Source organism: Frigoribacterium sp. CFBP9030, assembly GCF_034045195.1.
Classification (GTDB): domain Bacteria; phylum Actinomycetota; class Actinomycetes; order Actinomycetales; family Microbacteriaceae; genus Frigoribacterium.
This window is the reverse complement of the sequence record NZ_JAXCWG010000001.1, coordinates 227,290-283,347: the sequence shown is the minus strand read 5'-3', so window position 1 is coordinate 283,347 and position 56,058 is coordinate 227,290. Positions and strand designations below refer to the sequence as shown.

The 56,058-nt window shown below is 71.1% G+C and carries 50 protein-coding genes, 2 tRNA genes and 1 pseudogene (2 of these 53 cut by a window edge); 16 read left to right on the top strand and 37 right to left on the bottom strand.

Features of this window, described 5'->3' with window-relative positions; genetic code table 11:
* Nucleotides 1-133, top strand: partial view of a TIGR03086 family metal-binding protein gene (locus tag SOM13_RS01300; RefSeq protein WP_320478687.1) — the end only. The gene continues 425 nt to the left of window position 1, outside the view; only the last 133 of its 558 coding nucleotides appear in the window; the start codon falls outside the window, past its left edge; it ends in the stop codon at nucleotides 131-133.
* Between the two features lie 60 nt (nucleotides 134-193).
* Nucleotides 194-1,888 (top strand): long-chain-fatty-acid--CoA ligase, encoded by a 1,695-nt coding sequence (locus SOM13_RS01295; RefSeq protein WP_192059877.1) that lies wholly within the window; start codon nucleotides 194-196, stop codon nucleotides 1,886-1,888.
* Nucleotides 1,889-1,907: 19 nt separating this feature from the next.
* Here the strand turns inward: SOM13_RS01295 and lepB are convergent, their stop codons facing one another.
* The 3 genes from lepB to SOM13_RS01280 form a co-directional block, all read right to left on the bottom strand.
* Entirely contained in the window at nucleotides 1,908-2,495 is a 588-nt protein-coding gene (gene lepB, locus SOM13_RS01290; protein WP_243215847.1) for a signal peptidase I, read from the bottom strand.
* A gap of 29 nt (nucleotides 2,496-2,524) precedes the next feature.
* On the bottom strand, nucleotides 2,525-3,442 hold the full coding sequence (locus SOM13_RS01285; RefSeq protein WP_320478686.1) for an oxygenase MpaB family protein: 918 nt from the start codon (nucleotides 3,440-3,442) through the stop codon (nucleotides 2,525-2,527).
* A gap of 106 nt (nucleotides 3,443-3,548) precedes the next feature.
* Nucleotides 3,549-4,367: an SDR family oxidoreductase gene (locus SOM13_RS01280; protein WP_320478685.1), complete on the bottom strand. Its 819-nt coding sequence runs from the start codon at nucleotides 4,365-4,367 to the stop codon at nucleotides 3,549-3,551.
* Nucleotides 4,368-4,500: 133 nt separating this feature from the next.
* Here SOM13_RS01280 and SOM13_RS01275 point away from each other — a divergent pair, with 133 nt between their 5' ends.
* Entirely contained in the window at nucleotides 4,501-6,183 is a 1,683-nt protein-coding gene (locus tag SOM13_RS01275; RefSeq protein WP_320478684.1) for a long-chain-fatty-acid--CoA ligase, read from the top strand.
* Between the two features lie 46 nt (nucleotides 6,184-6,229).
* On the opposite strand, the gene SOM13_RS01270 is transcribed toward SOM13_RS01275, so the two are convergent.
* The 15 genes from SOM13_RS01270 to mnmA all read right to left on the bottom strand — a co-directional run bounded on the left by SOM13_RS01270 (nucleotide 6,230) and on the right by mnmA (nucleotide 22,439).
* The gene (locus SOM13_RS01270) at nucleotides 6,230-6,679 is read right to left on the bottom strand and encodes an SRPBCC family protein (protein ID WP_320478683.1); all 450 of its coding nucleotides are present in this window, start codon (nucleotides 6,677-6,679) and stop codon (nucleotides 6,230-6,232) included.
* Nucleotides 6,676-8,142, bottom strand: a complete 1,467-nt coding sequence (locus tag SOM13_RS01265) for an NAD(P)/FAD-dependent oxidoreductase (protein WP_320476971.1) — start codon at nucleotides 8,140-8,142, stop codon at nucleotides 6,676-6,678. Before SOM13_RS01265 ends, SOM13_RS01270 begins: the two co-directional genes overlap by 4 nt.
* On the bottom strand, nucleotides 8,139-9,146 hold the full coding sequence (locus SOM13_RS01260) for an SDR family oxidoreductase (RefSeq protein WP_320478682.1): 1,008 nt from the start codon (nucleotides 9,144-9,146) through the stop codon (nucleotides 8,139-8,141). The genes SOM13_RS01265 and SOM13_RS01260 overlap by 4 nt, the downstream gene beginning before the upstream one ends.
* Before the next feature lie 122 nt (nucleotides 9,147-9,268).
* On the bottom strand, nucleotides 9,269-10,078 hold the full coding sequence (locus tag SOM13_RS01255) for a hypothetical protein (protein WP_320478681.1): 810 nt from the start codon (nucleotides 10,076-10,078) through the stop codon (nucleotides 9,269-9,271).
* Nucleotides 10,079-10,178: 100 nt separating this feature from the next.
* The gene (locus SOM13_RS01250; RefSeq protein WP_320478680.1) at nucleotides 10,179-10,925 is read right to left on the bottom strand and encodes a DedA family protein; all 747 of its coding nucleotides are present in this window, start codon (nucleotides 10,923-10,925) and stop codon (nucleotides 10,179-10,181) included.
* Nucleotides 10,926-11,017: 92 nt separating this feature from the next.
* Nucleotides 11,018-11,428, bottom strand: a complete 411-nt coding sequence (locus tag SOM13_RS01245; protein WP_320478679.1) for a DUF3054 domain-containing protein — start codon at nucleotides 11,426-11,428, stop codon at nucleotides 11,018-11,020.
* 25 nt (nucleotides 11,429-11,453) lie between these two features.
* The gene (locus SOM13_RS01240) at nucleotides 11,454-12,098 is read right to left on the bottom strand and encodes a spermidine/putrescine ABC transporter substrate-binding protein (protein ID WP_320478678.1); all 645 of its coding nucleotides are present in this window, start codon (nucleotides 12,096-12,098) and stop codon (nucleotides 11,454-11,456) included.
* 76 nt (nucleotides 12,099-12,174) lie between these two features.
* Entirely contained in the window at nucleotides 12,175-13,011 is an 837-nt protein-coding gene (locus SOM13_RS01235) for a DUF3097 domain-containing protein (protein WP_243215221.1), read from the bottom strand.
* Nucleotides 13,004-13,861 carry a hypothetical protein gene (locus SOM13_RS01230; RefSeq protein ID WP_320478677.1) on the bottom strand — a complete coding sequence of 286 codons (858 nt, stop codon included), beginning with the start codon at nucleotides 13,859-13,861 and terminating at the stop codon, nucleotides 13,004-13,006. The genes SOM13_RS01235 and SOM13_RS01230 overlap by 8 nt, the downstream gene beginning before the upstream one ends.
* A gap of 88 nt (nucleotides 13,862-13,949) precedes the next feature.
* Entirely contained in the window at nucleotides 13,950-15,449 is a 1,500-nt protein-coding gene (gene gatB / locus SOM13_RS01225; protein ID WP_320478676.1) for an Asp-tRNA(Asn)/Glu-tRNA(Gln) amidotransferase subunit GatB, read from the bottom strand.
* Nucleotides 15,449-16,999 carry an Asp-tRNA(Asn)/Glu-tRNA(Gln) amidotransferase subunit GatA gene (gene gatA / locus SOM13_RS01220; RefSeq protein ID WP_192059845.1) on the bottom strand — a complete coding sequence of 517 codons (1,551 nt, stop codon included), beginning with the start codon at nucleotides 16,997-16,999 and terminating at the stop codon, nucleotides 15,449-15,451. The genes gatB and gatA overlap by 1 nt, the downstream gene beginning before the upstream one ends.
* A 2-nt stretch (nucleotides 17,000-17,001) precedes the next feature.
* Nucleotides 17,002-17,301: an Asp-tRNA(Asn)/Glu-tRNA(Gln) amidotransferase subunit GatC gene (gene gatC, locus SOM13_RS01215; protein WP_055794582.1), complete on the bottom strand. Its 300-nt coding sequence runs from the start codon at nucleotides 17,299-17,301 to the stop codon at nucleotides 17,002-17,004.
* Nucleotides 17,302-17,418: 117 nt separating this feature from the next.
* Nucleotides 17,419-18,804, bottom strand: a complete 1,386-nt coding sequence (locus tag SOM13_RS01210; protein ID WP_243215223.1) for an alpha/beta hydrolase — start codon at nucleotides 18,802-18,804, stop codon at nucleotides 17,419-17,421.
* 184 nt (nucleotides 18,805-18,988) lie between these two features.
* Complete coding sequence (gene ligA, locus SOM13_RS01205) at nucleotides 18,989-21,301, bottom strand: NAD-dependent DNA ligase LigA (RefSeq protein WP_192059841.1); 2,313 nt, start codon at nucleotides 21,299-21,301, stop codon at nucleotides 18,989-18,991.
* Nucleotides 21,302-21,311: 10 nt separating this feature from the next.
* Nucleotides 21,312-22,439 (bottom strand): tRNA 2-thiouridine(34) synthase MnmA, encoded by a 1,128-nt coding sequence (gene mnmA / locus SOM13_RS01200; RefSeq protein ID WP_320476978.1) that lies wholly within the window; start codon nucleotides 22,437-22,439, stop codon nucleotides 21,312-21,314.
* 59 nt (nucleotides 22,440-22,498) lie between these two features.
* On the opposite strand from mnmA, the gene SOM13_RS01195 reads away from it, so the two are divergent.
* From SOM13_RS01195 to SOM13_RS01185, 3 genes are all read left to right on the top strand, one after another.
* A complete protein-coding gene (locus SOM13_RS01195; protein WP_320478675.1) occupies nucleotides 22,499-23,752 on the top strand; it encodes an MFS transporter in 1,254 nt (417 codons plus the stop codon).
* Between the two features lie 70 nt (nucleotides 23,753-23,822).
* Nucleotides 23,823-23,904: transfer RNA gene (locus SOM13_RS01190), tRNA-Leu, on the top strand.
* A gap of 25 nt (nucleotides 23,905-23,929) precedes the next feature.
* Nucleotides 23,930-24,655 (top strand): DedA family protein, encoded by a 726-nt coding sequence (locus SOM13_RS01185; protein WP_320478674.1) that lies wholly within the window; start codon nucleotides 23,930-23,932, stop codon nucleotides 24,653-24,655.
* A gap of 22 nt (nucleotides 24,656-24,677) precedes the next feature.
* On the opposite strand, the gene rdgB is transcribed toward SOM13_RS01185, so the two are convergent.
* From rdgB to murI, 3 genes are read right to left on the bottom strand one after another with little or no spacing between them, the layout of a single operon-like run.
* A complete protein-coding gene (gene rdgB, locus SOM13_RS01180) occupies nucleotides 24,678-25,265 on the bottom strand; it encodes an RdgB/HAM1 family non-canonical purine NTP pyrophosphatase (RefSeq protein ID WP_192059832.1) in 588 nt (195 codons plus the stop codon).
* Entirely contained in the window at nucleotides 25,262-26,026 is a 765-nt protein-coding gene (rph, locus tag SOM13_RS01175; RefSeq protein ID WP_320478673.1) for a ribonuclease PH, read from the bottom strand. The genes rdgB and rph overlap by 4 nt, the downstream gene beginning before the upstream one ends.
* Nucleotides 26,023-26,907 (bottom strand): glutamate racemase, encoded by an 885-nt coding sequence (gene murI, locus SOM13_RS01170; RefSeq protein WP_192059828.1) that lies wholly within the window; start codon nucleotides 26,905-26,907, stop codon nucleotides 26,023-26,025. The genes rph and murI overlap by 4 nt, the downstream gene beginning before the upstream one ends.
* Before the next feature lie 60 nt (nucleotides 26,908-26,967).
* Between murI and SOM13_RS01165 the strand changes: the two genes are divergently transcribed.
* Nucleotides 26,968-28,257, top strand: coding sequence for a nicotinate phosphoribosyltransferase (locus SOM13_RS01165; protein ID WP_320478672.1), 1,290 nt, complete (start codon nucleotides 26,968-26,970; stop codon nucleotides 28,255-28,257).
* Between the two features lie 45 nt (nucleotides 28,258-28,302).
* On the opposite strand, the gene SOM13_RS01160 is transcribed toward SOM13_RS01165, so the two are convergent.
* The 3 genes from SOM13_RS01160 to SOM13_RS01150 all read right to left on the bottom strand — a co-directional run bounded on the left by SOM13_RS01160 (nucleotide 28,303) and on the right by SOM13_RS01150 (nucleotide 31,705).
* Nucleotides 28,303-28,563: a DUF3039 domain-containing protein gene (locus tag SOM13_RS01160; protein WP_192059824.1), complete on the bottom strand. Its 261-nt coding sequence runs from the start codon at nucleotides 28,561-28,563 to the stop codon at nucleotides 28,303-28,305.
* 62 nt (nucleotides 28,564-28,625) lie between these two features.
* Complete coding sequence (locus SOM13_RS01155; protein WP_320478671.1) at nucleotides 28,626-30,191, bottom strand: ABC transporter permease; 1,566 nt, start codon at nucleotides 30,189-30,191, stop codon at nucleotides 28,626-28,628.
* Complete coding sequence (locus tag SOM13_RS01150; RefSeq protein ID WP_320478670.1) at nucleotides 30,167-31,705, bottom strand: ABC transporter ATP-binding protein; 1,539 nt, start codon at nucleotides 31,703-31,705, stop codon at nucleotides 30,167-30,169. The genes SOM13_RS01155 and SOM13_RS01150 overlap by 25 nt, the downstream gene beginning before the upstream one ends.
* 260 nt (nucleotides 31,706-31,965) lie before the next feature.
* On the opposite strand from SOM13_RS01150, the gene SOM13_RS01145 reads away from it, so the two are divergent.
* The 5 genes from SOM13_RS01145 (at nucleotide 31,966) to SOM13_RS01125 (ending at nucleotide 35,504) form a co-directional block, all read left to right on the top strand.
* Nucleotides 31,966-32,679 (top strand): phosphocholine cytidylyltransferase family protein, encoded by a 714-nt coding sequence (locus SOM13_RS01145; protein ID WP_320478669.1) that lies wholly within the window; start codon nucleotides 31,966-31,968, stop codon nucleotides 32,677-32,679.
* A 57-nt stretch (nucleotides 32,680-32,736) separates the two neighbouring features.
* Complete coding sequence (locus SOM13_RS01140) at nucleotides 32,737-33,522, top strand: ABC transporter permease (protein WP_192060190.1); 786 nt, start codon at nucleotides 32,737-32,739, stop codon at nucleotides 33,520-33,522.
* Between the two features lies 1 nt (nucleotide 33,523).
* Nucleotides 33,524-34,300: an ABC transporter ATP-binding protein gene (locus tag SOM13_RS01135; RefSeq protein ID WP_192059818.1), complete on the top strand. Its 777-nt coding sequence runs from the start codon at nucleotides 33,524-33,526 to the stop codon at nucleotides 34,298-34,300.
* Nucleotides 34,301-34,309: 9 nt separating this feature from the next.
* Nucleotides 34,310-35,104: a hypothetical protein gene (locus tag SOM13_RS01130; RefSeq protein WP_320478668.1), complete on the top strand. Its 795-nt coding sequence runs from the start codon at nucleotides 34,310-34,312 to the stop codon at nucleotides 35,102-35,104.
* A 118-nt stretch (nucleotides 35,105-35,222) separates the two neighbouring features.
* Nucleotides 35,223-35,504 carry a hypothetical protein gene (locus SOM13_RS01125; protein WP_320478667.1) on the top strand — a complete coding sequence of 94 codons (282 nt, stop codon included), beginning with the start codon at nucleotides 35,223-35,225 and terminating at the stop codon, nucleotides 35,502-35,504.
* A gap of 15 nt (nucleotides 35,505-35,519) precedes the next feature.
* Here SOM13_RS01125 and SOM13_RS01120 read toward each other — a convergent pair whose 3' ends face one another.
* From SOM13_RS01120 to SOM13_RS01095, 6 genes are all read right to left on the bottom strand, one after another.
* Nucleotides 35,520-35,825, bottom strand: a complete 306-nt coding sequence (locus SOM13_RS01120) for a helix-turn-helix domain-containing protein (protein ID WP_192059812.1) — start codon at nucleotides 35,823-35,825, stop codon at nucleotides 35,520-35,522.
* A 97-nt stretch (nucleotides 35,826-35,922) separates the two neighbouring features.
* The gene (locus SOM13_RS01115) at nucleotides 35,923-37,206 is read right to left on the bottom strand and encodes a CDP-glycerol glycerophosphotransferase family protein (protein WP_414655502.1); all 1,284 of its coding nucleotides are present in this window, start codon (nucleotides 37,204-37,206) and stop codon (nucleotides 35,923-35,925) included.
* Nucleotides 37,207-37,261: 55 nt separating this feature from the next.
* Nucleotides 37,262-38,140, bottom strand: a complete 879-nt coding sequence (locus tag SOM13_RS01110; RefSeq protein ID WP_414655505.1) for a glycosyltransferase family 2 protein — start codon at nucleotides 38,138-38,140, stop codon at nucleotides 37,262-37,264.
* Nucleotides 38,137-38,943 (bottom strand): CDP-alcohol phosphatidyltransferase family protein, encoded by an 807-nt coding sequence (locus tag SOM13_RS01105; RefSeq protein ID WP_320478665.1) that lies wholly within the window; start codon nucleotides 38,941-38,943, stop codon nucleotides 38,137-38,139. Before SOM13_RS01105 ends, SOM13_RS01110 begins: the two co-directional genes overlap by 4 nt.
* An 8-nt stretch (nucleotides 38,944-38,951) precedes the next feature.
* Nucleotides 38,952-39,995: a glycosyltransferase family 2 protein gene (locus SOM13_RS01100; RefSeq protein WP_320478664.1), complete on the bottom strand. Its 1,044-nt coding sequence runs from the start codon at nucleotides 39,993-39,995 to the stop codon at nucleotides 38,952-38,954.
* 147 nt (nucleotides 39,996-40,142) lie between these two features.
* On the bottom strand, nucleotides 40,143-41,912 hold the full coding sequence (locus SOM13_RS01095; protein ID WP_320478663.1) for a trypsin-like peptidase domain-containing protein: 1,770 nt from the start codon (nucleotides 41,910-41,912) through the stop codon (nucleotides 40,143-40,145).
* A 160-nt stretch (nucleotides 41,913-42,072) separates the two neighbouring features.
* Between SOM13_RS01095 and SOM13_RS01090 the strand changes: the two genes are divergently transcribed.
* Entirely contained in the window at nucleotides 42,073-43,272 is a 1,200-nt protein-coding gene (locus tag SOM13_RS01090; protein ID WP_320478662.1) for an aminotransferase class I/II-fold pyridoxal phosphate-dependent enzyme, read from the top strand.
* Here SOM13_RS01090 and SOM13_RS01085 read toward each other — a convergent pair.
* The 4 genes from SOM13_RS01085 to SOM13_RS01070 all read right to left on the bottom strand — a co-directional run bounded on the left by SOM13_RS01085 (nucleotide 43,192) and on the right by SOM13_RS01070 (nucleotide 48,876).
* Nucleotides 43,192-44,388: a glycerate kinase gene (locus tag SOM13_RS01085; RefSeq protein WP_320478661.1), complete on the bottom strand. Its 1,197-nt coding sequence runs from the start codon at nucleotides 44,386-44,388 to the stop codon at nucleotides 43,192-43,194. The genes SOM13_RS01090 and SOM13_RS01085 overlap by 81 nt on opposite strands.
* Nucleotides 44,389-44,498: 110 nt before the next feature.
* Nucleotides 44,499-44,572, bottom strand: a tRNA-Met gene (locus tag SOM13_RS01080).
* Nucleotides 44,573-44,698: 126 nt separating this feature from the next.
* Complete coding sequence (locus tag SOM13_RS01075) at nucleotides 44,699-47,662, bottom strand: UPF0182 family protein (protein ID WP_243214496.1); 2,964 nt, start codon at nucleotides 47,660-47,662, stop codon at nucleotides 44,699-44,701.
* Between the two features lie 104 nt (nucleotides 47,663-47,766).
* Nucleotides 47,767-48,876, bottom strand: coding sequence for a YlbL family protein (locus SOM13_RS01070; RefSeq protein ID WP_320478660.1), 1,110 nt, complete (start codon nucleotides 48,874-48,876; stop codon nucleotides 47,767-47,769).
* Between the two features lie 97 nt (nucleotides 48,877-48,973).
* On the opposite strand from SOM13_RS01070, the gene SOM13_RS01065 reads away from it, so the two are divergent.
* Both SOM13_RS01065 and SOM13_RS01060 read left to right on the top strand, forming a co-directional pair.
* Complete coding sequence (locus tag SOM13_RS01065) at nucleotides 48,974-50,350, top strand: zinc-dependent metalloprotease (RefSeq protein WP_192059798.1); 1,377 nt, start codon at nucleotides 48,974-48,976, stop codon at nucleotides 50,348-50,350.
* A 69-nt stretch (nucleotides 50,351-50,419) separates the two neighbouring features.
* A pseudogene (locus SOM13_RS01060) lies at nucleotides 50,420-51,268 on the top strand (TOMM precursor leader peptide-binding protein); the annotation flags it as partial.
* Here SOM13_RS01060 and SOM13_RS01055 read toward each other — a convergent pair.
* Together SOM13_RS01055 and nudC are read right to left on the bottom strand one after the other, a co-directional pair.
* On the bottom strand, nucleotides 51,198-52,910 hold the full coding sequence (locus tag SOM13_RS01055; RefSeq protein WP_243214490.1) for an ATP-dependent helicase: 1,713 nt from the start codon (nucleotides 52,908-52,910) through the stop codon (nucleotides 51,198-51,200). The pseudogene SOM13_RS01060 and the gene SOM13_RS01055 sit on opposite strands and share 71 nt — an antisense overlap.
* Nucleotides 52,907-53,839, bottom strand: coding sequence for an NAD(+) diphosphatase (gene nudC, locus SOM13_RS01050; RefSeq protein ID WP_197981792.1), 933 nt, complete (start codon nucleotides 53,837-53,839; stop codon nucleotides 52,907-52,909). Before nudC ends, SOM13_RS01055 begins: the two co-directional genes overlap by 4 nt.
* A gap of 74 nt (nucleotides 53,840-53,913) precedes the next feature.
* On the opposite strand from nudC, the gene SOM13_RS01045 reads away from it, so the two are divergent.
* Nucleotides 53,914-54,909 (top strand): phosphotransferase, encoded by a 996-nt coding sequence (locus SOM13_RS01045; protein WP_192059794.1) that lies wholly within the window; start codon nucleotides 53,914-53,916, stop codon nucleotides 54,907-54,909.
* On the opposite strand, the gene SOM13_RS01040 is transcribed toward SOM13_RS01045, so the two are convergent.
* On the bottom strand, nucleotides 54,900-56,058 hold the end of the coding sequence (locus SOM13_RS01040; RefSeq protein WP_192059791.1) for an ATP-dependent DNA helicase. 2,183 nt of this gene lie beyond the right edge of the window; only the last 1,159 of its 3,342 coding nucleotides appear in the window; the start codon falls outside the window, past its right edge; its stop codon occupies nucleotides 54,900-54,902. The two genes, SOM13_RS01045 and SOM13_RS01040, sit on opposite strands and share 10 nt — an antisense overlap.

The following is a 56,058-nucleotide window of genomic DNA, read 5'->3' as shown; positions in this document are numbered from 1 at the left end:
CGTCTGGGGCGTCTTCGAGCCGCAGAAGGACGCTCTCGAGGCCTCGGGGCTGTTCGCGTCGCCCGTGCCGGTCGGCGACGACGCCCCGCTCCACATCCGCCTGCTCGCGTTGACGGGCCGCGACGCCCGCTGACACGCCCGTCGCATTCGCGCCTCCCGGGGGTTCATCACCCGACCCTGGCAAGCTCGGGGCATGACCGATCCGATCGACCGCCCGTGGCTGCACAGCTACGCTCCTGACGTCCCCGCCGACATCGAGCCCGTCACGGGCAGCCTCGTCGACCTGATCGACGACGCCGTGGCCGCGCACCGCACGCGTCCGGCCCTCGAGTTCTTCGGGCGCGAGACGTCGTACCGCGATCTGGGCGACCAGATCGCGCGCGCGGCCGAGGGGCTCAGGAGGCTCGGCGTGCGTCGAGGAGACCGCGTCGCCCTGATCGTCCCCAACAGCCCGCAGCACGTGGTCGCGTTCTACGCCGTGCTGCGCCTCGGCGCCGTCGTCGTCGAGCACAACCCGCTCTACACCGACCGCGAGCTGCGCCACCTCTTCGAGGACCACGGCGCGACCGTGGCGGTCGCATGGGACAAGCTGGTCGACCGCCTCCGCGCCCTGCCCTCCGACCTCGGTCTGACGACCATCGTGTCGGTCGACGTGACCAAGGGCATGCCGCTCGGCACCCGGTTGGCGCTGAAGCTGCCGGTGCCCGCCGCCAGGTCGTCGCGGGCGGCGCTGACGGACGGCGCGACGGGCGACTCGACGTTCGACGACCTGCTGTCGAACCGCCCGATCAAGAAGAAGCACCCCCGGCCCGAGGTCGACGATGTCGCCCTGCTGCAGTACACCAGCGGCACGACCGGGTCGCCGAAGGGCGCGATCCTCACGCACCGCAACCTCCGCAGCAACGCCGAGCAGGGGCGCGCGTGGGTGCCGGGGCTGGTCGAGGGCGCCGAGACGGTCTACGGCGTGCTGCCGTTCTTCCACGCCTACGGGCTGACGCTGTGCCTCACCTTCGCGATGAGTCTCGGCGCGCGGCTGGTGCTGTTCCCGAAGTTCGACGTCGACCTCGTGCTCAAGGCGGCGAAGAAGCACCCGCCGACATTCCTGCCGGCGGTGCCGCCGATCTATCAGCGACTCGCCGACGGCGCTCGCGAGAAGCGCGTCGACCTGTCGTCGGCCCGCTTCGCCATCTCGGGTGCCATGAATCTGCCGACCTCCGTCGTGACCGCCTGGGAGGGGGTGACGGGCGGCATGCTCGTCGAGGGCTTCGGTCTCACCGAGACCTCGCCCGTCGCGCTCGGAAACCCCATCGGCCCGACCCGCCGCGTCGGCACCGTCGGGGTGCCGTTCCCGTCGACGGAGGCGATCGTCGTCGACCGGGACTCCCCCGATCCGACCCGACCCGTGCCTCCCGGGGCAGCGGGCGAACTGCTGCTGCGTGGTCCGCAGGTGTTCCGCGGCTACTGGAACCGGCCCGACGAGACCGCCGAGGCGTTCCTCGAGGGCGGCTGGTTCCGCACCGGCGACATCGTCAGCATGAGCGCCGACGGCTACGTGACCATCGTCGACCGCATCAAGGAGCTCATCGTCACGGGCGGCTTCAACGTCGCCCCGTCCGAGGTGGAGGAGGCCGTGCTCGGGGCCGACGGCATCGCCGAGGCCGCCGTGGTGGGGGTCCCGCGCGCCGAGGGCGGCGAGGACGTCGTCGCGGCCGTGGTCCTGGCCGCGGGCGCGACCCTCGACGAGGCCGCCGTGCGCGATCACTGCCGCGGCCGTCTTGCCGCCTACAAGGTGCCGCGCCGGGTCGTCGTGGTCGACGAGCTGCCGAAGTCGCTGATCGGCAAGGTGCTGCGTCGGCAGGTCCGCGACAGCCTCATCGCCGCGGGCTAGACGGGACGTCCCGGCACGACTAGAGCCAGCGGGCCCGGTCGAACGGCCAGAACACCACGAAGGCCCGGCCGACGACGTTCTCCTCCGGGACGAACCCCGCGTAGGGCCCGCTCTGGTGCGCCCGCGAGTCGGCGGAGTCCTCGCGGTTGTCGCCGAGCACCCACAGCGCCCCCTCGGGCACGGTGACGTCGAAGGGCGTCAGCGACGCCGGGTCGCCCGCGGGCACCGTGATGTACGGCTCGTCGATCGGCTCGCCGTTGACGAGCACGCGCCCCTCGGCGTCGCAGCACGAGACGGTGTCGCCCGGCAGACCGATGACGCGCTTGACGAGGTCCTGACCCGGCTCCCCCGGCAGCCAGCCGCCCGGATCCTCGAAGACGACGATGTCGCCGTGGTGCAGCGGCATCGCGTTCGAGGCGAGCACGTTGACGACCAGCCGGTCGCCGATCATCAGCGTGTTCTCCATCGACGCGGACGGGATGTAGAACGACCGCACCAGATACGTGCGGACGCCCCACGAGACGAGCAGGGCGATCAGCACGATCACGACGACGTCGCGCAGGAGGCGGAACGGTCGATGGGGACGAGGAGGCGCGGTGTCGGTCACGACGACATCCTCTCAGTCGCCTGCTGGGGTCAGACCGATGCCCACCCGAGTCGTTCGAGTCGCGTCAGCGCGTGCTTCTCAGCCGGCGGCCGCGGGCCCATGACGGCGCCCACTCCCCGCAGCACGGCCGCGGCGGGACCGGCGGTCGGCAGCTCGACGGGACCGACGTGCGGCGGACGCAGATCGAGCAGCTCCTGAAATCGGGGTTGCAGCGTCGCGACCGCGCCGTTGAACAGCAGGGGGTAGCCGGCCCGGAGGACGGGGAACAGCGGCGGACGCCGGATGAACCGCACGACGTCGTCGGTGCGGGAGGTCCGCTCGAGGACTCCCCGGCGATCGAAGTCCATCAGCTGGTGCTGCATCTCGGCAACGGTCAGCGGCGGATTCGGCACACCCATCAGCTCGCCGGCGACGGCCCACTCGCGGACGTAGGCATCGGGGCCTCCGGGCACCTCGCGCCCGCCCCATCGATGGAAGGCGGCCAGGAACGAGTCGGCGAAGGCCATGTGCACCCAGCTGAGCAGCTCGGGGTCGTTGGCCGCGTAACCGTGCGAGACGCCGTGACGGTCGTCGTACTGCCCGACGACTTTCGTATGCAGCCGCGAGACCCAGTTCGACGCCTGGGTCGCGGCGTCCCGACTGCCGTAGGTGACCGTGTAGATCCAGCGGATCGTCCCGGCGAGCCGCCCCAGAGGGTCCTCCTTGAAGCGCGAGTGGTCGTGCACTCCGGCGAGCGCACCGGGGTGGAGGGCCTGGACGAGCAGCGCCCGAACCCCGGCGGCGATGGTCGCCTTGGCCCCGTGCACGGCCCAGACGGCCGACCCCGGCTCGAAGAACCCCTCGTCGTCGCCCTTCTCGAGGTCGATCATCCACTGCGGCGTGCCCGTCGCCTGCCCGTTGAAGGTCTGCTGCAGACGGGCGCGCAGCGGGGAGACGAGGTCGGTCATGGCCCGATCATGCGCTCTCGGACCTGAGGACTCCCGGGAACGGACACCGCGCCTCCTGCAGGTCTCGGGAGACGCAGGAGGCACGGCGGGCGTCGGCGACGGAGGGTCAGCCGCCGTGCGCCTCGACCGAGACGGACTGCCACTCGTTCCACGTCGCGAGACGCGACTCGTAGTCCTTGGTGGCGATGCCGAGCGGCGCCTTGCCGAAGAAGATGCGGAGGGGCGGCTGCTCGGCGTCGACGACCTTGAGGATCGCGCCGCGCGTGGCCTTCGGGTCACCCGGGTCGGCGGCCGACGGGCGCTTCGAGGCGGCCTCGCGCACCTCGGCGTACTCCTCGAGCTCGTCGCTGCGAGACGCGGACGGGCCCGACCAGTCGGTGCTGAACCCGCCGGGCTCGACCAGGGTGACGTGGATGCCGAAGCCCGCCACCTCCTGCGCCAGCGACTGGCTGATGCCCTCGAGCGCCCACTTCGACGCGTGGTAGATGCCGACCGTCGGGAACGCGCTGATGCCGCCGATGCTGGACACCTGCACGATGTGGCCCGACCCCTGCTCGCGCATGATCGGCAGAGCAGCCTGCGTCACCCACAGGGCGCCGAACAGATTCGTCTCGAGCTGCCCCCTGGCCTCGGTCTCGCTGATCTCCTCGACCATGCCGAAGTGGCCGTAGCCGGCGTTGTTCACGACGACGTCGAGACGACCGAACGTCTCGGCGGCCTCCTGCACGGCGGCGATGTCGGCCGCGCGGTCGGTGACGTCGAGCTGCAGCGGCAGGAAGGCGTCACCGTACTGCTCGACGAGACCGGCGACGTCGTCCAGGTTCCGTGCGGTGCCGGCGACGCGATCGCCTCGTTCGAGTGCGGCCTCGGCCCACTCTCGGCCGAAGCCCTTGGATGCTCCGGTGATGAACCAGACCTTGCTCACGGTGTTCCTCTCGTCGGGGTGCGGGTCCCCCCGATCCAACGCCCGCCCGTCTGGACGGCGTCCAGGTGCCCCTTCCCCGCGTCGCTGCACGACGCGCACGATCGAACGGCCTCGTTCGCCCTAGAGTGAGAGGGTGACCATCGAGACCCCGCGTCCCTGGCTTGACTCGTACGCCCCCGGCGTCCCGCACGAGATCGAGCCCGTCACGGGCTCTCTCCTCGACCTGGTGGACGGCAGCGCGAAGCGCTACCCGAAGGCGGTGGCGCTCGAGTACTTCGGGGCCACGACCTCGTACACCGAGCTCGTCGAGCAGATCGCGCGTGCGGCCGAGGGCCTGCGGAAGCTCGGAGTGGGCCACGGCGACACCGTGGCCCTCGTGCTGCCGAACGGCCCGCAGCACGTCGTCGCGTTCTACGCCGTCCTGCGTCTCGGCGCCGTGGTCGTCGAGCACAACCCGCTCTACACGCCGCGCGAGCTGCGTCACCAGTTCGAAGACCACGGCGCCAAGATCGCCATCGCCTGGAACAAGGTCGTCGACACGATCCAGGCGTTCCCCGACGACGTCGCGGTCGACCACGTCGTCTCGGTCGACGTGACGAAGGCGATGCCGTTCGGCACGCGGCTGGCCCTCCGTCTGCCGATCGCCAAGGCACGCGAGTCCCGCGAGCGCCTCTACGCGCCGGTCCGCGGCACGACCCCGTGGGAGGACGTCGTCGGCTCGCGCCCGATCCGCCCCAAGCACCCCCGCCCCGAGACCGACGACCTCGCGGTCATCCAGTACACGAGCGGCACCACCGGCACGCCGAAGGGCGCGCAGCTGACGCACCGCAACCTGCTCTCGAACGCGGCGCAGTCACGGGCCTGGGTGCCGACCATCGAGCAGGGCGCGTGCACCGTCTACGCCGTCCTGCCGATGTTCCACGCCTACGGCCTGACGCTCTGCCTGACCTTCGCGATGAGCATGGGGGCGCGCCTCGTGCTGTTCCCCGCCTTCGACCCGGCGCTCGTCCTCAAGGTCATGAAGAAGCGACCGCCGACCTTCCTGCCTGCCGTCCCGCCGATCTACACGCGCCTCCGCAAGGCGGCCGACGACGCCGGCGTCTCGCTGCGTGGCGTCGAGGTCGCGATCTCGGGCGCCATGCCCCTGTCCGCCGAGGTCGTCGAGCCGTGGGAGGCCGAGTCCGGCGGCTGGCTGGTCGAGGGCTACGGGCTCTCCGAGTGCTCGCCCGTGCTCATGGCCAATCCCGTCGGGCCGACCCGCCGCGCCGGCACCGTGGGGCTCCCGCTGCCGAGCACGGAGGTGCGGGTCGTCGACCCCGACCAGCCGACGGTCGACGTCGCCCCGGGCGAGTCAGGCGAGCTGATCGTGCGCGGCCCCCAGGTGTTCACCGGCTACTACCGCAAGCCGCAGGCCACGAGCGAGGTCTTCGTCGACGGCGACTGGTTCCGCACCGGAGACATCGTCACCGTCGACGACGACGGCTTCGTGCGCGTCGTCGACCGCATCAAGGAGCTCATCATCACCGGTGGGTTCAACGTCGCGCCCTCCGAGGTCGAAGAGGTCCTGACGCGCTTCGAGGGCGTCGTCGACGCGGCCGTGGTCGGCATGCCGAGCCCCGGCGGCGAGCAGGTCGCCGCGGCGATCGTCGTCTCCCCCGGTGCCGAGGTCGACGTCGCCGAGCTGCGTGCCTTCGCCCGCAAGCACCTCACGCCCTACAAGGTGCCGCGACGCATCGTCGTCGTCGACGCCCTGCCGACCTCGCTGATCGGCAAGGTGCTGCGCCGCAAGGTGCGCGACGAGCTGCTCGGTCACTGACCGACAGCGCCCCGGGCGTCCTGGCCCGGGGGCGGCGAGACCCGACCTAGTCGGCCTTGCCGTCCCGTCGCCCCTCGGCCAGCCAGGCCAGCCGCTGCAGCGTCTCGCGATTGCGGTGCTTGAGCATGACGTTCTGCAGCGGTCTCGGCACGAGGGTCCCCGGGCCGGACACCGCGTCCTCCGTCATGGTGACGTGCGAACCGCCCGAGATGGGCTTGACCGCGAACCCGACCCGCGCCTCCCCCAGGGGCCAGCCGCGCGCGATCATGACGACGCGACGGGGCGGGTCCCACTCGACGATGCTCGTCGAGTCGTCGATCACCGCGGGCCAGACGCCGACCGAGTGGCTGATCTTCGAGCCGGCCTCCGGCCACGCGGGCTCCACATCGCGCACTCGCGACGCCCCGACGACCCAGCTCGGGTACGACCAGCCGTCGCGCAGGATCGCGAAGACGTTGTCGGGCGATGCGTCCATGAATCGCTCCTCGATGCTCATGCCGGCTCCTCCCGGTCGGGTCCCAGATGGGGCAGGTCGGTGATGCCGAACTCGTGCCGGAGGGCGCTGCGGGCGGCGTAGGCGCCACCCATCCCGTGCACGCTCGGCCCGGGCGGCACCGACGACGACGCGAGGTACACGCCGGCGACGGGGGTCCGCCACGGCTCGGTCGACAGCACCGGGCGCACGACGAGCTGTTTGAGGCTCGGCGCACCCGAGGCGATGTCGCCGCCGATGTAGTTCGGGTCGTGGGCCTCGAGCTCGTCGGCGCTGTACGAGTGCGACGCGAGCACCACGTCGCGGAAGCCCGGCGCGAAGCGCTCGATCTGCGCCGTGATGACCTCGGTCATGTCGCGGGTGCTGCCCGACGGCACGTGCGCGTACGTCCAGAGCGAGTGCTGCCCGCTCGGTGCCCGGGTGTCGTCGACGACGCTCGGCTGCACGACGAGCACGAACGGGTCGTCGGAGTGCCGCCCCCTGGCCACGTCGTGCTCGGCGCGGGCCACGTCGGCCCGATCGCCGCCGAGGTGCACCGTCGGCGACCCCCGCAGGGCGTCGACCGCCCAGGGCACCGGGCCGCTGAGCGCGAAGTCGACCTTCGACGCTCCCCCGCCGTAGCGGAACCGCTCGAGGCGACGACGATAGCCGTCGGGGAGGCGCGCGCCGGCCATCGAGATCAGCTGCCGGGGCGTCACGTCCAGCAGTGCGACGTCGCTGTCGAGCTGCCCGAGGTCGGTGATCTCCGTGTCGGTCTCGATCACCCCGCCGTGCGCCACGAGGTCGGCCGCGAGCGCATCGGCGATCGACTGGCTGCCGCCGCGAGGCAGAGCCCAGCCCCGCCCATGCCCGTGCACGGCGAGGGTCAGACCGGCGGCGGAGGCGGACAGGCTCGGCATCGGACGGATGGCGTGGGCCATGACGCCGGCGAGCAGGGCCGTCGCCTCGCGCGTCTTCAGCCCGGCGTCCCACCAGGGGCCGCCCTGGGCGAGGATGCGCAGGCCGAACTCCACCACCGTGCCGGGGTGCCTGGGCACCTGCAGGATGGGCGACAGCGTGAACTGCGAGATCTCGTCCTCGAGGTCGACGAGGCGGCCGAACATGCGGCGCCAGGTCGGCCCGTCCACCCCGAGACCGGCGACCGTCCGCTCGAGGTCGCGGTACGCCACACCCGCGGTGCCTCCGTCGACGGGATGCGCGTACGAGATCTCGGGCACGATCATCTCGACGCGCTGCTCGAGCCCCCACCGCCGGAAGAACCCCGAGGCCATGGCCATCGGGTGCACGGCGGAGCAGATGTCGTGGCGGAAGCCGGGCAGGGTCAGCTCGGCCGTGCGCGTGCCGCCGCCGATGGTCGACGCCCGCTCCACGAGCTGCACCTTGAGCCCCGCCCGAGCGAGCACCACCGCCGCGGCCAGCCCGTTGGGACCCGCCCCGACGACCGATGCGTCGTAGGGCCGGCTCATCGGCGACGCCCCGACACCGCCCGGACGGTCGCGAATCCGGCGCCGAGGGCGGCGGCGACCGCGAGACCGCGACCGAGGCCGCGGTGCTCGGTGTACCAGACCTGGGGGCTCGTCGAATGGGCCTGATCGCTGAAGATGCCTCGCGCCCCGTGGTCGCCGGCCGTGGGCTCGTAGAGGTTGTCGGGCAGCATCGGCTCCTTCTTCTGAGGCGCCTGCTGACCCGAGTAGCCGGTCTTGGCCAGGAAGACGTCCATCAGCCCCGCGGCGAGGCGATTGCCCATGACCGTGCCCAGCGTCGGCTCGCCGATCCACGACCGGCGACGCGGCTTCTCGGCGACGGCGGCGATGGCCCGGGCGCCGACCTCGGGTTCGAAGATCGGCGCGACGGGCATCGGGTGGTCGGGCAGATCCGTGCGGACCCAGTTGAACTGGATGGTGTTCAGCGCCGGCATGTCGACCGTCGAGATGCGGACCGCGCTCTTGTTGTGCAGCAGCTCGGTGGTCACCGACTCCGTGAAGCCCTGGACGGCGTGCTTCGCGGCGCAGTATGCGGCCTGCAGGGGGATGCCGCGGTGCGCCAGCGCCGAGCCGACCTGGATCACGTGACCGCTGTCGCGCGGCACCATCCGCGAGAGGGCCGCACGGGTTCCGTTGACGAAGCCGAAGTAGTTGACGGCCGTCGCCCGCTCGAAGTCGTCGGGGTCGGTGTCCAGGAACTCGCCGAACACCCCGACCATGGCGTCGTTCACCCAGAGGTCGATGGGCCCGAGCTCCGATTCGACGCGATCGGCGGCGGCCTCGACCTGCGCACGGTCGGCGACGTCCGTCGGGATGCCGAGAGCGCGACGCCCGGCGGCCTCGACGTCGGCGACGGCCCCGTCGAGTCCGTCCTGACCGCGGGCGAGCACCGCGACGTCCCAGCCGCGGGCGGCGAGCTCTCGGACGGTGGCACGGCCGAGTCCGGCGGTTCCTCCGGTGACGACGGCGATCCTGCTGGTGCTCATGCTTCTCCTCGACTCATCCTCGCGTTCGCGGGTCTCCGACGGTAGTCGTTCACGACCGAGGAGGCGCGACTCGCGTGAGTCGCGCCTCCTCGGCCGTCACCATGGCGCAGCGCCGCACGGTGCTAGATGTCGAAGCCGCCGAAGTCGCCGCCCCCGAAGTCGCCCCCGCCGAATCCACCGCCACCGAAGTCGCCACCCCCGAAGTCGCCGCCGCCGTCGCCCGCGCCGGTGTCGGCGCCCGCGGTCTCCGTGCCCGTGTCGCCCGGGTCGGAGCCATCGCCCTGGTCGCCCTCGCCGCCGTCGGCCGTGGCGCCGCCGTCGGGCAGGAACGCACCGACCAGCGCCGAGCCGATCACGAAGCCGGCCACCGTGCCGAGCAGCGAGCCGCCGATCATCGAGCCCATGCCGGGCCCGCGGCGACCCTGGGCGTTCTGCCCCTCGGAGGGGCTGCCGCCGCCGAGCGTGCGCTCGAGGGTGCCCGGCTGGCGGAGCTCGGACCGGGTGGCGGCCTGCGCCAGCGACGCCGGGTCGTCGCCGCGCGGGCGCTCGCTCTCGGACGCCTGCGCGCTGAGCTCGTCGAAGACCAGGCGACGCTGCTCGGGCGTGAGCTTCTCGAAGGCCTCGGCGTGCACCTGCTCGATGGTCTCGGGCGGGGCCGTCCGCAGCAGGTAGCGATAGCGCTCGACGGCGATCTCGTCGTCGGTCCGTGCAGCCTGCGGTGCGGACGCCCGGGGCGCGGACGCCTGCCCGTACGGCTGCTGGCCGGAGGTCGCCTGGTCATACGACTGCTGGCCGGAGGGCTGCTGGTCGTACGACTGCTGGCCGTAGGGCTGCTGGTCGTACGACTGCTGGCCGTAGGGCCGGGTGTCCGCCCTGGGGCCGGGCTTGGCCTGGTCGTCGTCGCGGCCGAGGAGTCTGTCGAGGAATCCCATCGGAGCGGTTCCCTTCCGTTCGTGGTGTGCGGTGCGGAGGCACCTGCCGAACACGACAGTACGGTCGCCCGCCGCCGCCTGCCTGTGCGCAGCGTGCGGATCAGCCGCGAACGTCGCCGTCGGCGTCTCGGTGATCGCCGGGCTCGCGGGTGTCGTGGGCGCCGGCGGAGTCGCCGCGTCGTCGGCGTCGCAGCAGCGCCCGCACCACGAGCCAGACGATCACGCCGGCGATCGCGCCGTAGACGATGTAGTCGAGGTACTTCGCGTACTCGTCGATCAGCTCGTACTGGGTTCCGAGGGCGGCACCCAGGGAGATCAGGAGGGTGTTCCAGATGCCGCTGCCGACGATGGTGAAGAGCGAGAACGTGACGAGGGGCATGCGGTCGGCGCCGGCCGGCAGCGAGATGAGACTGCGGACGCCGGGGATGAAGCGCCCGAAGAAGACGGCCGAGCGACCGTGCCGGTGGAACCAGCCCGCCGCCTTGTCGAAGTCCTCGCGGTCGACGAGCGGCAGCTTCGAGAGCCATCGGATGCTCCGTTCGAGACCGAGCTTCGCACCGAGGAGGTACAGCACGAGTGCACCGACGTACGCTCCGAGCGTCGTGACGACGATGAGGAGGCCGATGTTCATGTCGCCGCTGCCGGCGAGTGCACCGGCCAACGGCAGGATCAGCTCGCTCGGGATCGGCGGGAAGATCGTCTCGATGAAGGTCAGCAGACCGACGCCCCACTCGCCCAGCGCGTCGATCACGCGCGACGCGATGCCGACGATGCCCCCGCTCTCGGTCAACGATCCGGGGGCGGATGCGGCGGTCAGGAGTGCGGTCGGCGCGGCTGAGGAGGTCATGTGTCCCTGGGTCGGTTCGGGTCCCGCTCGGGACGGGCTCGGATCGGCTCCTCGAGTATGCCGGGTCAGGCTGTGGACGACCCCTGCGCGGGTCAGACGGGTCGGCCGGCGCCTCGTCGGCGGGCCGCGAGCAGCCCGATCAGTCGCCAGCCCACCAGGAACACCCCGAGCACGATCGCCGTGACGACGACGAAGCTCGGCTCGACGCCCTGTCCGCTCGCGACACGCAGCAGCACTCCCACGACGACCGTCGCCACCCAGACGACCAGCCCCGCCCTGGGGCCGCGCATCGACCAGCCCACGCCGAGCACCGTCGCCCAGCCGACGGCGAGACCGACGACGAACGGCCAGAGGGTCGTCGCGACGCCCGTGGGGTCGAGGGCCTCGGCATGACTGCTGCGGCCGATGAGGACGAACGCTGCGACGAGCAGGAGATCGACGACGGCGACCCACCAGAGCCCTGTGGAGCGCCTCGAGCGCCCGCTGCGTGAGATGCCGGTCATGTCTGCCTTTCGAGCGGGAGCGGGTTCAGGAGGGCTGCTCGAGCGTCTGCGACAGCTCCGAAAGCAGGTCGTCGATCTGCGGTTCGACGAGACGCTCGACGGCGTCGCCGATGCGCTCCCGCTGAGCGACGAGGGCGAAGCAGAGGCTCGTGCCGACCGACTGCGCGTGGTCGTCGGCCAGCGCGACTTCTCGACGCAGCGCCTCCTTGGCCTCGTCGGAGTACTCGACGGGGTCGACCGTGCGGGACCCGGCAGGAGGCGCGTCCTCCTCTGCGAGACCGGCCAGCGTGAACAGGAACGGCTGAGCGGGGTCCGGTTCGGGATCGACGTCGAGCCCCTCGAACTCGGGGTCGAGACCGACGTCGGGGCGGTAGCCGACGTCGACGACGCCGTCGGCCTCGCGACGCAGCTCCCGGTCGACGAGCGGCAGGTTGCGGGCCGTGTAGATCTCGACCTCGTCGTCGACGATGTGACGCAGCCGGTTCAGCAGCGCGTGCTGGACGGCGTGCGGCACGTCGCGGTCGAAACCGGCGGCGACGGCGACGGGCGACCCGAAGCAGAGCCGGCACACGCGGGTGCGCCCGCGGGCCGTGCCGATGCGCCAGCGGGGCAGCCAGCGCAGCCAGGCGTCGACGGCGCTCTGCACGCGCCCCTCGATCGATTCCGCCATGCCCCGAATCTACGGGCATCGGGCGGTGATGACCGCGTACCCCCGGGCGATTCACCGGGTCGGGGCCCGGGTGCCGTCAGTCGACGGTGACGAAGTCGATCAGTCGCTCGACGGGGCCGAGCAGAGCGGGTTCGAGGTCGGCGAAGGTCCGCACCCGCCCGAGGATCCGCTGCCAGGCGGCGGCGATGTCGGCCTGGTCGTCGTGCGGCCAGCCGAGCGCGTCGCAGATGCCGTGCTTCCATTCGATCGAGCGGGGCACCGCGGGCCACTCGGCGAGACCGACGCGCGCGGGCCTGACCGCCTGCCAGACGTCGACGAACGGGTGCCCGACGACGAGCACGCCCGCCCCCGACGGCCCCGCCATGACGGAGTCGGCGATCCGGCTCTCCTTCGAGCCGGCGACGAGGTGGTCGACCAGCACGCCCACCCGCCGGGTGGGCGACGGACGGAACTCCGCGAGCACCTCGGCCAGGTGGTCGACGCCCTCGAGGTACTCGACGACGACGCCCTCGATCCGCAGGTCGGAGCCCCATACCTTCTCGACCAGCTCGGCGTCGTGACGTCCTTCGACGAAGATCCGGCTCTCGCGGGCGACCCGGGCACGGGCCCCGTCGACGGCGAACGATCCCGACGCGGTGCGTGCCCGGCCGGCCGGCGCCGCCCGCGGCACCCGCAGCGCCACGGGCGCGCCGTCGATCAGGAACGATCCCGACAGCGGGAACGCCCGCACGCGGCCCTTCCAGTCCTCCAGCTCGACCAGGCCCGCCGAGACCCGCACGACGGCCCCGGTGAAGCCGCTCGCGGAGTCCTCGACGACCAGATCGCGGACGGCGTCGGTCGGCGTCGCGACCGGCCGCTTCGAGCGCTTCCAGTCGCCGCTCAGCACGTCGTCTCCGTATCGGTCGTCAGTCACGGGGCGATGGACCTCTCTGCGGTGGTTCGGGTCGGGTTCGGGGTTGCGGTCTCGGTGATGGCTGGTAGGGGCGAGGCGGGCTCTTCGACGCCCCGGCCTCGTCGGACCGGCGACGCTCGCCGGGCCGCGGCGAGGTGCGACCCACGGGGGACGCGGCCTTCGCCCCGACCGCGCGGGGCTGAGCCGCGCGGGGCTGAGCCGCGCGGGGCTGAGCCACGCGGGCCGGGGCGTCGCGAGAGGGCCCGTCTCGAGGGGGTGACCGGCGTGAGACCCCCTGCGCCGCGCCCTCGGCGGCGCGTGCGGGAGTCGACCGCGCGGCCGTCGTTCCCGTCTGCGCCGATCGCCGCGGCGGAGCGAATCCGCCGGTGAGCACCCAGCTGAGCCAGACGAGCATCCCCACGACGTAGACGACGGACACCGCGAGCGGGATCCACCATGCGGCGACGGCACCACCGGACTGGCCGACGAGTGCCACGACGATCAGCGCGGCGACGAACCAGAGCCCCGCCGCAGTGCCTCGGGCGAGGTGGCTGGCGAGTCGACGGCGCAGCTCACGGCGTCGGGACTCGTGCTTCCAGTAGGAGGCGCGGGGCACGAGCAGGTGCCGTGCGGGCGTCCAGGCGAGCGCGGCGGCCGAGACCAGATACGCGATCAGGATCACGACGGCGACCGCGACGGCGACCAGGAGGAGGTCCGACCTGCTCGCGAACGCCGCCCCGGCACCGTCCGTCGTGCGGATGACGACGACGCGCAGGGGCAGCCACGTCGCCGCGACGGCCACGACGACGGCGAGACCCATGACCGCCACCCCGACCGGGGCGGCGGGTCGGATCCACCGGGGCACGCTCATCGGTCGCCGTCGCGCTCGTGCCGACGCGCAGGCACCTGCTCGATCACGGCGGCTCCCCCGTCGACGGCGATGCTCGTGCCGCCGGTCGTCAGGCCTGAGCGCGCTCGAGCACCAGCTCGCGCACGCGGGCCGCGTCGGCCTGGCCCTTCATGGCCTTCATCACCGCGCCGATGACGGCGCCGGCGGCCTGCACCTTGCCGTCGCGGATCTTCGCGAGGACGTCGGGCTGACCGGCCAGGGCCTCGTCGATCGCCGCGATGAGCGCGCCGTCGTCGGAGACGACCTTGAGCCCGCGCTTCTCGACGACCTCGCCGGGTGCGCCCTCGCCCGCCACGACGCCTTCGAGCACCTGACGCGCGAGGCGATCGGTCAGATCGCCCGACTCGATGAGCGCGATGAGCTCGCTGACGTGCAGTGGGGACACGAGGGTCGACGGTTCGACGCCTCGGGCGTTCGCCAGACGGGCGATCTCGCCCGTCCACCACTTGCGCGCCGCCTGCGGTGAGGCGCCGGCCTGGACGGTCTCGACGAGTTCGGTCAGCATGCCCGAGTTCACGACGTCCTGGAACTCGAGGTCGGCGAAGCCCCATTCGGCCTTCAGCCGGCGACGGAGGGCCACCGGGGCCTCCGGCAGGGCGAGTCGGAGCTCTTCGATCAGCTCACGGGGAGGCACGACGGGCAGCAGGTCGGGCTCGGGGAAGTAGCGGTAGTCGTCGGCGTCGCTCTTCGGACGACCCGCCGACGTGCGACCGGTGTCTTCGTGCCAGTGGCGGGTCTCCTGGGTGATGGTGCCGCCCGAGGCGAGGATGGCGGCCTGCCGCTGGATCTCGTAGCGCACCGCGCGCTCGACCGAGCGGAACGAGTTGACGTTCTTGGTCTCGGTGCGGGTGCCGAGCTTCTCCTGGCCGTGGGGGCGCAGCGAGACGTTCGCGTCGCAGCGCAGGTTGCCGCGCTCCATGCGCGCCTCGCTGACACCGAGCGAGCGCACGATGTCGCGGATGGTCGACACGTACGCGGCGCCCAGCTCGGGGCCCAGCGCGCCCGCGCCGATGATGGGCTTGGTCACGATCTCGACGAGCGGGATGCCGGCGCGGTTGTAGTCGACCAGCGAGTACTCGGCGCCCTGGATGCGCCCGGTCGAACCGCCGACGTGCGTCAGCTTGCCGGCGTCCTCCTCCATGTGGGCCCGCTCGATCGGGATCCGGAAGACGGTGCCGTCGGGCAGCTCGACCTCGACCTCGCCTTCGTAGGCGATCGGCTCGTCGAACTGGCTGACCTGGTAGTTCTTGGGGTTGTCGGGGTAGAAGTAGTTCTTCCGGGCGAAGCGCGAGCTCTCGGCGATCGAGCAGCCCAGGGCGAGCCCGAGGCTGATCGAGTAGCGGACGGCCTGCTCGTTGACGACGGGCAGCGAGCCCGGCAGGCCGAGGTCGACCGGGGTCACATTGGTGTTCGGGGCACCGCCGAAGAAGTTCGGGGCGTCCGAGAACATCTTCGTCTTCGTGGCGAGCTCGACGTGCACCTCGAAGCCGAGCACGACCTCGAACCTCTGCAGCGCCTCGTCGTAGTCCATCAGGTCTGCCTTGGCCATCAGATGACTCCCTCGGTGGCGGCGTGCTGTTCGGTGCTGCTGAGATCGGGTGCCTGCGAGATGAGGGTGCGTCCCCAGCTCTGCTCGAGCAGCTGCTCGAGTGCGGCGCCGTAGGTGTAGAGGCGGGCGTCCTCACGGGCCGGAGCCATGAACTGCAACCCGACGGGCAGACCGTCTTCGGCGGCGAGCCCCATCGGGATCGTGATGCCGGGGATTCCTGCGAGGTTCGCCGGGATCGTCGTGATGTCGTTCAGGTACATCGCCAGCGGGTCGTCGATCTTCGAGCCGAGCGGGAACGCCGTGGTCGGAGCGGACGGCGACACGAGCACGTCGACCTCGGCGAACGCCTTCGCGAAGTCGCGCTGCACGAGGGTCCGGACCTTCTGGGCGCTGCCGTAGTAGGCGTCGTAGTACCCCGCGCTCAGCGCGTAGGTGCCGAGGATGATGCGGCGCTTCACCTCGGGGCCGAAGCCGGCCTCGCGGGTCGCGGCCATGACGTCCTCGACGGTGCCGCCGCCCTCGGGCACGACGCGCATGCCGAAGCGGACGGAGTCGAACTTGGCGAGGTTGCTCGAGGCCTCGGCCGGCAGGATGAGGTAGTAGGCGCTGATCGCGTACTCGAAGCTCGGCGCCGAGATCTCGACGATCTCCGCACCCGCCGCCGTGAGCAGATCGAGAGCCTCGGTGAAGCGCGTCTTGACCCCGCCCTGGAACCCCTCGCCGTTCAGCTCCTTGACGACGCCGATGCGGACGCCCTTCAGGGCGCCGCCGGCGAGACCGGCGCGAGCGGCGTCGGTGAACGACGGCCATTCGTCACGGAGCGACGTGGAGTCGCGCGGGTCGTGGCCCTTGATGACGTCGTGCAGCAGGGCGGAGTCGAGCACGGTGCGGCTGACCGGACCGACCTGATCGAGCGAGCTGGCGAGGGCGATGGCGCCGTACCGGCTGACGGAGCCGTAGGTGGGCTTGACGCCCACGGTGCCGGTGACGGCGCCCGGCTGACGGATGGAGCCGCCGGTGTCGCTGCCGAGCGCGAGGGGCGCCTCGAAGGCCGCGACCGCCGCGGCCGAGCCGCCGCCCGAGCCACCGGGGATGCGGTCGAGCGACCACGGGTTGTGCGTCGGGCCGTACGCCGAGAACTCGGTCGACGAGCCCATCGCGAACTCGTCCATGTTCGTCTTGCCGAGCGGCACGAGGTCCGCGGCGCGGAGCTTCTTGACGACCGTGGCGTCGTAGGGCGGCACCCAGCCCTCGAGGATGCGGCTGCCCGAGGTCGACGGCATGTCGATGGTGCAGAGGACGTCCTTGACGGCGATCGGCACACCGGCCAGCGGCCCGAGGGGCTCGCCGGCGGCGCGACGGCGGTCGACGTCGGCGGCCGTGGCCAGGGCGGCGTCGCTGACGTGCAGGAAGGCGTGGACGTCGCCGTCGACCGCGGCGATGCGGTCGAGGTGCGCCTGCGTGGCCTCCACGGACGAGACCTCGCCGGAGCCGAGCTTGACGGAGAGGTCGGCCGCGCTGAGGCGGATGAGGCTTGCGGTGTCGGTCATCTCTACTGCTCTTCTCCGAGGATGGCGCTCACTCTGAAGCGCGAGCCGTCGTGGTCGGGGGCGCCGGACAGCGCCTGCTCGGCCGTGAGCGTCTCGCCCACGACATCGGGGCGGAAGACGTTCTCGAGCGGGATGGGGTGGCTCGTCGCGGGGACGTCGTCGGTGGCGACCTCGGCCACCTTCGCGACGTTGTCGACGATCTGCCCGAGCTCTCGGGTCATCGTGTCGATCTCGTCGGCGGTGAGGGCGATTCGGGCGAGACCGGCGAGGTGCTCGACCTGCTCGCGCGTGATGTCAGACATGGTGCTCCGTCACAGGGATCGTGTGGGGGTACTGCGCTTGGGGGTCGCCGTCGATTCTACGGGGAGGCTCCGACCGAGGAGGCGCGGTGCGAGTCGACCCGCGCCTCCTGCGCCTTCTCAGTCGCGGGCGTAGAGATCCTGCGGGCGCACGAGCGTGATGTCGGGGAGCACCGGGCCTCCGGTGCCCGGGGTGCGTTCGTCGGAGTCGACGAGGTCGCCGCGACCGAGCCCGATCAGGGCGATGCTGCGGAGCGACTCGGTGCCGGGGCGCAGGTAGTCGTTGTGCCCGAGCGCCGCGGCGAGGGCCTCTCCGGTCACGCCGTCGAGGCCTCCCCCGGTGTGCAGCATCACCGCGCCGAACCCGGGCGACCCGGGGTCGGCGCCGAAGACGCCGCTGCCGGCCACCGGGTCGAAGCTGCCCGCCGCCGCGTAGACGTCGCTGCCGTGCACGGCGAGCTGGGTCGACGTCTCGACGACGCTCCCGGGCGAGCCGAGCAGCACGAGCGAGTCGACGACGGTCCGCCCGGACGACAGCGCGAGGGTCGCGGTCGTCGAACCGTACGAGTGCGCGACCACGGTGACCCTCGCGGGGTGCGCCGAGCGTGCGGCGTCGAGCCCGGCGAGCGAGTCCACCAGGTGCCCGGCGCCGACCCGGGCGAGGTCGAGCGAGTACACGTTGGTCAGATCGGGCGTGCGGTAGCCCATCCACGCGACGACGGCGGTCGAGGGGGCGTCGGCGGCCGCCCGTCCGGACGGCAGGCCCGCCCAGCTCGACTGCTCGTCGTAGAGCCCACCGGCCGTGATCGACCAGTCGACGACCTGACCGGTCACCCCGTAGAGCATCCCCGGCACCAGGATGCTGACGTCGTCGGCCGCGTCGAGATCCCCGATCGACACCGCGACCCGACCCGGCATGACCGTGTCGAGCAGGACGAGCTGCCGGTCGGCCGCTCCGCTGGTGCGATCGGCGAGGGCCTCGCCGACGGCGGCGAGCATCGCGGCGCGGGCGACGTCGTCAGGGCCGGCCTCGCCGCTCGCGAGACGGTCGTCCACGGCCGCCACGGCCTCGCTCAGGAAGACCCGGTTCGCTCCGTCGCGCACGCCGTAGGGCACCCCCTCGAGGTTGCCCACGAGACCGGGTGCCAGCGCGATGAGCTCGTTCCGTCGCGACGGGTCGAGGGCTCCCCACCAGTCGCCGACGACGTCGGCTTCGACGTCGGCGGTCACCGCGGCCGACAGTGCACTGACGTCGTCTCCCGCGGAGTCCAGGTGCGAAGCGAACGACCGCACGGACTCCGAGGAGGCGCGGGTCAGCTCACCGAGGCAACCCGCCCCGTCGACGCCCTCGGTCGTCTCTCCACCGCACGCCAGGGCGACCGCGTCGGCGGACTCCCCCGCCTCGGGTCCCGCCCAGGCCGGAACCCGTGCTGGCACGGTCGCACTCGCGGAGACGAGAGCGGTCTCGACCTCGGCGTGAGCCGTCGACACGGCCTCGGACGGCACGACCGATGTCGCCGGTGCATCGATCGCTCCGAGGAGGTGGATCGATGCGGAAAGGATTGCTGTAGCGAGGAACAGCACGTCGGGTCTTCCCCCTCGAGGCACACCTGTACCCCGAACCCCCTACAGCCCGAAGACGATGTGCGCTCATATCGTAGGGGGAGCCGATGACGCCCCACCAGATGCGCTACGCCTCGATGTCGGTATCGTCCCCCGTTTCGGGCTCGGCCAGCCCCGTCGGGCCCTCCTTAAGGAGGACATGGAACTGCGCTGCGTCGATGATGCGGACGCCGAGAGCCTCCGCCTTCGTCAGCTTCGAACCGGCCCCCGGCCCGGCGGCGACGAAGTCGGTCTTCTTGCTGACGCTGTTGCCCGCCTTGCCGCCGGCGGCGAGGATGGCCTCCTGGGCTCCCTCTCGACTGAACCCCTCGAGACTCCCGGTGGCGACGACCGTCAGCCCGGAGAGCACCCCGCCGGCCGTCTCGGCAGCCCCCGGCCCCGGATGCCCGGGCGTGGCGAACTGCACCCCAGCGGCGGCCCACCGGTCGATGATCTCGACGTGCCAGTCGACGGAGAACCAGTCGATCAGGGCGTCGGCGATGATGCCGCCGACGCCGTCGACGGCCGCCAGCTCGTCGCGGTCGGCGGATCGGATGGCGTCGAGCGAGCCGAAGTGGTTCGCGAGAGCTCGTGCGGCCACCGGACCGACGTGGCGGATGCTGAGACCCACGAGGATGCGCCAGAGCGGGCTCGTCTTCGCCTTGTCGAGGTTGCCGAGCATCTCGAGGGCGCTCTTGGACGGGACGGACGTCTCGTCGCCCGAGAACCCGTCGGCGTCGGGGTCGAACGGGCCGTCCCGCTTCGTCCGCCGACGCCGGAACGGCGTCACCAGCTTGGGAGCCCCGTCGGCCTCGAGCTTCTGCATGCCGGTCTCGGAATCGCGGACGACGACCCTCACCGGGAAGATGTCGGCCATCGTGAGGTCGAACAGCCCCGCCTCGGTGCGGAGCGGCGGCTCGGCGGGCTCCACGGGCTGGGTCAGCGCCGCGGCGGCGACCTCGCCGAGCCCCTCGACGTCGAGCGACCCCCGCGACGCGATGTGCTCGACCCGACCGCGCACCTGCGCGGGGCAGCTCTGGGCATTGGGGCAGCGGAGGTCGATGTCGCCCTCTTTGGCGGGTCGGAGCGGTGTGCCGCACTCGGGGCAGTCGGTCGGCATGACGAACTCGCGCTCCGTGCCGTCCCGCAGCTCGATGACCGGCCCCAGCACCTCGGGGATGACGTCGCCGGCCTTGCGCAGCACGACGGTGTCGCCGATCAGCACGCCCTTGGCCTTGACGACCTGCTGGTTGTGCAGTGTCGCCTGCCGCACCTCGCTACCGGCCACCTCGACCTTCTCCATGACGGCGAACGGCGTCGCCCGACCGGTGCGCCCCACGCTGACGACGATGTCGAGCAGAGTCGTGTTGACCTCTTCGGGCGGGTACTTGAACGCGGTGGCCCACCGTGGCGCACGACTCGTCGAGCCCAGCTCTTCGTGCAGCGCCAGGTCGTCGACCTTGATCACGATGCCGTCGATCTGGTGCTCGACCGACGCGCGCCTCACTCCGTAGTCGTGGATGAACGCCTGCACGTCGGCGACCGTGTCGAACACCCGATGGTGCGTCGAGATGGGCAGACCCCAGCCACCCAGCAGCTCGTAGACCTCCGACTGCGAACGCACCTCGGTGGCGCGTTCGAGGTCGCCGACCGGCCACGCGCCGATGCCGTGCACCAGCATCCGCAGGCGACGGAGGCGGGCGTGCATCAGCTCGCGCTTCTCGGGGCTCTTGCCCTCCTCCTTCTGACGGAGCGACCCGGCGGCCGCGTTGCGGGGATTGGCGAAGACCCGCTCGCCTGCCTCGCGCTGCTGCGCGTTCAACTCGTCGAACTGGCTGACGGGGAAGAAGATCTCGCCGCGCACCTCGACCAGGGGCGGGTGACCCGTGCCCGACAGGCGCTCGGGGATCGAGCCCATCACGAGCACGTTGCCCGTGACGTCCTCGCCGACGACACCGTCGCCGCGGGTGGCGGCGGTGACGAGCACGCCGTTCTCGTAGCGGAGGTTGATGGCGAGACCGTCGATCTTCAGCTCGGTCAGGAACCGGACGCGCTCGGACCCCGAGTCGCGCTGCACCTTCGCGGCCCACTCGGCCAGCTCGTCGTCGCTGAAGACGTTGTCGAGGCTGAGCATGCGCTCGGCGTGCTCGACCGGGGCGAACTGCGTGGTCTCGGCCCGGCCGCCGACGGTCTGCGTGGGGCTGTCGTCTTTCTGGAGCTCGGGGTGCGCCCGCTCGATCGCGTCCAGCCTCCGCACCAGGGCGTCGTACTCGGAGTCCGACACCGTCGAAGCGTTCGACTCGTAGTACTGGTCGCGGAGATCGAGGATCCGTGCGGTGAGACCCTCGGCCTCGTCACGTGCCTCGGCGAGGTCGGCGGGAACGGCGTCGCTGTCGCTCATGGCCGGCTGCTCAGGCGACGACGGCCGGGACCGGCACGGCGCTGACCGTGCGGTCGATGGTGCACTGGCCGAGCACCCGGGTGCCGACGTAGACGACGGCGGTCTGCCCGGGGGCGACTCCGTTGAGGGGTTCGCGAGGTGTGATCACGAGTTCAGTCTTACCCTCGACCACCGACACCCGCGCGACCGCGGGAACGGGATCGGCGTGCGCGCGGATCTGCACATCGCAGTCGAACGCGGTGGTCGGGTCGACCGGCGGCAGACCGGCCCAGGTGAACGAGCCGCCTGCGATCTCCGCGATGTCGAGGGCCTCCTTCGGCCCGACCACGACGGTGTTGTCGACCGGACGCACCTCGAGCACGAACCGGGGCTTGCCGTCGTCCGCCGGGAACCCGATGTTGAGCCCCTTGCGCTGACCGACGGTGAAGGCGTGCGCGCCCTCGTGGCTGCCGATGACGGAACCGCTGCGGTCGAGGATCTCGCCCGTCTCGGCCCCGACCCGGTCGGCCAGCCAGCCGCGGGTGTCGCCGTCGGGGATGAAGCAGATGTCGTGGCTGTCGGGCTTCGTGGCGACGCTGAAGCCGCGCTCGGCGGCCTCGGCGCGCACCTCGGCCTTCGACGGCGTCGCCCCGAGCGGGAACATCGAGTGCGCCAGCTGCTCGGTCGTCAGCACCCCGAGCACGTACGACTGGTCTTTGGCCCACGCGGAGGCGCGGTGCAGCTCGCGATTGCCCTGGTCGTCGGTGAGGATGGTCGCGTAGTGCCCCGTGCAGACCGCGTCGAAGCCGAGGGCGAGCGCCTTCTCGAGCAGGGCGGCGAACTTGATGCGCTCGTTGCAGCGCATACAGGGGTTCGGGGTGCGGCCCGCCGTGTACTCGGCGACGAAGTCGTCGACGACGTCGAGCTTGAACCGCTCGCTGAAGTCCCAGACGTAGTAGGGGATGCCGATCTTGTTGGCCGCCCGTTGCGCGTCCATACTGTCTTCGATGGTGCAGCAGCCGCGGCTGCCCGTCCGCAGGGTGCCCGGCATCCGGCTGAGCGCCAGGTGGACCCCCACGACGTCGTGACCGGCCTCGACAGCCCTCGCTGCGGCGACCGCCGAGTCGACGCCGCCACTCATCGCTGCAAGAACCTTCATCCGACAAGTGTACGCAGCGGACGGGCCCCCGCCGGGGCGGAGCTAGTCTGGCCGACGACATGACCGACTCCGCGCCCGACTTCAGCATGCGGTCGGTGGCTCTGGCCGCCTTCCTCCCCGCGGCCCTGTTCGCGATCGGCGAGGGCGCCATCATCCCGATCATCCCCGTCGTCGCGAGCGGACTCGGCGCCTCCCTGCCGTTCGCCGCGTTCGTCGCGGCGCTCATCCTCGTGGGCGAGCTGATCGGCGACATCCCGAGCGGCTGGCTGGTCTCGCGGGTCGGCGAGCGCAGCAGCATGATCGGCGCCTCCCTGGTCAGCATCGGCGGGCTGGTGACCTGCCTCCTCGCCCCGAACGAGGTCGTCCTGGCGATCGGCGTGCTGGTGATCGGTCTGGCGACCGCGGTGTTCGCCCTGGCTCGGCACGCGTTCATGACGAGCTTCGTGCCCGTCGCCATCCGCGCCCGCGCCCTGTCGAGCCTCGGCGGCGTCTTCCGGCTGGGCTACTTCGTGGGGCCGTTCCTCTCGGCGGGGGTGATCGAGCTCACCGGCAGCGTGCAGTCCGCGTTCGTGGTGCACATCGTGGGCTGCCTCGGCGCGGCCGTGTCGCTGCTCGTCCTGCGCGATCCGGCGGCCTCGTTCGGCGAGCGCCCCGCCGCGCGTCGGGCCTCCGACGAGCCCGATCTCGTCGCCCTGGAGCGCCAGGGGCTCTTCGCGACGCTCTGGAGACACCGCGGGGTGCTGGTAAAGCTCGGCAGCGGTGCCGCTCTGATCGGGGCCATGCGCTCCGGCAGGCAGGTCATGCTCCCCCTGTGGGCCGTCAGCATCGGACTCGGGGCGTCCGAGACGGCGATCATCATCGGCGTCGCGGGCGCGGTGGACTTCGCGCTCTTCTACACGAGCGGTCAGATCATGGACCGTTTCGGCCGCCTCTGGAGCGCCGTGCCCTGCATGGTGGGCCTGGGGGTCTCGTACCTGACCCTCTCGCTGACCCACGACCTCGACGCCCGGGTGGGGTGGTTCGTCGCCGTCGCGGTCTTCATGTCGCTCGCCAACGGGGTGGGCAGCGGCATCCTCATGACCCTGGGTGCCGATCTCGCCGACGAGCGCGACCCCGCGCCGTTCCTCGGCGCCTGGCGCTTCACGGGCGACGCGGGCAGCGCCGGTGCGCCCCTGCTGATCTCGGCCGTGACGGCCCTCGTCTCGATCTCGGTGGCCAGCGGCGTGATGGGCGTGCTCGGGCTGATCGGCGCGGCGATCCTGGTGCGCTACGTGCCCCGGTACTCGCCGCACGTGCCCCGGTCGCAGCGGTAGCGCCTCCTGCCCGTCCGGTGCCGGCAGGCGATCGCGTTCCCGTCGAGCGGCTCGCTACACTGACCCTGCCGCGGGAGTGGTGGAATTGGCAGACACGCAGGATTTAGGTTCCTGTGCTTTCGAGCGTGAGGGTTCAAGTCCCTTCTCCCGCACTCGACCCGACCGGAGAACAACCCGATGCTGCCCCTCGTCTCCATCCCCTGGCTCGACCCCGAGTACCTCCTCTCGGCGTTCGGCCCGTGGGCCGTGCTCGGCGTCTGCGTCCTGGTCTTCGCCGAGACCGGACTGCTCATCGGGTTCCTGTTCCCGGGCGACACCCTGCTGATCATCACGGGCATCCTGGCGGCCACGAACCCGGGCGCCCTCGGCATGCCGATCTGGCTGATCGCCGTCTTCATCAGCATCGCCGCCTTCGCGGGGGGCGAGCTCGGCTATCTGATCGGACACAAGGTCGGCCCTCGGATCTTCGAGCGGAAGGAGAGCGGTCTCTTCAGCGTCGCGAACGTGAACCGCACGAACGCCTTCTTCGAGCGGTTCGGCCCGATGGCCGTCATCATCGCGCGGTTCGTGCCGGTCGTCCGCACCTTCGCGCCGATCATGGCGGGCGTCGGCCACATGAGCTACCGCCGCTACTCGCTCTTCAACGCGATCGGGGCGGTCGTCTGGGGAATGGGCATCACCCTGCTGGGCTTCGGCATCGGGCACATCCCCCCGATCGCGGACTTCGTCAGCTCGTACATCGATCTGATCCTGCTCGGCGCGGTGCTGGCCACCGTCGTCCCGATCGCGATCCACTACCTCCACGGCGTGCACCAGGCCAAGAAGACCGGGCCGACCGGCGGATCCGACGACGTCGACCTGTCCGGCGCGTCCGAGGTCTCGGGCATGCCTCACCAGGGCTGACGCCGAGGAGGCGCGGGTCGACTCAGTCCGCCAGCGCCGCCACGTAGGGCGCGATCGCCCGGAACGCCCTCGCACGGTGACTGACCGCGTTCTTCTCGTCGGTCGTCAGCTCGGCCGCGCTCCGGGTCTCGCCGTCGGGGCGGAAGACCGGATCGTAGCCGTGTCCGTTCGAGCCGACCCGCGCCTCCAGCAGGGTCCCCCGCCACTCCCCCGACTCGACGTGCTCGGACGCCTCCTCGCCGGGTACGACGAGCGCGGCCGCGCACGAGAACCAGACGGAGCGGTCGTCGTGGGCCGAGACCTCGCGGAGCAGCTTGTCGATGTTGTCGTCGGCGTCTCGGGTGCCGGCGTAGCGCGCCGAGTGGATGCCCGGCGCGCCGTCGAGGGCGGCGGCCGAGATGCCGCTGTCGTCGGCGAGCGCGGGGAGCCCGGTGTGCTCGGCGGCCGCCCGCGCCTTGATCAGCGCGTTGGCCACGAAGCTGTCGCCGTCTTCGACGGGCTCCGGTCCGTCGTAGGCGACCAGTTCGACGCCCGGCGCCGTCTCGGCCAGCAGCAGTCGGAGCTCGGCCACCTTGCCCTGGTTGTGCGTGGCGATGACGACCTTCGTCACTTGCCGAGCACCTCGAGCTGGATGCGCGTGAGATCGGCGGCGCCCGCGACGGCGAGGTCGAGCAGCTCGCCCAGCTCGCGACGGTCGAAGGGCGCGCCCTCGGCCGTGCCCTGCACCTCGACGAAGAGACCGCTGCCCGTGACCACGACGTTCATGTCGGTCTCGGCGCGGACGTCCTCGACGTAGGCGAGATCGAGCATCGGCTCGCCGTCGATGATGCCGACGGACACGGCCGAGACGCTGTCGGTCAGGGGCGAGGCCTTCTGCGCGATGAACTTCTTCTCGCGACCCCATTCGATGGCCTGCGCGAGAGCCACGTAGGCGCCCGTGATCGCCGCGGTGCGGGTGCCGCCGTCGGCCTGCAGCACGTCGCAGTCGAGCACGATCGTGTTCTCGCCGAGAGCCTTCGTGTCGACGACCGCACGCAGGCTGCGACCGATCAGACGGGAGATCTCGTGGGTGCGACCGCCGATCTTGCCCTTGACGCTCTCGCGGTCGTTGCGCGAGTTGGTGGCCCGCGGCAGCATCGAGTACTCGGCGGTCACCCAGCCCTTGCCCTTGCCCGTGAGCCACCGGGGGACGCCGTTCGTGAACGACGCGGTGCAGAGCACCTTCGTGTCGCCGAACGAGACCAGCGCACTGCCCTCGGCCTGCGAGCTCCAGCCCTTCTCGATGGTGACGGTGCGGAGGTCGTCGACCCGTCGACCGTCGGCGCGGACGATCGTGCTGGTGCTGGTGCTGGTGGTCGTGTCGTCGCTCATGCTGTTCTCCTCGGGCCGGTGCTCGGCCCCTGCTCGGTCGTGCGGGAAGGTCGTGGGGGGAGGTCGATCGCGCCGGTCTCGAGATGGCCGACCCGGGATATCTCGGGCCCCAGGAAGCGCTTGGCGAGACGGAGGAACGACCCCTGGTCGTCGCCGGTCGCCTCGAACTCGTAGCGGGGCACGCTGCCCGCCGGGGCCTCGAGGTCGTGGTCGACGAGGGTGCGGTAGACGTCGGCGGCCGTCTCGTCGGCGCTCGAGACCAGATGGACGTCAGGCCCCATCACGTACTGGATGGCCGCGGACATCAGGGGGTAGTGGGTGCAGCCGAGCACGAGGGTGTCGACCCGGGCGTCGCGGAGCGGGGCGAGGTACTGCTCGGCGACGGCCCGCAGCTCGGCGCTCGACGTGTCGCCCGCCTCGACGAACTCGACGAACCGGGGGCACGCCCGGGTGAAGAGCTCGAGGTCGGCCGCCGCCGCGAAGGCGTCCTCGTAAGCGCGCGAGTTGATGGTCCCCTCGGTGCCGATCACGCCGATGCGTCTCGCCCTGGTCTGCTTGACCGCCGACCGGACGGCGGGCTGGATGACCTCGACGACCGGGATGCCCCGGCCGATCGTGTAGCGCTCGCGAGCGTCTCGGAGGACGGCTGCCGACGCGGTGTTGCACGCGATGACCAGCAGCTTGACGCCCTGCTCGACGAGGTCGTCCATGACGGCGAGGGCGTACTCGCGCACCGTCGCGATCGGCTTCGGTCCGTAGGGCGAGTGGACGGTGTCGCCGACGTAGAGGATGGACTCGCGGGGCAGCTGGTCGATGATGGCCCGGGACACCGTCAGCCCCCCGACCCCGCTGTCGAAGACTCCGATGGGTGCGTCCGTCACGGTCGCCCAGCCTACCCGGCTCGTGCGGTCCGCCCGGCTCGCGCGGCCTAGGCTGAGTCCGTGACCAGTGCACTGCTGACCGACCGGTACGAGCTGACGATGGTCGAGGCCGCGCTCCGCGCCGGCACCGCCCACCGCGACAGCGTCTTCGAGGTGTTCGCCCGTCGCCTCCCCGAGGGGCGCCGCTACGGCGTCGTGGCCGGGACGGGCAGGTTCCTCGACGAGCTGACCCGCTTCCGATTCGGCGACGCCGAGCTGTCTTGGCTCCGCGACGAGCGCATCGTCGACGGCGCCACGATCGACTGGCTCGCCGACTACCGGTTCTCGGGCGACGTGCACGGCTACGCCGAGGGCGAGGTCTATCTGCCCGGCTCGCCGATCCTGGTGGTCGAATCGACCTTCGCCGAGGGGGTCCTGCTCGAGACGCTCGCGCTCAGCGTCTTCAACTACGACTCGGCGGTGGCCGGCGCCGCAGCGCGGATGGTGGCCGCAGCCGACGGTCGCCCCCTCGCCGAGATGGGCTCGCGACGCACCGGCGAGCGGAGCGCCGTGGCCGCCGCCCGAGCCGCCTACATCGCGGGCTTCGACGCCACGAGCAACCTCGAGGCCGGTCGCACCTGGGGCGTCCCCACCATGGGGACGGCCGCGCACGCCTTCACCCTGCTGCACGACAGCGAGGAGGAGGCCTTCCGAGCGCAGGTCGCCACCCTCGGCTCGGGCACGACTCTGCTCGTCGACACCTACGACATCGAGAAGGCGGTCCGCACGGCCGTCGAGGTCGCGGGCACGGGCCTCGGCGCCGTGCGCATCGACAGCGGCGACCTGCCCTCGCTCGTGGCGCAGGTGCGTCGTCAGCTCGACGGCCTCGGGGCCACCGGCACCCGCATCACGGTCACCAACGACCTCGACGAGTACACGATCGCCGCCCTGCGAGCCGCGCCCGTCGACAGTTACGGAGTCGGCACGTCGGTGGTCTCCGGATCCGGGCACCCGGCCGCGGGGATGGTCTACAAGCTCGTCGCCCGCCGGGGCGACGACGGCGCGTGGCTCTCCGTCGCGAAGAAGTCGGCGGACAAGGCGAGCGTCGGCGGCCGAAAGGCTCCCGTGCGGGTGCTGTCCGGCGGCGTCGCCACCACCGAGCTCGTCCGCGTGGGCGACCACGAGACCGCCGACGGTGAACGCGCCCTGCTCGTCCCGCTGGTCACCGGCGGCGTCGTCGACGAGCGCTTCATGGGTCACGCCGGTGTCCAGCGAGCACGCGAGCACAGGCGCACCGCGGTCGCCGAGCTGCCTGCCGGCGCATTCCGCCTCGGTCGCGGCGAACCCGTCATCCCGACCGTCTACGCCTGATCGGGCGAGGGGTGCCCTGGCGCCACGATCAGGTGGTGCGCGGTTCTACTCTTTCGTCATCTTCTCGTAGATGTCGCGGCACGTCGGGCAGACCGGGAACTTCTCCGGGTCGCGACCGGGAGTCCACTTCTTGCCGCAGAGCGCCTTGACGGGCTTGCCGCTCAAGGCGGACTCCATGATCTTGTCCTTCTTGACGTAGTGTGAGAAGCGCTCGTGATCGCCCGGGTCGATGTTCTCCTCGTTGAGGAGCTTCTCGAGTTCGCGATCGAGGACATCGAGGCCACCGCCGGTTTCCGTGTTGCTCATGCCGACCATGGTACGACGCCGGGCCGCACCCGCGTCGAGGGGCTGCCCCTCGGATCGCGCCGTCAGCTGCGGAGAGCGGAGGCCAGCAGCTCGGGCGCGCGCCTCGTGAACACGCGGGAGCCGACGACGACCCCGACGATCAGCACGACCAGACCCACCGCGATACCGGACACCATCGACCACGGACCCGCCGACGTGTCGCCGCCGAAGAGGTCGAGGGCCGCGAAGCAGAGCGCGGGGACGGCCGAGACGAGCGCCCCGCCGATCATCAGCGTCTGGGCGAGCACCGACGACGAGCCGCTCGACTGGGGCTGCTGGAACGGATCGTCGTGCGGACGCACGGTCGCGTAGGGCATGGCCGCCGACATGACGCTGGAGAGGCCGAGTCCGCTGAGCAGCAGGGCGGACCCGATCCCGATCTCCGACCAGAGGGCGCGCCAGTCGCCGAAGGCCCAGACCGCGACGGCGGAGCCGATGACGACGAGAGGGATGCCGATGAGGAGGGGCGGCGCGAGTCGACCGATCCGGTCGGACGACCCCTTCGTGTCGGCGGCCACGTGCAGCCACAGCGCCGTGCTGTCGTAGGCGACGTCGTTGTGCGGCAGGAACCCGACGATCAGGCACATCAGCGGCACCGGGACGAGCGCCAGCCAGTTCCAGCTCACGCCCGCGATGCCCAGCGGGATCACGAGCAGAGGGATGATCGGGATGACGACGAGGGACATCCGGTAACGCGCGTCGCGCATCCAGTACGTCAGGCTCCGGGCGGCCACCGCGCCGATCGGCGTGGCCGGCACGAACTCGAACCATCCGAGACCGCTTGTGTCGTCGTCGAGCTCGGGTTCGGGCCGATCGACGAACGCTCGGGCGACGAGCCCGCGCCAGGCGCACCAGAGCCCCGCCAGCGAGGCCGCCGCGATGAGCGCATCGAACACGACCCGTGCGGTGTCGCCCTCGGCGGCGTGCCCGGGCAGTGCGAGGGCCGCTCCGAACGGCGTCCAGGCGAGGATCCCGGCCAGCACGCCGGTGGGTGCGGAGCCCGTCCAGGAGGCGCGGACCAGATCGACGATCAACGGCACGACGAGCAGGGCCACGAGGACTCCCCCGCCCAGGAGGAACTGCCGCGACCGACGCGAGGTGAGCACGACGGTGTTGAGCGTGGACGAGACCAGCGACAGGAGGAAGGCCGTCGCACCCGCGGCGACGGCGGCCACCACGGCGACGGACGCCGACGCCCCGGTGCCCTCCCAGGCACGGACGTACCCGGGCGACAGCACGACGAGCGCGAAGGCGGGGAGCCCGATGAGGGCACCGAGTGCCAGCCCTGCGGCGGCGGCCGGCTCAGGCGTGCCGACGAGGGCGAGCCGGCGTGGATCGGCCCAGGGCGGGCGCACCCGTGCGAACGGCACGACGAAGTAGCCGAGCAGGAGCAGCGAGCCCCCACCGACGACGAGGGCCCGGACGTCGTCGAGCGACGAACCGCGGAGCCCGCCGGCCAGAGCCGAGAGCGCGGAGGACGAGAGGAGGACGACGAGGACCGAGACGACGGCGGCGAGCAGCGCACGCGTACCGAAGCGCACCGTGTTGGCGATCGTCTGGAGCCTCAGTCGGAGAAGCTCTGCAACCATTCCATGCCCTCCGTGACGGCCCGACCGCCGGCCAGTTCGACGAACGTCTGCTCGAGTGAGCGCCCGGCACGGACCTCGTCGACCGTCCCGCTGGCCAGCACGTGACCGTCGACGATGACGGCGACGCTGTCGCAGATGCGCTCGACGAGATCCATGCTGTGGCTCGACAGGACGACGGTGCCCCCGCCCGCCACGTAGCGCTGCAACACGTCGGTCACGGTCTGCGCCGACACCGGGTCCACCGACTCGAAGGGCTCGTCCAGGACGAGCACCCGCGGCGAATGGATGATGGCGGCCGCGATGGCGAGCTTCTTCGTCATGCCGACCGAGTAGTCGCTGACGAGCCGCCCGAGTGCGTCCTGCAGGCCGAAGGCCGTTGCGAGGTCCGATGTGCGCTTGCGCGCCGTCGATCCGTCGAGCCCCCGCAGAGTCGCCGAGTAGTAGAGGAGCTGAGCACCCGTCAGACGGTCGAAGAGCCGGAGCCGGTCGGGCAGCACGCCGAGGGCGCGCTTCGCTGCGGCCGGATCGGACCAGACGTCGCTGCCGAGCACGCTGACTCTGCCCTCGTCGGGGCGCAGCAGACCGGTGACGATCGACAGGGTCGTGGTCTTGCCGGCCCCGTTCGGGCCGACGATGCCGTAGAACGAACCCGCTCTCACCTCGAGATCGATGCCGTCGACGGCGGTCGTGGCGCCGTAGCGCTTCACGAGACCCGAGATGGACAGGACGACCGGCGCCTCGACGGCCTCCGAGGAGGCGCGGGTCGCCTCGTCGACGACGGGGGCCTCCTGCGCATCGGTCCCGTCGACGGCGACGACCTTCTCGACGTCGGACTCGGACCCGGTCGCCTCGTCTCGGGTGCCGACGACGGGCTCGGGCCCGGTCGCCTCGTCTCGAGTGCCGACGACTGCGTCGGCGTCAGCCCGCACCGCGGTCGTCTCGTCGTCCTCGGAGGCCTCCACGGTCTCGTCGGACTCGACGGCCTCCACGGTGTCCGTGGCCTTGTCGGTGTCCGTGGCCTCGTCGGTGACGGTGTCCTGGTCGGTGTCGGTGGCCTTGTCGGCCTCCAGGGTCTCGTCCGTCTCGGCGACGAGCTCAGCCTCATCACCGGCGACGTCGTCGTCCGCGACGGTGGTCGCGTCCTCCTGCGCCTGAACGGCTGCAGCCTCGCGTGCGGCGAGCTCCTCGGCGGCCGCGCGGGCGGCCGCCTCGGCGGCCCGTGCGCGGGCGTTCGCGGCCCGGGTCGCGGCCGCCTTCTTCGCGGCGGCGGAGCGATCGGCCGCAGAGCGTGGCGTCGCGGGGCGACGCGGAGCACGACCACCTGGTCGGACGGTCGGCGTCGGCGCCACCGCTTCGTCGCCCCCGCGGCCGGTCTCGATGCCGTCGCCGTCCATGTCGTCCCCCTGAATCGCAGTCCCCGTCGTGGTGTCCGTCCGGCCGTCGTCCGAGTCGCCCGAACGGGGCGAGTCGTCGGCGCGCTCGTCGCCCTGTTCGTCGTCCGTCGTCACAGCCATCGGTCAACCGTACCAACGCGCGTGGACCGGCACGGCCTACCGGGGCGCATCACGAATGGGAAACGAAGAGGGTGCGGACACTACCGCCAGAAGCGCCCCCCGCGATAGACTCCCCAGGCACAACGACGTGTCCAGATCGAGACCCCGCGGTGAACACCGCTCGAACACGAGACGGACCCGAGCCAGAGACGGCCGGGATCCTCCGCCGGGTCACCCAGAGAGTCGGCTCGCCCGACCTCGCCCCTGTGAGGAGACAAGACGTGAGCAGAACCGACTCGACAGCACCCCAGCAGGTCGTCATCCTGGCCGCCGGCCTCGGAAGCCGCCTCGGCCGTTCGCTGCCCAAGGCGCTCACCGAACTCAACGACGGCCGCACCATCATGCGTCAGCAGTTCGACAACATCCACGAGGCCTTCGGCCCCGAAGCACGGACCACCGTCGTCGTCGGCTACAAGTTCGAGCACATCGTCGAGGCGTTCCCCTCGGCCGCGTTCGTCTACAACGAGCAGTACGACCAGACCAACACGTCCAAGAGCCTGCTGCGCGCCCTCCGGGCCAGCGCCTCCGGCGGTGTCCTCTGGATGAACGGCGACGTCGTCTTCGACCCCGAGGCGCTCCGCCGCGCCGCACGCCAGGTCCGCGCCGATCAGTCGTTCGTCACCGTCAACACCTCGAAGGTCTCCGACGAGGAGGTCAAGTACACGACCGACGCCGAGGGCTTCATCGCCCAGCTCTCCAAGCAGGTCGTCGGCGGTCTCGGCGAGGCAGTCGGGATCAACTACGTCTCCCGCGCCGACAAGGCCGTCCTGATGCGTCAGCTGAACAAGGTCGACAACCAGGACTACTTCGAGCGTGGCATCGAACTGGCGATCGAGCAGGACGGGCTACTCTTTGAGCCCGTGGACATCTCCGACCTCTACGCCGTCGAGGTCGACTTCGCCGAAGACCTGGAGCGCGCGAACCTCTTCGTCTGATCGACGCAGGTCTGAGGTGGGTGTCCTGATCGACGAAGGACACCCGTGAGCCAAGCCATGATCGAACGTCCGCCGCGCAGCGCCTTCACGCGGTACCGGCAGACGTTGTGGCTCTTGACCACCCGCGACCTCCGTGTCCGCTACTCCACCTCGGCTCTCGGTTACATCTGGTCGATCCTCGATCCGCTGGTCATGGCCGGCATCTACTTCTTCGTCTTCACGGTCGTCTTCGAGCGCGACGTCGGAGAAGACCCCTACATCGTCTTCCTGCTCAGCGGACTCCTGGCCTGGATGTGGTTCAACGGAGCGGTCTCCGACAGCACGAGGGCGTTCATCCGCGAGTCCAAGCTCGTCCGATCGACCAAGATCCCGCGCACCATCTGGGTGAACAGGCTCGTCGCCTCCAAGGGCATCGAGTTCCTCCTGAGCCTGCCGGTCCTCGCGCTGTTCGCCATCGTGGCCAAGGCCGAGCTGCACTGGCAGGTGGTCTACTTCCCCCTGGCCATCGTGATGCAGGCGATCCTGGTCACCGGTGTCGGCCTCATCGTCGCCCCGCTCGTGGTCTTCTTCCGCGATCTCGAGAGGGCCACGAAACTCGCACTCCGGTTCCTCTTCTACGCCTCGCCGATCATCTACGGGACTCAGAACCTCCCCGAGAGCCTCCACCTCCTCGCGGCCTTCAACCCGCTGAGCGGCATATTCGGCTTGTACCGCGCGGCGTTCTTCCCCGACCAGCTGGACCTGCTCGAGGTGCTCGTCGGGGCCGGCATGAGCATCCTCATCCTCGGCATCGGCCTGGTCGTCTTCCGGGCGAGCGAGCGCGCAGTCCTGAAGGAGATCTGACATGCCCGCCCCCAGCGCGACTCGACAGCCCGGCGATCCCGTCATCCGCGTCGAGGGAGTCGGAATACGATTCCGGCGCAACCGCCGCGGTCGTCGCTCCTTCAAGGACCTGTTCGCCGACAGCAGCCGCCGCTCCCGTCCCGGCGAGTTCTGGGCTCTGAGAGACGTCTCCTTCGACGTGCACGCCGGCGAGGCCATCGGTGTCGTGGGCCGGAACGGCCAAGGCAAGTCGACCCTCCTGAAGCTGGTCGCCGAAGTCATCCTGCCCGACACGGGGACGGTCGCGGTCGAGGGCGGGGTCGCACCCCTGATCGAGATCACCGGAGGCTTCGTCGCCGACCTGACGGTGCGCGACAACGTCTACCTGACGGCCGGGCTGCACGGCATGACCCGTGCGGAGATCGACGCGCGGTTCGACGAGATCATCGACTTCGCCGAGATCGCCGCCTTCGTCGACACGCCCTACAAGCACCTGTCGAGCGGCATGAAGGTACGCATCGCCTTCGCGGTCATCTCCCGACTCGAGGAGCCCGTCATCCTCGTCGACGAGGTGCTCGCCGTCGGAGACAAGGCCTTCCGCGAGAAGTGCTACCGCCGCATCGAGGAGATGCTGGCCGCCGGGCGGACGCTCTTCCTCGTCTCGCACAACGAGCGCGACCTCACGCGGTTCTGCACCCGCGGGCTGTATCTCGACAAGGGCGCACTGGTCTTCGACGGCCCACTCGCCGAAGCACTGTCCCGCTACAACTCGGATCATCCTCCCCGGCCCGCGGCGTAAGGTCGAGCGATGCGCCCGAAGCACGATCCGTCGTCCCCCGTGACCCCCGTCGTCCCCGTCGTCCCCGTCGTCCCCGCCCAGGGGACGGAGGTCGAGTCGGGTCGTGACGAATCCGGCGAGGTGTTCGCCGAGTCGCCGTGGCTCCAGCGCCTCGATCGTCTCCTGGCCATCCAGCGACCCGTCGTCGTACGGCACGTCCGGACACTGCGTCGTCGTCACAAGAAGGCGACCCCCGAGAAGCTCATCCGGATCCTCGAGCGCGAGTACCTGACCGCCGTCACGACCGGTGGCGCCGCGGTGGGCGCGAGCGCCGTCATCCCGGGTGTCGGCTGGGGCGTCTCGTTGGCGTTGTCGGGTGTCGAGACCGCGGGGTTCCTCGAAGCCAGCGCCCTCTTCGCCCAGTCGGTCACCGAGGTGCACGGCATCGCCATCACCGATCCCGACCGAGCCCGTGCCCTCGTCATGGCGATGATGATGGGGGCTCCCGGGGCGAGCCTGGTCCGTCAGTTCGCCGGCGAGGCCCTCGGGACGGCGCCGGCGCGATCCGCCTTCTGGGGCGAGCTCGTCACGCAGAAGCTGCCCAAGGCCGCCATCAGCGGTCTCACCGACTCGGTCCGCAAGTCGTTCGTCCGTCGGTTCGCCGCATCGCAGACCGCCACGGTGATCGGGCGGGCCGTCCCGTTCGGCATCGGCGCCGTGGTGGGCGGCACGGGCAACCACCTCCTCGGACGGAAGGTCGTGATGAGCGCGCGCGACGCCTTCGGCCCCGCCCCGCAGTTCTTCGCAGCAGACCTCGACGCCTGAGACCCCCGGGGCCGTCCGCTCCCGTCGTCTCGCCGCTGGCCCATCGCGACCCTCCACAGGAGGACGCCGTCCACAGGCTGGAGGGGCTGACGTCGGTCGCGCTCCTTACCGTGGGGCCATGACCAGTACAGCCACCGCCTACGCAGTCCCCTTCCACGTCGATCGGTCGAAGGCCCCCAGGGTCCATCGTCTGGTCAATGTGGCGGGCGAGCCCGTCCTCGGCATCAGGGTCACCCTCCTCGGGTGCGGGTTGCTCGTCCCCGTCGCCACGAACAGGCTCGACCCCGGCGACGCCCTGTCGGTCAGCGTCATCGCCTCCGAGCTCACGCAGAACTCCATCGCGGTGGTCCGCTGGTTCCGGCCGACGCGAGAGGAGTTCCTCTGGCGGTTCAGCTTCTGATCGCCGACCCCGGGTTCAGCTCGTCCGCCGCGCGGTGCGCTCCTTCACGTAGTCGGCAGCCGTGAAGGTCTCGAGCACGGGCGGGAGGTGCTCCGCTGTCATCCCGGTGACCAGCACCGAAGGGTCGACACCGACCACGACGGCCAGTCTCACGATCGTGTGGAGCACGGGGTTGCCGATCCCGCGCTCGATCTTGCCGTAGTTCGAGACGTTCATTCCCGCCAGGTGCGCCAACTCGTCCTGAGTGAGCCCCAGCCTCTGGCGTTCCTCCCGGACTCGGTCTCCGAAGATGCGGGCGGCGGTCGACGTCGGCTCAGGCATACCTCATGGATACGCGATGCAGCGATCTCTATCCAGATGCTGAATACATCATGCATTCATCCACAGGCGCCTAATGCCTGGCGACTCGTTCCCGTGATCAGGAGTCGATGTCGCCGTCAGCGTCGTCCTGCGCGGGGCGGACGGAGTCGGCGTCGACGGGATGCGTCGCCGCGTACTCGTCCCGCAGCGCGACGAGACGGGCGACCGCGGCCTCGAATCGCTGCGTCGCCATGCCGGGCGTCGTGTCGCCGAAGTGATGCGTGACCCAGTGGTCCAGCCTGCCCCGCGCCTCCGGATCCGCCTGCACGCGATCGACGAGCTCGGCGACATCGCCGGCACCGGCCGCCGTGAGCCATTCCGCATCGCCGAGATACCCTCGCTCGTCGACGTCCGCATCGGGCGACACGGGGCGCGTCACGACGAGGGGCTTGCCGGTCGCCAGCCGGTCGTAGACCATGGCCGAGATGTCGGTGATGGCGACGTCGGCCACGACGAGCTGCCAGCCGAGCTCGGACCCCGAATCGTAGACGTGCTGCGCCGATGGATCGGCGAGGTTAGCGGCGGCGATCGCCTTCACGATGGTCTCGTGCGCCCGCCGGTAGTCGCGGTCGACCACTCCGCTCCGAGGGTGGGGTCGGTAGACGATCCGATGACGGCCGGTCGAGATCAGCGCCGACACGAGGTCCACGCCGTGCGACGCGATCGAGCCGTAGGCGGCCGACGACCGATCGCCCTCCCAGGTCGGGGCGTACAGCACGACGGTCTTGCCGTCGGCCTCGAACGGCACGACACCGGCCACGTGGTCGGCCTGGGGGCGGCCGATCGGCACGGCGCGCTTCTCGAGGTCGTAGTCCCAGAGTTTGGCGGAGAGCCGGTCGAGCGCGGCGTCGCCGGCGACGAAGGCGTAGTCGTAGGCCTTGAACTGGTTCGTCGTCATGTACATCTTGTCGCTCTCGCCGTGATTCACGAAGACGTGCCACATGCGGCCGTAGCGCATCATCTGGAAGTTCTTCGCGTTCTGGTTCACGTAGAGCGTGAGCGCGAGGGGCTGGGAGGCGACGAACGTCTCGAGGTCTGCGACCTGACGGGCGTAGACCACGGGCACCGGCGACTCGGCGAGCAGCTCGACCGTGGCACCGGGAGACCGCGCCACGATGGCGACGGGATAGCGCTCGTTCAGACGCGCCAGGGGGCCGTACCACTGGCGGATCTGGTACATGTTCACGGACGTGTCGGCGAAGTAGACGGCCACCCGCACCGTGCCGTCGAGCGGGGCCCGCCCTGCTGCGTCGGTCCGTTCGAGTGCTCGGCGGCTGCGACGGGACTTCGCGAGTCGACCGACGAGACTCCAGGCGAGCGTGAGGTCACGGGTCAATGCCACAGGGTCGATCTCCGTTCGAGGGGCGACGGCGGAACGCCTCCGCCGTCGTTCCAGGCTAGATGACCGGCGGTCGACCAGCCCTCGTCATCCGCCCGACCGTTACCCAACCGATGGACCGACGGCCGCCGGGGCGGCTGCGCCACCCCTCGGCCCAGCCGGCGAACCACGGCCTCAGCTTCGACGGCGTCCGTCCCCAGCGCAGCAGCTGGACGGCCGTCCACGACGCCACGTAGACGGGGACGAGGGGCCACGGCAGGTTGCGCTTGGCGAGCCAGACCCGGTTGCGGGCGTTCAGACGGTAGTACTCGCCATGACGGGTCGGGTCGATGGCGGGGTGATTGGCCACGAGACCACCCTCGTAGTGCGCTCGGCGCCCCTGGGCCCAGACCCTCCAGGCGAGCTCGATGCCCTCGTGCGCGTAGAAGTAGGGCTCTCCCCATCCGTCGCAGGCGTCGAAGACATCGCGGGGCAGGAGCGTCGCGCCCTCCCAGACCGAGAACACGTCGCCCGAGGTGCGGGGATCGCCCTTCCGCAGTCGGGGGATCCACCGGCGGGGGTTGGCCGCCCCCTGGGCGTCCATCACCCGGGGCTGCAGCAGACCGATGCCCCGATCGCTCTCGAGGATCGCGACCGCGTCGACCAGGAAGCGGGTCGACGGCAACGACGCGTCGTCGTCGAGGAAGAACACGTACTCGCCGGTCACGAGGTCGGCGCCGCGGTTCCGACCCGCGGGGATGCCCACGTTGTCGCCCAGCTCGAGGGTGCGCACGCCCGACGGGACGTCGCCGGGGCCGCTCCCGTTGCCGACGCAGACGATGTCGAGCTCGACGCCCTCCTGAGCGAGCAGACTCGCCAGACCCGCCTCGAGCTCGGCCGGGCGCCTCCCCTGCGTGAGGCTGACGACCCCGACGCGCGGCAGCCCGGACCCGGTCAGGAGCGCACCCGCTTCGACGCCATGATCGCGACGAAGTGCCCGACGAGGGCGAGCAGAGCCAGCGGCACGAGCACCGAGAGGAGCACACGGTCGGCGATCGGCTGGCCGACGACCAATCCGACGAGTGACACCGCGAAGGCGAGGATGGTCAGCTCGACGGAGTGGTACAGACGATGGAACGGCAGGAAGCGGGCGGCGCCGCGCAGGCGCGAGAGGAGGCGGCTGCTGGGCGCGCTCACCCCACCCCGTTTGTCTTCGAGTCGGGTCAGGCCGGCGTGGGCCCGTGCGACGTGCACCATGTCGTTCAGCGCCTTGTTCAGCACGATGACGAGGGCCAGAGCGAAGCCGAGCGTGGTCCACAGGTAGTCGCCGGGAGCGTCGAAGGGGTACCCGGCCGCGCGGATGCCGAGGGCGACGGGGATGAGGGCCTCGGTGGAGTAATGACCCACCTTGTCCAGGAACACACCCGCGGGCGAGCTGGTCCGCCGCCAGCGGGCGACCTCGCCGTCGCTGCAGTCGACCAGCATCTGCAGCTGCCCGAGCACGAGCGCCAGAGCGGCGCCCCCGACCCCGGGGACGAGGAGGGCGGCGGCGGTGGCCCACCCGGTGAGGATCATGAGCCCGGTGACGCCGTTGGCCGTGACGCTCGTCTTGAGCAGCATCCAGGTGAGGTACGGCGACAGGTCGCGGAGGTAGAGCGACGCCGTCCAGTGCTCGGCGTTCGCCCTGCTGCGGACCTCGGGCGGCTGGGCGACCCGACGCAGTTCGGCGATCGACGAGGGTCTCGTGGGCGGGGCGGTCATCGGATCGCCTATCTTCCGGTGTGTGCGGTGATGTTCTTCGTCAGGCTCGAGAAACCGAAGACGAATCCGAAGCCCCAGCCGAAGTGGATGGAAGGCAAGACTACGAGAAACCACAACCTGGTCCGCACGCTCTCGCCTCGCGCCGCCAGCAGGGCGGCGGCGACGACGAACAGCAGGTAGACGCCGGGTGCCGCGAGGCCGAGGGATGCCCAGGCGAGAGGACTGCCCACGACCGCGGCCGCGAGACCTATGAGACCGAGCAGCAGACCGAGCAGCACGCTGATCACCATCACCGGCGGCACCAGATAGCGGACGGTGTTGGCCTTGGGGAACCGGCGCGCCAGTTCGCCGCGCCAGAGACCGGTGGCGACGAACTGGCGGACGAGCTTCCGGATGCTCGGACGCGGTCGGTAGGTGACCACGAGGTCGGGGGTGAACCAGACGGTGCCGCCGGTCGCGCGCAACCTGCGGTTGAGCTCCCAGTCCTGACCGCGCTTGATGCCCTCGTCGAAGAGCCCCACCTCGATCAGGCGCGAGCGGAGGAACACCCCGAGGTACGCGGTCTCGGTCGGCCCCTCGACTCCGCCGACGTGATGAGGCGTGCCTCCGAGCCCGACGCGGCTGCCGTACGCCCGCGCCACCGCCTTCTCGAAGGGGGTGCGCCCCTCGGCCTTCATGATCCCGCCCACGTTGTCGGCGCCGCTGCGCTGCAGGGCCGCGACGGCGAGACGGGTGTAGTCGGTCGGCAGCACCGAATGCGCGTCGACGCGGACGGTCACGGGATGGACGGAGGCACGGATCGCCACGTTCAGACCGGCCGGCGTCGAGCCGACCGGGTTGGCCAGACTGCGGATGCGCGGGTCGGCCGCCGACATCTCGGCCACGACGTCGTTCGTCCGGTCGACGCTCGGCCCGAGGGCCAGGAGGATCTCGAAGGGTCCCTGGTAGTCCTGCGCGACGAGACTCTCGACGGCGGAGCGGATGTCGCGCTCCTCGTTCAGCACGGGCATGACGTACGAGACACCCGGCAGAGGAGTCTCGAGCGGTGTCATGTCGGTCGGGCCTCGGGTTCTCGCGGCGCACGGGGCGCGGTGGGTCGTGTCGGATGCCCCGACGATCGACAGCGAGCCTATCAACAGCGATGGGCGGGCCGCGGCGACATGCGCCACGACCCGCCCTGAGGAGGAGACCCCCTGCCTCTAGGTGGTGAGAGTGTCGAGGGACACCTTCGCGGTGCCCTTCTGCCCGTCTCGGACGTAGGTCAGCTCGGCGTCGCTGCCCCCTGCCAGGAATCTCACCTGCGCGGTCAGATCGGTGCGGTCGCTGATCGGGACGCCGTTGAACTCGGTCACGACGTCGCCTTGACGGAGCCCGGCCGACTGGGCCGCGCCTCCTTGGCTGATCTGGACGATGAGGGCCCCGACCTGCGTGGCGGCCGAGTCGCTCGTCGCGTCGTCGACGCTGGCGCCGAGCAGACCGTGCGAGGCGGAACCGGAGTCGCGGATCTCACCCGCCACGCGCTTCACCAGATTCGACGGGATCGAGAATCCGACGCCGATGCTGCCGGAGGACTCGCCCGAGCTGGCGATGGCGACGTTCAGCCCGATCAGCTCGCCGTCGGAGTCGAGGAGCGCACCGCCCGAGTTGCCGGGGTTGATCGAGGCGTCCGTCTGGATGACCGGCAGCGAGATGACGCTGCTGGCCGGGGCCTGCTGCGCACCGTCGCCGTTGTTGAACGAGAACGGGCCCTGGCCGTTGTTGTCGTTCGAGTCGCCCTGGTCGGACCCGTCGGAGGGAGCCGCGGACGACTGCACCGTGATGCTGCGGTTGAGCGTCGAGACGATGCCGTCGGTGACCGTGTTCGAGAGCCCGAGGGGCGCACCGATCGCGACGGCGGTGTCGCCGACGTTGAGCTTCGAGGAGTCCGCGAACTCGATGGGGGTCAGACCGGTCGCGTCGACCTTGAGGACGGCGAGGTCGACGACGGGATCGAGCCCGACGACCTCGGCGGGCAGGATGCTGCCGTCGCTCATCGTCACGCTGACGGAGCCGGACGCGCTCGCCCCGTCGAGGGTGACGACGTGCGTGTTGGTCACGATGTACCCGTCGTCGGAGAGGATGACCCCCGAACCCGTTCCGCCGGAGGAGCCCGACGCGACGTTGATCGTCACGACGGACTTCGTGGCCTTCGCCGCGACGGCCGTCACCACGGTGGCGTCGTCGTAGTCGTTGACGGTCAGATCCCGAGAGGGTCCGGCCGCGGTCGACGTGCCCGCGCCTCCATCGGCCACGGATCCGCCGATCACCCCGCCCAGGGCACCGCCCGCGACGAGTCCGACGGCCAGCGTCGCCGCCAGCACGCCGACCCCGCGGTTCCGCTTCGTCTTCTGCGCGGGTGCCGGCGCCTGCCAGGTGCTCGTGTCGTAGGGGTTCTGCGCGGCGTACGCACCGTGGTGCCCGTACTGCTGCGTGGGGGTGCCGTCGGCACCGGCCTGCGCGTAGCCGCCCTGCGCGTAGCCGGCCTGACCGGCGTAGCCGTGCTGATTCCCGTCGTTCTGCTGGGCCCCGTAGGCCTGCTGGGCCCCGTAGGCCTGGGGTGATCCGTGACCCTGCTGGCCCGGAGTGGGCTGCTGGGCACCGTAGGGCGATTGACCACCGTAGGGCGACTGACCGCCGTAGGACTGCTCAGGGTAGCCGGGCGCCGAGTAGCTGCCGGGCGCGGCGTAGCTGCCCGGTGCCGAGTAGCTGCCGGGCGCCGAGTAGCTGCCGGGCGCCGAGTAGCCGCCAGGTGCCGGGTCTCCGTCGGGGGCTGCACCGCCGTCGGGGAGCCGAGGGGCCCCGTACGTCACCTCGTCACCGCCGGCGGTCGAGCCGTCGCGGCCCGTCGAGTCGTCTCGGGCCGCCTCGCCGTCGTGGGGTCCACGCGTCGTGTCGTCGGCGTCGTCTGCGCCCCGGGGGTTCTCGTTCATCAGCGGATGCTCCTTTCAAGCGTCATCAGCCTGGTCCGTCCACCTGTGCAGAGCATTCGGCGAACCTGTGCGCGGGCTGCACGCCCGATAAGCGACGCCTGGATCCGACTCCCGGTCGCCGCCCCGTCATGCAGCACGCCGAGGGCTACGGTGAGGGACCATGACCTCACCGACACCGTGGCAGCGGACGGCCCGCGGCGCCATGCTCCTCGACGATGCGGGCCGACTGTCGCCCACGATCTTCGCCGAGATGTCCGCACTGGCCGCGTCCACCGGCGCCGTCAACCTCGGACAGGGCTTCCCCGACGAGGACCCTCCGGAGGCGGTGCTCACCGCCGCGAGGGACGCCCTGGCGGGTGGACTGAACCAGTACCCGCCGGGCCGCGGCATGCCGACCCTGCTCGAGGCAGTGGCCGAGCACCAGTCGCGCTTCTACGGAATCGACCTCGACCCGGAGCGCGAGATCCTCGTGACCGCCGGCGCGACCGAGGCGCTGGCCGCGACGGTGCTCGCCCTCGTCGACGCGGGCGACGAGGTCGTCACCCTCGAGCCGTTCTACGACGCCTACGGCGCGGTGATCGGACTCGCCGGCGGCAGGCACCGCACGGTCCCGCTGCGGGGTCCCGACTTCCGGGTCGACCCCCTCGAACTGCGGGCGGCGTTCTCGCCGCGGACCCGCCTCGTGATCGTCAACGACCCCCACAACCCCACCGGCACCCTGCTCGACGACGAGACGCGTCGGGCCGTGGTCGCCCTCGCCCACGAGTTCGACGCGATCATCGTGACCGACGAGGTGTACGAGCACCTCGTCTTCGACGATGTCCCTCACGTGCCCATCTCGACCCTCCCCGGTGCGGCCGAACGCACGCTCACGATCTCGAGCGGCGGCAAGACCTTCAACGCGACGGGATGGAAGATCGGCTGGTTGTCCGGGCCCGCCGAGCTCGTCTCCCAGGTGATGAGCGTCAAGCAGTTCCTGACCTTCGTCAACGGCTCCGTCTTCCAGCCCGCGATCGCCGCCGGGCTGCGACTCCCCCGCGACCACTTCGACCGGCTCGCCGCCGATCTGCAGCACAAGCGCGACCTCCTCGCCGGCGGACTCTCGACGGCGGGCTTCGAGGTCTCCCCCTCGCAGGGCTCGTACTTCGTCGTCGCCGACGCCGCCCCGCTGGGCTTCGACGACGCGGCGTCGTTCTGCCGGGCGCTGCCCGGCATCGCGGGCGTGGTCGGCGTGCCGGTCAGCGCCTTCTGCCACCCCGCCCTGGCGGACGAGTACTCGTCACTCGTCCGCTTCGCGTTCTGCAAGCGAGTCGAGGTCATCGACGAGGCCACCCGCCGCCTCGCCGCGCTCCGCCTCTGACGACAGCTCGCCCCGCACCCCTCGGGTGATCATGTGCACCGCCAGGGCGGCACCGGCCCGCTCGGCCCAGAGCTCGGGATGGGCGATGGACTCCTCCGCGCCTCCTGCGAGCTCGGACAGGGCGATGGAGACCGACTGATCGGCGACGCCGTCGGCGATCGAGCCCGCCACGACGAGCACCGGGACGTCGGCCCGCCCCGCGATCGATGCGACGACCGAGACCACCTTGCCCTCGGCGGTCTGCTCGTCGAGGCGCCCCTCGCCCGTGACGACGACATCGGCGCGGGTCATGAGCGACGGGAGGTCCACGAGGTCAGCCACGACCTCGGCTCCCGGGACGAGCGCGGCCCCCCAGACCAGCAGACCGAAGCCCGTCCCGCCCGCCGCCCCGGCCCCCGGGGTCTCGGGATCGACGTCGACGAGCTGGGCGAAGCGACGCAGACCCTCGTCGAGTGCGAGCACGTCGTCGCTCGTGGCGCCCTTCTGCGGCCCGTACACGGCGGCGGCGCCCCGTGGCCCGACGAGCGGGTTGCGGACGTCCGCGAGCACCGTGACCCCTCGGGGCGGCAGCGCTCGGAGCCCGCTCAGGTCGATGCGGACCGCGGCCGTGAGCCCGTGGGCGCCGTCGGGCACGGCGTCTCCGACGGAGTCGAGGAGGCGCGCCCCCAGTTCGACGAGCAGCCCCGCGCCGCCGTCGGTGGAAGCGCTGCCCCCGAGACCGATGACCACTCTCGTGGCCCCCGCGTCCAGTGCCGAGACGATGACCCGCCCGAGCCCGCGCGTATGCGCGTCGTAGGGACGAGGCGCCTCCAGGAGGACGAGCCCGCTGGCCGCCGCCAGCTCGACGACCGCCGTGCCGTCGGGCAGCAGGAGCCAGGGCGCCCGCACGATCCGGTCGTCAGGGCCGGGCACGTCGGTCTCACGGCGGACGGACCCGGGGACGGCCGCCTCGAAGGCATCGAGGGTCCCCTCTCCGCCATCGGCCAGAGGCGCCTTGATGAGAACGTCGTCCGGGCTGACGCGGAGCCAGCCCCGCGCCACGGCGGAGGCGATGGCGGCTGCGCCGGCCGACCCCTTGAACGAATCGGGAGCGACGACGACTCGGAGGTTCGGCATGAGGTCAGAATGACATGCGCAGGGACGAGTGCGGAACCTCGAGAGACGAGACGCGCATGGCGGGAAACGAGAAAAGCCCTGGTCGATGACCAGGGCTTTTCTTTCTTCTGTTGCGGGGGCAGGATTTGAACCTACGACCTCTGGGTTATGAGCCCAGCGAGCTACCGAACTGCTCCACCCCGCGGCACAAGAAGAAACACTAGCACGCGTTTCGCAGTCCGTCCAGTCGCGACCGGTCCAGGCCTCCGGGAGACGACGAGACCCCCTCCGGCAGCGCCGAAGGGGGTCTCGTCGATCGATGGTGCGAGTGCTATTCGCCGCTCGCTGCGACCGCGTCCTCGAGGGCGGTCTGCAGACGGGCGTCCGCCTCCGCCGCCGCGACGAGGTCGTTGTCGGCGTACGCCGCGGCCCGGTCGTCGAGAGCGGACTGCGCGTCGGCCAGAGCCTGGTCGAGCGCCGGGTTGTCCGTTCCCGAGCCGGCGTCGGGAGCCGTGGTCGGAGCCGGGGTCTCGGTGTCGCCGCCCGTGTCACCACCATCGGTCGCGCCGTCGTCGGTCGCACCGTCGTCGGCCGCCGGGTCGGTCGTCGGCACGCCGTTGTCACCGGCTGTCGCACCGGAGTTCCCGCCGAACAGCTCGTCCAAGGCGCCGTCGAGGGTGTCCTCGAAGGCGATCTGGTCACCGAACGAGACCAGGATCCGCTGCAGCACGGGGTACGAGGTCTCCGACGTCGACTTCACGTAGATCGGCTGAACGTACAGGAGACCGCCGCCCACGGGGAGCGTGAGCAGGTTGCCTCGGACGACGCTCGTGTCACCGCGGGTGAGCAGAGCCAGCTGGTTCGCCACGGCGGTGTCCGTGTTGAAGTTGTTCTGGACCTGCCCCGGGCCGGGGAGGGTGTCCGTTCGCGGGAGGGTCAGCAGGGTCAGATCGCCGTAGCTGTCGGCGACCTCCCCCGGTGTCGACCCCGCGTCGGCGTTCGCCGCGAGATACCCCGTCAGGACGTTCCGAGCGTTCTCTCCCGACTGCTGCGGGATGTACGTCGAGTAGATGGAGAAGGCCGGATCTTGATCGGGCAACTGCAGCGTCAGGTAGTACGGCGGCTGCAGGGGCGGCGTCGTCGCGGTGCTCGTCGGCTCGTTCGGCGTGACCCACGCGTCGTCGCTCGAGTAGAACGAGTCGGAGTCGGTGACGTGATACGTGCCGAGGATGGCGCGCTGCACCTTGAACATGTCCTGCGGGTAGCGGACGTGCTGCATGAGGTCGACGGACATGTCGGCCAGCGGCGTCAGCGTCGAGGGGAAGATCTTCTGCCAGGTCTGGAGCATCGGATCTTCGGTGTCCCAGGCGTAGAGGTTCACCGATCCGTCGTAGGCGTCGACCGTGGCCTTCACCGAGTTGCGGATGTAGTTGATCTCGTTCGAGGCGTACGTCGGGCGCTCGGTGTAGGTGTCGGCGATCGCGTCGCTGAGCGCCTGAGGCTTCGAGTACGGGTAGTCGCGCGTCGTCGTGTAGCCGTCGACGATCCACACGACCTTGCCGTCGACCACGGCCGGGTAGGGCGCGCTGTCGATGGTCAGGTACGGGGCGACCTTCTGGACGCGCTCCGACGGGTCGCGGTCGTACAGGATCTGCGACTCGTCGTTCACGGCGTCCGACAGGAAGATCTGCTCGGACTGGAACTTGATCGCGTAGATCAGCTTCTTGAAGGGGTTGTCGAGCTTCGGCCCGCCGTCACCGTCGAAGGTGGTCGTCTGGTTCGTCCCGTTGTCGTTGCTGCCCGACGGGTAGTCGAGCTCGATGTCGTTGTCCCCGTTGCCGCCGACGATGGAGTACGCAGGCGACTGCTGACCGAAGTAGATCCGCGGCTCGTACTCGTCGGCGTCGCCGAGCGCACCCGTCACGGGGATGCCCGACTCGAGGAACACGGGCTGACCGTCGGCGGAGCGCTGGTTGCCGTAGGCGGCGACCACGCCGTAACCGTGCGTGTAGACGAAGGTCGTGTTGTAGGGCGTCGCCGATGCGCCGAGCTGATCGGTGTTCAGCTCGCGGACCGCGATGACGGTGTCTTGCGTGTTGCCGTCGATCGTGTACCGGTCGACCGACAGCTGCTCGGGGAAGCTGTAGTACTGGCGGTACTGCTGGAGCTGCGCGAAAGCGTCGGTGACGAGAGCGGGGTCGATGATGCGGATGTTGGCGGTCGTCACCGCATCGCCGGCGAGTGCACCGGCCTCGGCGTCGGACTGGGCGTCGTAGGTCTCTTCTTCGACATCGGCCACCCCGTAGGCCTCACGGGTCGCGTCGATGTTGTTCTCGATGAACGGCGCCTCGACCGTGCGCTCGCTCGGCTCGACCTGGAAGCGCTGGACGATCCAGGGGTAGATGCCGCCCACGATGATGCTCGCGATGATCAATGCCGCGGTGCCGATGACCGGCAGACGCCAGCGGCCGATGATGGCCGTCACGATGAAGAGCACGGCCACGATCGCCGCGGCGAGCGCGAGGATCTGCTTGCCGGGGATGCCGGCGGCGTCATCGGCGTAGGTGACACCGGTGAGGAGCTTGTTGGCGCCCTGCGTGAGGGTCGCGTACTGGTCGAGCCAGAGGCTCACGCCCTGGAGCAGCAGGTAGACGGCTGCGGTGATGGCGAGCTGGATGCGCGCGACCTTCGAGATGCGGACCTCGCGCCCCGTGAAGCGCAGCGCGCCGTAGAGGTAGCTCGTCGCGACGGCGGCGAGACCGGAGATCAGGACGACCGCCGACGCGAACCCGGCGGCGCCCTGGTAGAAGGGCAGCGAGAAGACGTAGAAGCCGACGTCGAGACCGAACTTCGGGTCCGTCGTGCCGAAGGGCGTGCGGTTGAGCCACTGGAGCGCGACCTGCCAGCTGGTCGACGACGCGATGCCGGCGAACAGCCCGAGGACGATCGGCACGCCGATCACGACGACACGACGCAGCGGCTCGATGACCTGCTGGTAGCGGTCGAGCTGGGAGTTGAGCTTGGCGTACACCGGCCGGAAGCGGAACGCGATCTCGATGCTCACGTACACCGGGATGGCCATGGCCAGGAACCCGATGAAGAACATCACCGCCGAGGCGATCCACTGGGTGGTCAGCACGTTCGCGAACCCGAGCTGGTCGAACCACATGTAGTCGGTCAGCAGGGACGAGAAGATGAAGAACGCGATGACCAGAGCGGCGAGGATCGCCACCGTGACCAGGACGGGCAATCGGGGCGAACGGCGTGCGGATCGCGACGATGCTGGTGACGTCAAGTGTGTGCTCCTGGCTCAGGGGTACGTGGAGGGGCCATCCTACGGGCCGCACCTGACCATTCAACCCTCGACCGCCGACCTATGACCCGGCTGGGTGGCCGCCCTCAGTCGGCCGTGCAGGTCGGAAGCGACGCCGTGTCGCCGTCGTCCGCCACGGTCTCGAGCACCGTCACGGCGTCGTCGAGCGTCGTCACCGAGTACACGTCGAGCCCGTCGGGCACGTTGCCCACGACCTCGTCGCAGTTGTCGGCCGGTGCGAGGAACACGCTCGCCCCGGCGTCCCGGGCGCCGTAGAGCTTCTGACGGATCCCGCCGATCGGGCCCACCTGGCCCGAGGCGGTGATCGTGCCCGTCCCCGCGACCTGCTCGCCGCCGTTCAGCTCGCCGGGGGTCGTCTTGTCGATGATGCCGAGCGCGAACATCATGCCGGCGCTCGGACCGCCCACCTGGTCGAGCTTCAGCGACACGTCGAAGGGGAAGTCGTAGTCGACGCTGACGCCGACCCCGAGCAGGGCCGTGCGCTGCACCTCCTGAGGGGTCACCTCCGTCGTGATCGACGTGCCGGCTCTCTCGACGACGACCGTGGCGGCCTCGTCCACACCGTTCTCGGCCACGAGCCGCCGGAGCGTGTCGACGTCGCCGTCGGCCTCGAGGCTGGTGCCGTTGACGCTGATGACGACGTCGCCCTCTTCCAGCACGCCCTCGGCCGGGCCGCCGGCGGAGACCTGGCTGATCGTGACCCTGCTGGGCACCGTGTAGCCGTCGTGGATCATGGCCGCGGCGATGGCGGACTTCTGCGAGTTCTGCATGTCGACCGTGTTCTGCTCGTCGACCTGCTCGTTCGTCACCCCCGAGGGGTAGATCGCCTCGACCGGGACGACGGCCCGGCTCGGGTCGAACCAGGCGGACACGACCTCGACCCAGCTGGGCCGGACCGACTCGTTGCCCTGGACGCTCACGGTGAGGAGGTCGAGCGTGCCGGCGGTGGGGTAGGTCTCGGCGCCCGTCACGGTGATCAGCGGCTGGTCGGCGCCTTCGTACTCGGCGCTGCCGAGGGTGTCGAACACCGGGCCCGGCTGCTCGATGAGATAGGGCGACGGCAGGAACGTGAGCACCAGACCGGAGACGAGAGCCACCCCCAGCAGCGACCAGCCGACCCGGCCGGGACGGCGCCGGGACAGGGAGGCGCGGGTCGGGGGTGAGAAGAAGGCCACGACGGTCCTTTCGATGTTCGCCACGGGCGGAGCGGGGAGCCCGGGGCGGGCGCCGAATTCGAGGTTGTTCCGATGGCCAGCAGTTAGCGTAGTTCGTATGACCGATGATTCGCAGCGCGGGCCGGAGGACGAGTTCCGCGAGATGCTGCGCCAGTTCCTGTCCGGTGATTCCGAGATCGACCCGGCCCAGCTCGCCGGTGTGGCGGGCCTGCCCGACGACCCGGCGTTCATGGCCCGGCTGATGAGCCAGCTGCAGAACGCCGTCGACAGCAGCGGTGACGGGATCGACTGGAAGGTCGCCACCGAGCAGGCCGTCGCCGCCGGCAGTCGATCGGCCGTCGAGACGCCCGCCGCCGACCGGGCCGCTCTCGAGCAGGCGTTCCACGTCGCCGCCCTGTGGCTCGACGACGTCACGTTCGTCTCCGAGCTGACGGTGGCGCCGCGACTGGTGACCCGGGCCGAGTGGTCGCGTCTCACCATGCCGGTGTGGAGTCAGCTCGCCGAGCCGGTCGCATCGTCCATCGCCGACTCGCTGACGGGCGTGCTGAGAGATCAGGCCCCGGAGGAGATGCAGTCGCTGCTGGCCGGTGCCAGCCAGGTGATGCGCAGCGTCGGCGGCACGCTCTTCGCCATGCAGCTCGGTCAGGTGGTGGGTCAGCTCTCGCTCGAGGTCGTCTCGGGCGGCGACGTCGGCATCCCGCTGCTCGACGACCAGCAGGCCGCGATCCTGCCGCAGAACGTCGCCGCGTTCGGCGAGGGCCTCGACATCGAGACCGACCAGATCCAGATCTACCTCGCCGTCCGCGAGCTGGCGCACGCCCGCCTGTTCCGCCACGCCCGGTGGCTGCGCCTCCACCTCATCTCGTCGATCCGCGAATTCGCCCAGGGCATCAGCATCGACACCGAGCGCCTCGAGGCGCTGGCCGTCGACTTCGACCCGTCCAGCCCTGACGAGCTCCGGGACGCGATGGCCAGCGGCGCTCTGATCCCGCCGAAGTCCGACGAGCAGCTCGCCGCGCTCGCCCGCCTCGAGACGATGCTCGCCTTGATCGAGGGCTGGGTCGACGTCGTCACGGCCGAGGCCACGGCACGACTGCCGAGATCGGGCGCCATCGCCGAGACGGTCCGTCGTCGTCGCGCGGCCGGTGGCCCCGCCGAGTCCGCGTTCTCGACCCTCGTTGGTCTCGAGCTGCGCCCGAGGCGACTGCGCGAGGCCGCGGCCATGTGGTCGGCGATCACCGAGGCCGTGGGTGCCGAACGCCGCGACTCGCTGTGGTCGCACCCCGACATCGTGCCCTCCAGCGAGGACATCGACGACCCGCAGGGTCTGATCGCTCGACTGACCGACGCCGAGCCGGCTCTGGACGACGTCGACCGCGCGATCGCGGAGCTCCTCGACGACACGTCCGGCGATCGGCCGCACGAGGGGGGCGACGGCGCCGCCGGAGAACCCGGGTCCTCCCCCGAGCGCTGAATCGGACGAGGGGCCGGGGCGCCTGTGGACAACCGCGTCGACCACCGTGTCGGCGACCATGATCGTCGGATGTCCCGCCCTCTCCGCTTCCCCCCGCACACCGCCGTCGTCTGGCGGGACCCCTCGACTCTGCAGATCGGCGTGGAACGCGCGTACGTCGTCCTCCATGACGTGACGGCGTTCGACGAGACCTTCGTCTGGGCTGTGGCGCACGGACTGGGTGACGGCGGCGTCGACGCGATCCTGGCCCAGACCGGGGGCGACCGACTCGACGCCGCACGCCTCGTGGCACGGCTCGAGCCCGCCCTCGACCGCCGACCGACGCAGGCTCCGCCCGCCTTCGCCGTGCTCCTCGCCGGCAGCGGACCCTTGGCCGACGACATCGGGAGGCTGCTGCAGTCGGAGGGCCTGCCGGTGCACACCGCGGTCCACACCGTCGGTGCGGTGCGACTCGACCCTCGGAGCCCACCCGCCGTCGGCGTGCTGGTGGGCGGCCCGGCCCCCGACCCCGTGACGGCGTCGGACTGGATGCGGGGCGATCTTCCCCATCTCCTCGTCCGGACGGGCGACCGCTCCGTGCGCATCGGCCCTCTCGTCGTGCCGGGGCTGACCGCCTGCGCTCGATGCCTCCACCTCACGGCCGGCGACGCCGATTCGGCCTGGCCCGCGATAGCGGGTCAGCTCAGCACACGACCCGTGGCTCGACCCAGACCACTCGTCCTCCGGGAGGCGGCGGCCGCGGCCGCGCGACGACTCCTCGACTCGGAGCCGCTCGTGGTGGGCGGCCGCCGGGCCGATGCCGGCTCCGCCGGCGCCGTCCTGCGCATCGACCTCGAGACGGGTCGGATCACGACGATGTCGACTCGGCCGCATTCCGACTGCGGATGCGCAGTTCTTCCAGGAACCTGCTCGGCTGACGCGCGCCTCCTCGGCCCTGCCCGGTCTGACTCCACGACAGACGGAGGCGTTCGCGGGCGCGGGTGACCCCGACGTAGAGCAGGCGGCGCTCCTCGTCGACGGCCTCGGGGTTCTGGGCGTAGCTGATCGGCACGAGCCCCTCGCTGAGACCGACGAGGTAGACGCTCCGCCACTCGAGGCCCTTCGCGGAGTGCAGGGTCGCGAGGGTGACCGAGGGCATGGTCGGCTCGTGCTGGCCCGCCTGCCGCGCCAGGAGCTCGTCGACGAATGCGCGGAGGGTCGTGTCGGCGGGCGAGGCCTCGGCCAGGCCCATCAGGGCGTTCAAGGACTCCCACCGATCGCGGATGGCGCCGCGCTGCTCGGGGGCCTCCTGGGTCCAACCGAGCGACCGGAGGACGTCGCTGACGGTCTTGAAGAGCGGCTCGCCCACGATGCTGACGGCGGCGCCCTTCAGCATCATCAGCGCCTCCTTGACCTCGCGGAGCTCGAAGAACCTCGTCGCGCCGTGGATCCGGGTCGAGACGCCGACGTCGGCGAGTGCCCGCTCGATCGCCGCGGCCTGGACGTTGACCCGGTACAGCACCGCGATCTCCTCCGGAGCGACACCCGATCGGATCTCGTCGGCGATCGTCTGCGCGACGCCGCGGGCCTCGGCGGAGTCGCTCGGGTACTCGACGACCGGGGGGACGGGCCCGGTGGTCTCGACGGCGGGATGCAGGTGCAGCGCACCGGGTCGCCCTCGCATCAGCTGGTTGGCGGTGTCGACGATCTGACGCGACGAGCGGTAGTTCTGCTCGAGGCGGACCACGGTGGCGTCGTCGTAGCGCGAGCCGAAGCCGAGCAGGTAGTCGGCCGACGCGCCCGCGAACGAGTAGATCGTCTGACTGGCGTCGCCCACCACGCACAGGTCGTTGCGGTCGCCGAGCCAGAGCTCGAGGAGCTCCTGCTGCAGCGGCGAGACGTCCTGGTACTCGTCGACCACGAAGAACCGGTACTGCTCTCGGACCTGCTGCGCGACGCGCGCCTCGAGCTGGAGCATGCCGACCGTGGCGAGCAGGACGTCCTCGAAGTCGAGCTGCCGCCGTTCGTCTTTGATGTCCTCGTAGGCCGCGTGCAGGTCGAGTGCGCGTTCGGGGCTCACGTTCTGCGGCAGCGACCGCTGGGGCAGCGCCTGAGCGTACGACTCGAGCGTGAGACGGGAGACCTTGCGCCATTCGATCTCGCCCGCCATGTCGCGGAGCGACGCCGTGTCGAGCTTCAGCCCCAGCCGCTCGGCCGCGTGCGCGATCAGCTTGCCCTTGCCGTCGATCAGGCGCGGCATCTGACCGCCCATCGTCTGCGGCCAGAAGTACGACAGCTGCGACAGCGCCGACGCGTGGAAGGTGCGCGCCGACACTCCCCCGGCGCCCAGCGCCCGGAGACGACCGCGGAGCTCGGCGGCGGCCCGCGAGGTGAAGGTCAGCGCCATGACGCGGTTCGGCGCGTAGACCCCGGTCGCGACGCCGTAGGCGATCCGGTGCGTGATCGCACGGGTCTTGCCCGTTCCGGCGCCCGCGAGCAGGCAGACCGGACCGAGCAGCCGACGGGCCGCCTCCCGCTGCTGCTCGTCGAGCCCGGCGATGAGTTCGGCGGCCTCGGTCACTGGTCGATCTCGCCGCCGAACCAGTCCTCGATGATGGCGCGGGCGATCGATGTGCGGCCGGGCAGGATGACCTCGCCGAGACTCGCGGCGAGCTCGGCGCGACTGAACCAGCGCAGCTCGAGGATCTCCGCGCCGTCGGGTTCGAGGACGCCGGGGTCGTCGACGTCGACCCGGGCGCGGAACCCCAGCATCAGACTGGCCGGGAACGGCCAGGGCTGCGATCCGAGGTACACGGGGTCGACGACCTTCACGCCGGACTCCTCGAAGATCTCGCGCTGCACGGCCTGCTCGAGCGACTCGCCGGGCTCGACGAAGCCCGCGAGCAGCGAGTAGCGGTTGTTCTCCCAGAGGGCGTTCGACCCGAGCAGGAGGCGGTCGTCGGCGTCCGTGACGGCCACGATGATCGCGGGGTCCGTCCGGGGGAACACCTCGTGGCCGTTCTCGGGGTCGCGACGGACCCACCCGGCCTTGTCGCTCACGAGCTCGCGACCGCTGCGCGGCGAGAAGCGGTGCGAGTCGTGCCAGTTGGCCACGGCGACCGCCTCGACCGCCAGACCCGCGTCGCGGGCGCTCAGCGCGCTGCCGAAGGCCCGGAGGCTGCCCCATGACGCCTCGTCGGACTCCAGCGCACGCGCCTGGTCGTCGCTGAGCAGCGCCGCCACGAGCGGGGTGCCGACGGGTTCGGCCGCGTCGGCCGCCTGCGACAGCCCGAGGTAGACGTAGTCGTCGGCCATGGGGACGTCACTGGCCGGGAGCAGAGCGAGGCGGTCTTCGGAGGCCATGAGCGTGCGCCCGCGCCAGAGGGGCAGGACCCGGGTGTCTTCCGAGGCCAGGAGGTCGGACACGGCGCCGGCGCGATCACGCGTCAGGTAGTCGCGATCGACCTGGTGCCGGGCGAGCGGGAGGCGGTCCGTCAGAGGCGAGGACATCGAACGACCAATCATCACGGTTTGACAGCGTGGCGAACGACGGGGCACCACACCGGGCGGCCTACCCTGAGGGCATGGCCAGATCTCATCTCACTCTAGCCGCGTTGGCCACGGCGGCAGTCGCCGACCTGGACGTCTCCGCGGCCGCCCCGTACGGCTCCCCGACCGGCGGCGACTACGACTCGGCGCTGCTGAACGGGCGCCTGGGCGAGCACTGGATCATCCGCGTGCCCCGCTCGCAGCGGGCCGAGGCCCGCCAGTCGGCCGACCTCGTCGCCCTGCGCGCCCTGAGCGCCGGCGTCCGCGGTCGCCTGCCCTTCGGCGTCCCCCAGTACCGCGGTCAGGCGCCCCTCGGTCGCACCCGGGGCATCGTCTACGACTTCATCGCCGGCGAGCACGTCCCCGCCTCCCGGGTCACCCCCGATTCGGGTCTGCCCGCGGTCGTCGGCCGGGGCATCGCGGCCATCCACTCCCTGCCGACCAGCTTCGTCACGGACGCGGGTCTGACCAGCCACACGCCGTTCGAGGCGATGCGGTCGACGGCGTCGCTGGTCGACCGGGCGGCCTCGACGCGCCTCCTGCCGGCCGCCCTGCTCGAACGGTGGGAGGCGGCGATCCAGGATCACCTGCTCTGGCAGTTCCAGCCCACGGTCGTCAACGGCGCACTCGACGCCGGGTCGATCCTGGTCTCGGGCGGCGACGTCACCGGCGTCCTCGGCTGGCACGAGCTGCACGTCGGCGACCCCGCACGCGATCTCGCCTGGTTGCTCGGCACGCCGTCGTCGGTGGACGAGGCGTTCGACGCCTACAACGCCGAGCGCGGCTCGAGCGACCACCAGCTGCGCCACCGGGCGACCCTCTATCACGAGCTCGAACTCGCGAAGTGGCTGCTGCACGGCACGAGCACGAAGAGCACCGAGGTGGTCGACGACGCCGTCGAGCTGATGGGCGGCCTGGTCGACTCGCTGCAACTCGACCGGAGCGGCGCGATCGGCGCCGGTCAGACGGCAGCCCTCGACATCGACGGCGTCGAGAAGCTGCTGTCGACCACGGAACGGCGTCACGGCTGAGGGCTGACTCCTCTCTCGACGCGACCCCAGAGGTCGAGCAGCTCGGCCCGGTCGGCGATGTGCTCCGGCCGGAGGACCCGGTCGTCGGCCACGAAGTAGAACGCCGCGTCGATCTGCTCGGTGGGGATGCCCCGGTACGCGGCGTAGGCCTCGCGGTAGAGGGCCAGCTGCAGCTGCTTGAGCTCGAGGTCGTCGGCGTCGACCGGTGAACGCCCGGTCTTCCAGTCGACGACCTCGAAGCGGTCGCCGCGCGCGAAGACGGCGTCGATCTTGCAGATGACCGTGCGGCCGGCGAGCGGCAGGTGCACCTCGAGCTCGACGTCGACGGGCTCGAGGGCCGCCCAGTCGGAGCGCTCGAAGGTCGCCTGCAGTTCGGCCAGCCGACGCGCGTCGTCCGGGTCGACCACACCCCGCGTCCCGCCGACCTGCTCGTCGTCCAGGTCGGTCTCGACGGCGAATGCGTCGAGCACCTCGACCCGCCCCGTGGGCCGGTACCGGGACTCGACCCACTCGTGGAACAGGGTGCCGAGACGCGTGGCCCGGTAGGGGCGCTCGGGCAGGGGCCGCCGCAGCGCTGCTGCCACCGAGGCCGGGTCGTCGACGTAGTCCTTGAAGCGGGACGCCGGGATCCGCTGCGGCAGATCGAGCAGACCCGCCCCCGCTCGTGCGGCGTCGCGCTCGAGCAGGAGGAGGTCGATGTCGGCGGCCCAGAGGAGGGGCGCGCGGTCCGCATCGGTCTGCTGCTCGCCCGCCCGCCGATCTGTCGGTTCGACCGTCTCGACCGTCTCGACCGTCTCGGCATGAGCCCGTCGTGCCGCGATGAGCCGACCGACCCGACCGGCGGCCTCTTCGACCGCTGCGCGGCGCGCCCCCAGGGGATCCCCCGGCCAGGGCAGCTCGCGGGTGGCCTCGGCCAATGGATTCTCGTCGTCCTCCGGCGCCTCGGGAACACTCTCGGAATCGACGAGACCCGCGGCCGCGAGGTCGGTCAGGTACCGACTCGGCTTCCGGGGTTTGACGGTCGACGACCAGAACGAGCCGCTCAGGAGGAGCTCGTCTTTGGCCCGGGTGAACGCGACGTAGGCCAGTCGGCGCTCTTCGCCCTCGTGACGCGCGACGAGTTCGGTCTTGAACTCGCTCAGCCGGCGG

What these genes read in the sequence shown, in the direction of transcription:
- SOM13_RS01265 (WP_320476971.1), bottom strand. Translation starts at nt 8,142, where the DNA reads ATGAGCCGGCCCTACGACGCATCGGTCGTCGGGGCGGGTCCCAACGGG.
- nudC (WP_197981792.1), bottom strand. Translation starts at nt 53,839, where the DNA reads ATGTCCTCGCCTCTGACGGACCGCCTCCCGCTCGCCCGGCACCAGGTC.
- SOM13_RS01260 (WP_320478682.1), bottom strand. Translation starts at nt 9,146, where the DNA reads ATGAGCACCAGCAGGATCGCCGTCGTCACCGGAGGAACCGCCGGACTC.
- SOM13_RS01230 (WP_320478677.1), bottom strand. Translation starts at nt 13,861, where the DNA reads ATGAGCGTGCCCCGGTGGATCCGACCCGCCGCCCCGGTCGGGGTGGCG.
- SOM13_RS01270 (WP_320478683.1), bottom strand. Translation starts at nt 6,679, where the DNA reads ATGAGCATCGAGGAGCGATTCATGGACGCATCGCCCGACAACGTCTTC.
- SOM13_RS01195 (WP_320478675.1), top strand. Translation starts at nt 22,499, where the DNA reads ATGACCGACTCCGCGCCCGACTTCAGCATGCGGTCGGTGGCTCTGGCC.
- ligA (WP_192059841.1), bottom strand. Translation starts at nt 21,301, where the DNA reads ATGAGCGACAGCGACGCCGTTCCCGCCGACCTCGCCGAGGCACGTGAC.
- SOM13_RS01125 (WP_320478667.1), top strand. Translation starts at nt 35,223, where the DNA reads ATGACCAGTACAGCCACCGCCTACGCAGTCCCCTTCCACGTCGATCGG.
- SOM13_RS01250 (WP_320478680.1), bottom strand. Translation starts at nt 10,925, where the DNA reads ATGACCTCCTCAGCCGCGCCGACCGCACTCCTGACCGCCGCATCCGCC.
- SOM13_RS01105 (WP_320478665.1), bottom strand. Translation starts at nt 38,943, where the DNA reads ATGACCGCCCCGCCCACGAGACCCTCGTCGATCGCCGAACTGCGTCGG.
- SOM13_RS01135 (WP_192059818.1), top strand. Translation starts at nt 33,524, where the DNA reads ATGCCCGCCCCCAGCGCGACTCGACAGCCCGGCGATCCCGTCATCCGC.
- rph (WP_320478673.1), bottom strand. Translation starts at nt 26,026, where the DNA reads ATGAGCGACGACACGACCACCAGCACCAGCACCAGCACGATCGTCCGC.
- SOM13_RS01150 (WP_320478670.1), bottom strand. Translation starts at nt 31,705, where the DNA reads ATGGCTGTGACGACGGACGACGAACAGGGCGACGAGCGCGCCGACGAC.
- SOM13_RS01245 (WP_320478679.1), bottom strand. Translation starts at nt 11,428, where the DNA reads ATGACCGGCATCTCACGCAGCGGGCGCTCGAGGCGCTCCACAGGGCTC.
- SOM13_RS01130 (WP_320478668.1), top strand. Translation starts at nt 34,310, where the DNA reads ATGCGCCCGAAGCACGATCCGTCGTCCCCCGTGACCCCCGTCGTCCCC.
- SOM13_RS01285 (WP_320478686.1), bottom strand. Translation starts at nt 3,442, where the DNA reads ATGACCGACCTCGTCTCCCCGCTGCGCGCCCGTCTGCAGCAGACCTTC.
- SOM13_RS01255 (WP_320478681.1), bottom strand. Translation starts at nt 10,078, where the DNA reads ATGGGATTCCTCGACAGACTCCTCGGCCGCGACGACGACCAGGCCAAG.
- SOM13_RS01160 (WP_192059824.1), bottom strand. Translation starts at nt 28,563, where the DNA reads ATGAGCAACACGGAAACCGGCGGTGGCCTCGATGTCCTCGATCGCGAA.
- SOM13_RS01295 (WP_192059877.1), top strand. Translation starts at nt 194, where the DNA reads ATGACCGATCCGATCGACCGCCCGTGGCTGCACAGCTACGCTCCTGAC.
- SOM13_RS01085 (WP_320478661.1), bottom strand. Translation starts at nt 44,388, where the DNA reads ATGCCGAACCTCCGAGTCGTCGTCGCTCCCGATTCGTTCAAGGGGTCG.
- SOM13_RS01185 (WP_320478674.1), top strand. Translation starts at nt 23,930, where the DNA reads ATGCTGCCCCTCGTCTCCATCCCCTGGCTCGACCCCGAGTACCTCCTC.
- SOM13_RS01120 (WP_192059812.1), bottom strand. Translation starts at nt 35,825, where the DNA reads ATGCCTGAGCCGACGTCGACCGCCGCCCGCATCTTCGGAGACCGAGTC.
- gatB (WP_320478676.1), bottom strand. Translation starts at nt 15,449, where the DNA reads ATGGCCAAGGCAGACCTGATGGACTACGACGAGGCGCTGCAGAGGTTC.
- SOM13_RS01045 (WP_192059794.1), top strand. Translation starts at nt 53,914, where the DNA reads ATGGCCAGATCTCATCTCACTCTAGCCGCGTTGGCCACGGCGGCAGTC.
- gatC (WP_055794582.1), bottom strand. Translation starts at nt 17,301, where the DNA reads ATGTCTGACATCACGCGCGAGCAGGTCGAGCACCTCGCCGGTCTCGCC.
- SOM13_RS01065 (WP_192059798.1), top strand. Translation starts at nt 48,974, where the DNA reads ATGACCGATGATTCGCAGCGCGGGCCGGAGGACGAGTTCCGCGAGATG.
- mnmA (WP_320476978.1), bottom strand. Translation starts at nt 22,439, where the DNA reads ATGAAGGTTCTTGCAGCGATGAGTGGCGGCGTCGACTCGGCGGTCGCC.
- SOM13_RS01240 (WP_320478678.1), bottom strand. Translation starts at nt 12,098, where the DNA reads ATGGCGGAATCGATCGAGGGGCGCGTGCAGAGCGCCGTCGACGCCTGG.
- SOM13_RS01095 (WP_320478663.1), bottom strand. Translation starts at nt 41,912, where the DNA reads ATGAACGAGAACCCCCGGGGCGCAGACGACGCCGACGACACGACGCGT.
- SOM13_RS01140 (WP_192060190.1), top strand. Translation starts at nt 32,737, where the DNA reads ATGATCGAACGTCCGCCGCGCAGCGCCTTCACGCGGTACCGGCAGACG.
- SOM13_RS01100 (WP_320478664.1), bottom strand. Translation starts at nt 39,995, where the DNA reads ATGACACCGCTCGAGACTCCTCTGCCGGGTGTCTCGTACGTCATGCCC.
- SOM13_RS01155 (WP_320478671.1), bottom strand. Translation starts at nt 30,191, where the DNA reads ATGGTTGCAGAGCTTCTCCGACTGAGGCTCCAGACGATCGCCAACACG.
- SOM13_RS01090 (WP_320478662.1), top strand. Translation starts at nt 42,073, where the DNA reads ATGACCTCACCGACACCGTGGCAGCGGACGGCCCGCGGCGCCATGCTC.
- gatA (WP_192059845.1), bottom strand. Translation starts at nt 16,999, where the DNA reads ATGACCGACACCGCAAGCCTCATCCGCCTCAGCGCGGCCGACCTCTCC.